The sequence below is a fragment of the Pseudonocardia sp. TMWB2A genome, from assembly GCF_017312135.1.
In genome coordinates this window covers 171054-217140 of the sequence record NZ_QKQY01000004.1, presented here as the reverse complement: position 1 = coordinate 217140, position 46087 = coordinate 171054, and the positions used below count along the sequence as shown (strand labels likewise).

The 46087-nt window shown below is 69.3% G+C and carries 46 protein-coding genes and 3 pseudogenes (1 of these 49 running past the window's edge); 23 read left to right on the top strand and 26 right to left on the bottom strand.

The window, feature by feature from the left end:
* The 6 genes and pseudogenes from DMP17_RS46195 to DMP17_RS46170 form a co-directional block, all read left to right on the top strand.
* Positions 1-220 (top strand): annotated as a pseudogene (locus DMP17_RS46195) (hypothetical protein); the annotation flags it as partial.
* Positions 221-1226: 1006 nt separating this feature from the next.
* On the top strand, positions 1227-1748 hold the full coding sequence (locus tag DMP17_RS46190) for an XRE family transcriptional regulator (RefSeq protein ID WP_337833019.1): 522 nt from the start codon (positions 1227-1229) through the stop codon (positions 1746-1748).
* 425 nt (positions 1749-2173) lie between these two features.
* Complete coding sequence (locus tag DMP17_RS46185; protein WP_337833018.1) at positions 2174-3793, top strand: prolyl oligopeptidase family serine peptidase; 1620 nt, start codon at positions 2174-2176, stop codon at positions 3791-3793.
* A gap of 21 nt (positions 3794-3814) precedes the next feature.
* Entirely contained in the window at positions 3815-5173 is a 1359-nt protein-coding gene (locus tag DMP17_RS46180) for a GGDEF domain-containing protein (RefSeq protein ID WP_337833017.1), read from the top strand.
* Positions 5174-5301: 128 nt separating this feature from the next.
* Positions 5302-5865, top strand: coding sequence for an ImmA/IrrE family metallo-endopeptidase (locus DMP17_RS46175; RefSeq protein WP_337833016.1), 564 nt, complete (start codon positions 5302-5304; stop codon positions 5863-5865).
* A 7-nt stretch (positions 5866-5872) separates the two neighbouring features.
* The gene (locus DMP17_RS46170; protein ID WP_337833015.1) at positions 5873-7105 is read left to right on the top strand and encodes a DUF6545 domain-containing protein; all 1233 of its coding nucleotides are present in this window, start codon (positions 5873-5875) and stop codon (positions 7103-7105) included.
* On the opposite strand, the gene DMP17_RS46165 is transcribed toward DMP17_RS46170, so the two are convergent.
* The 4 genes from DMP17_RS46165 to DMP17_RS46150 all read right to left on the bottom strand — a co-directional run bounded on the left by DMP17_RS46165 (position 7081) and on the right by DMP17_RS46150 (position 12512).
* Positions 7081-7779, bottom strand: a complete 699-nt coding sequence (locus tag DMP17_RS46165) for a hypothetical protein (protein ID WP_337833014.1) — start codon at positions 7777-7779, stop codon at positions 7081-7083. The two genes, DMP17_RS46170 and DMP17_RS46165, sit on opposite strands and share 25 nt — an antisense overlap.
* 138 nt (positions 7780-7917) lie before the next feature.
* Positions 7918-8829 (bottom strand): hypothetical protein, encoded by a 912-nt coding sequence (locus DMP17_RS46160; protein WP_337833013.1) that lies wholly within the window; start codon positions 8827-8829, stop codon positions 7918-7920.
* Between the two features lie 4 nt (positions 8830-8833).
* Positions 8834-10198 (bottom strand): GGDEF domain-containing protein, encoded by a 1365-nt coding sequence (locus DMP17_RS46155; protein WP_337833012.1) that lies wholly within the window; start codon positions 10196-10198, stop codon positions 8834-8836.
* 1081 nt (positions 10199-11279) lie between these two features.
* Entirely contained in the window at positions 11280-12512 is a 1233-nt protein-coding gene (locus tag DMP17_RS46150) for an MFS transporter (RefSeq protein ID WP_337833011.1), read from the bottom strand.
* Between the two features lie 207 nt (positions 12513-12719).
* Here DMP17_RS46150 and DMP17_RS46145 point away from each other — a divergent pair, with 207 nt between their 5' ends.
* On the top strand, positions 12720-13160 hold the full coding sequence (locus tag DMP17_RS46145) for a helix-turn-helix domain-containing protein (RefSeq protein ID WP_337833010.1): 441 nt from the start codon (positions 12720-12722) through the stop codon (positions 13158-13160).
* Positions 13161-13170: 10 nt separating this feature from the next.
* Here DMP17_RS46145 and DMP17_RS46140 read toward each other — a convergent pair whose 3' ends face one another.
* From DMP17_RS46140 to DMP17_RS46100, 9 genes are all read right to left on the bottom strand, one after another.
* Positions 13171-14301: a hypothetical protein gene (locus DMP17_RS46140; RefSeq protein WP_337833009.1), complete on the bottom strand. Its 1131-nt coding sequence runs from the start codon at positions 14299-14301 to the stop codon at positions 13171-13173.
* A gap of 154 nt (positions 14302-14455) precedes the next feature.
* Positions 14456-15679: a glucuronyl esterase domain-containing protein gene (locus DMP17_RS46135; protein ID WP_337833008.1), complete on the bottom strand. Its 1224-nt coding sequence runs from the start codon at positions 15677-15679 to the stop codon at positions 14456-14458.
* A 428-nt stretch (positions 15680-16107) separates the two neighbouring features.
* On the bottom strand, positions 16108-16302 hold the full coding sequence (locus DMP17_RS46130; RefSeq protein WP_337833007.1) for a hypothetical protein: 195 nt from the start codon (positions 16300-16302) through the stop codon (positions 16108-16110).
* Positions 16299-17186: a hypothetical protein gene (locus DMP17_RS46125; protein WP_337833006.1), complete on the bottom strand. Its 888-nt coding sequence runs from the start codon at positions 17184-17186 to the stop codon at positions 16299-16301. Before DMP17_RS46125 ends, DMP17_RS46130 begins: the two co-directional genes overlap by 4 nt.
* Before the next feature lie 577 nt (positions 17187-17763).
* Complete coding sequence (locus DMP17_RS46120) at positions 17764-17940, bottom strand: hypothetical protein (RefSeq protein ID WP_337833005.1); 177 nt, start codon at positions 17938-17940, stop codon at positions 17764-17766.
* Entirely contained in the window at positions 17933-18301 is a 369-nt protein-coding gene (locus DMP17_RS46115) for a hypothetical protein (RefSeq protein WP_337833004.1), read from the bottom strand. The genes DMP17_RS46120 and DMP17_RS46115 overlap by 8 nt, the downstream gene beginning before the upstream one ends.
* The gene (locus DMP17_RS46110; RefSeq protein WP_337833003.1) at positions 18291-18581 is read right to left on the bottom strand and encodes a hypothetical protein; all 291 of its coding nucleotides are present in this window, start codon (positions 18579-18581) and stop codon (positions 18291-18293) included. Before DMP17_RS46110 ends, DMP17_RS46115 begins: the two co-directional genes overlap by 11 nt.
* A 128-nt stretch (positions 18582-18709) precedes the next feature.
* Positions 18710-19276: a hypothetical protein gene (locus tag DMP17_RS46105; protein WP_337833002.1), complete on the bottom strand. Its 567-nt coding sequence runs from the start codon at positions 19274-19276 to the stop codon at positions 18710-18712.
* Positions 19277-19373: 97 nt separating this feature from the next.
* Entirely contained in the window at positions 19374-19919 is a 546-nt protein-coding gene (locus DMP17_RS46100; RefSeq protein ID WP_337833001.1) for a head maturation protease, ClpP-related, read from the bottom strand.
* Between the two features lie 110 nt (positions 19920-20029).
* Between DMP17_RS46100 and DMP17_RS46095 the strand changes: the two genes are divergently transcribed.
* The 3 genes from DMP17_RS46095 to DMP17_RS46085 are packed head-to-tail and all read left to right on the top strand — an operon-like array spanning position 20030 to position 22132.
* Entirely contained in the window at positions 20030-20491 is a 462-nt protein-coding gene (locus tag DMP17_RS46095) for a hypothetical protein (protein ID WP_337833000.1), read from the top strand.
* Entirely contained in the window at positions 20491-21618 is a 1128-nt protein-coding gene (locus DMP17_RS46090) for a hypothetical protein (RefSeq protein WP_337832999.1), read from the top strand. Before DMP17_RS46095 ends, DMP17_RS46090 begins: the two co-directional genes overlap by 1 nt.
* A gap of 49 nt (positions 21619-21667) precedes the next feature.
* On the top strand, positions 21668-22132 hold the full coding sequence (locus DMP17_RS46085; RefSeq protein WP_337832998.1) for a hypothetical protein: 465 nt from the start codon (positions 21668-21670) through the stop codon (positions 22130-22132).
* A 711-nt stretch (positions 22133-22843) separates the two neighbouring features.
* Here the strand turns inward: DMP17_RS46085 and DMP17_RS46080 are convergent.
* On the bottom strand, positions 22844-23212 hold the full coding sequence (locus tag DMP17_RS46080; RefSeq protein WP_337833029.1) for a hypothetical protein: 369 nt from the start codon (positions 23210-23212) through the stop codon (positions 22844-22846).
* Between DMP17_RS46080 and DMP17_RS46075 the strand changes: the two genes are divergently transcribed.
* Positions 23099-23566 carry an MmpS family transport accessory protein gene (locus DMP17_RS46075; protein WP_337833027.1) on the top strand — a complete coding sequence of 156 codons (468 nt, stop codon included), beginning with the start codon at positions 23099-23101 and terminating at the stop codon, positions 23564-23566. The two genes, DMP17_RS46080 and DMP17_RS46075, sit on opposite strands and share 114 nt — an antisense overlap.
* A 1024-nt stretch (positions 23567-24590) precedes the next feature.
* Here DMP17_RS46075 and DMP17_RS46070 read toward each other — a convergent pair.
* The 4 genes from DMP17_RS46070 to DMP17_RS46055 all read right to left on the bottom strand — a co-directional run bounded on the left by DMP17_RS46070 (position 24591) and on the right by DMP17_RS46055 (position 26887).
* On the bottom strand, positions 24591-24773 hold the full coding sequence (locus DMP17_RS46070; protein ID WP_337832997.1) for a hypothetical protein: 183 nt from the start codon (positions 24771-24773) through the stop codon (positions 24591-24593).
* Positions 24770-24976, bottom strand: a complete 207-nt coding sequence (locus tag DMP17_RS46065) for a hypothetical protein (RefSeq protein WP_337832996.1) — start codon at positions 24974-24976, stop codon at positions 24770-24772. Before DMP17_RS46065 ends, DMP17_RS46070 begins: the two co-directional genes overlap by 4 nt.
* Before the next feature lie 75 nt (positions 24977-25051).
* On the bottom strand, positions 25052-25405 hold the full coding sequence (locus tag DMP17_RS46060) for a hypothetical protein (RefSeq protein ID WP_337832995.1): 354 nt from the start codon (positions 25403-25405) through the stop codon (positions 25052-25054).
* 105 nt (positions 25406-25510) lie between these two features.
* Entirely contained in the window at positions 25511-26887 is a 1377-nt protein-coding gene (locus tag DMP17_RS46055; protein WP_337832994.1) for a hypothetical protein, read from the bottom strand.
* A 585-nt stretch (positions 26888-27472) separates the two neighbouring features.
* Between DMP17_RS46055 and DMP17_RS46050 the strand changes: the two genes are divergently transcribed.
* Both DMP17_RS46050 and DMP17_RS46045 read left to right on the top strand, forming a co-directional pair.
* Positions 27473-28594, top strand: a complete 1122-nt coding sequence (locus DMP17_RS46050) for a hypothetical protein (protein ID WP_337832993.1) — start codon at positions 27473-27475, stop codon at positions 28592-28594.
* Positions 28591-29679 carry a hypothetical protein gene (locus DMP17_RS46045; protein ID WP_337832992.1) on the top strand — a complete coding sequence of 363 codons (1089 nt, stop codon included), beginning with the start codon at positions 28591-28593 and terminating at the stop codon, positions 29677-29679. Before DMP17_RS46050 ends, DMP17_RS46045 begins: the two co-directional genes overlap by 4 nt.
* On the opposite strand, the gene DMP17_RS46040 is transcribed toward DMP17_RS46045, so the two are convergent.
* A complete protein-coding gene (locus DMP17_RS46040) occupies positions 29660-30721 on the bottom strand; it encodes a hypothetical protein (RefSeq protein WP_337832991.1) in 1062 nt (353 codons plus the stop codon). The two genes, DMP17_RS46045 and DMP17_RS46040, sit on opposite strands and share 20 nt — an antisense overlap.
* Before the next feature lie 143 nt (positions 30722-30864).
* On the opposite strand from DMP17_RS46040, the gene DMP17_RS46035 reads away from it, so the two are divergent.
* Positions 30865-31035 carry a hypothetical protein gene (locus DMP17_RS46035; RefSeq protein WP_337832990.1) on the top strand — a complete coding sequence of 57 codons (171 nt, stop codon included), beginning with the start codon at positions 30865-30867 and terminating at the stop codon, positions 31033-31035.
* Positions 31036-31067: 32 nt separating this feature from the next.
* The gene (locus tag DMP17_RS46030; RefSeq protein ID WP_337832989.1) at positions 31068-31706 is read left to right on the top strand and encodes a hypothetical protein; all 639 of its coding nucleotides are present in this window, start codon (positions 31068-31070) and stop codon (positions 31704-31706) included.
* Between the two features lie 361 nt (positions 31707-32067).
* Here DMP17_RS46030 and DMP17_RS46025 read toward each other — a convergent pair whose 3' ends face one another.
* From DMP17_RS46025 to DMP17_RS46015, 4 genes and pseudogenes are all read right to left on the bottom strand, one after another.
* The gene (locus tag DMP17_RS46025; RefSeq protein WP_337832988.1) at positions 32068-32571 is read right to left on the bottom strand and encodes a hypothetical protein; all 504 of its coding nucleotides are present in this window, start codon (positions 32569-32571) and stop codon (positions 32068-32070) included.
* A 457-nt stretch (positions 32572-33028) separates the two neighbouring features.
* The gene (locus tag DMP17_RS46020; RefSeq protein WP_337832987.1) at positions 33029-33184 is read right to left on the bottom strand and encodes an SIP domain-containing protein; all 156 of its coding nucleotides are present in this window, start codon (positions 33182-33184) and stop codon (positions 33029-33031) included.
* Between the two features lie 70 nt (positions 33185-33254).
* A pseudogene (locus tag DMP17_RS46645) lies at positions 33255-33371 on the bottom strand (siderophore-interacting protein); the annotation flags it as partial.
* Positions 33372-33891: 520 nt separating this feature from the next.
* Positions 33892-34971 carry a spore photoproduct lyase family protein gene (locus DMP17_RS46015; RefSeq protein ID WP_337832986.1) on the bottom strand — a complete coding sequence of 360 codons (1080 nt, stop codon included), beginning with the start codon at positions 34969-34971 and terminating at the stop codon, positions 33892-33894.
* Between the two features lie 492 nt (positions 34972-35463).
* On the opposite strand from DMP17_RS46015, the gene DMP17_RS46010 reads away from it, so the two are divergent.
* Positions 35464-35832: a hypothetical protein gene (locus tag DMP17_RS46010; RefSeq protein WP_337832985.1), complete on the top strand. Its 369-nt coding sequence runs from the start codon at positions 35464-35466 to the stop codon at positions 35830-35832.
* On the opposite strand, the gene DMP17_RS46005 is transcribed toward DMP17_RS46010, so the two are convergent.
* On the bottom strand, positions 35810-36010 hold the full coding sequence (locus DMP17_RS46005; protein WP_337832984.1) for a hypothetical protein: 201 nt from the start codon (positions 36008-36010) through the stop codon (positions 35810-35812). The genes DMP17_RS46010 and DMP17_RS46005 overlap by 23 nt on opposite strands.
* 188 nt (positions 36011-36198) lie before the next feature.
* On the opposite strand from DMP17_RS46005, the gene DMP17_RS46000 reads away from it, so the two are divergent.
* Entirely contained in the window at positions 36199-36807 is a 609-nt protein-coding gene (locus DMP17_RS46000; protein WP_337832983.1) for a hypothetical protein, read from the top strand.
* 347 nt (positions 36808-37154) lie between these two features.
* Positions 37155-37787 (top strand): arsenate reductase/protein-tyrosine-phosphatase family protein, encoded by a 633-nt coding sequence (locus DMP17_RS45995; RefSeq protein ID WP_337832982.1) that lies wholly within the window; start codon positions 37155-37157, stop codon positions 37785-37787.
* A gap of 304 nt (positions 37788-38091) precedes the next feature.
* Here the strand turns inward: DMP17_RS45995 and DMP17_RS45990 are convergent, their stop codons facing one another.
* Positions 38092-39597, bottom strand: coding sequence for a sugar transferase (locus DMP17_RS45990; RefSeq protein ID WP_337832981.1), 1506 nt, complete (start codon positions 39595-39597; stop codon positions 38092-38094).
* A gap of 699 nt (positions 39598-40296) precedes the next feature.
* Between DMP17_RS45990 and DMP17_RS45985 the strand changes: the two genes are divergently transcribed.
* Complete coding sequence (locus DMP17_RS45985; protein WP_443218006.1) at positions 40297-41019, top strand: sugar transferase; 723 nt, start codon at positions 40297-40299, stop codon at positions 41017-41019.
* Positions 41020-41141: 122 nt separating this feature from the next.
* Here DMP17_RS45985 and DMP17_RS45980 read toward each other — a convergent pair.
* Positions 41142-41372 (bottom strand): annotated as a pseudogene (locus tag DMP17_RS45980) (transposase); the annotation flags it as partial.
* Positions 41373-41687: 315 nt separating this feature from the next.
* Between DMP17_RS45980 and DMP17_RS45975 the strand changes: the two are divergent.
* The 4 genes from DMP17_RS45975 to DMP17_RS45960 form a co-directional block, all read left to right on the top strand.
* Positions 41688-43253: a polysaccharide biosynthesis tyrosine autokinase gene (locus DMP17_RS45975; protein WP_337832980.1), complete on the top strand. Its 1566-nt coding sequence runs from the start codon at positions 41688-41690 to the stop codon at positions 43251-43253.
* 12 nt (positions 43254-43265) lie between these two features.
* Positions 43266-44345, top strand: a complete 1080-nt coding sequence (locus DMP17_RS45970) for a glycosyltransferase (protein WP_337832979.1) — start codon at positions 43266-43268, stop codon at positions 44343-44345.
* Entirely contained in the window at positions 44342-45442 is a 1101-nt protein-coding gene (locus DMP17_RS45965; protein ID WP_337832978.1) for a glycosyltransferase, read from the top strand. Before DMP17_RS45970 ends, DMP17_RS45965 begins: the two co-directional genes overlap by 4 nt.
* Positions 45443-45542: 100 nt before the next feature.
* Positions 45543-46087: the 5' end (the start) of an oligosaccharide flippase family protein gene (locus DMP17_RS45960; RefSeq protein WP_337832977.1), read on the top strand. It continues 787 nt past the right edge of the window; 545 of the gene's 1332 nt are visible here — the first part of the coding sequence; its start codon is at positions 45543-45545; the stop codon falls past the right edge of the window.

The window sequence follows — 46087 nt, the reverse complement described above, 5'->3', positions numbered from 1 at the left end:
GGAGGGCCGTCGCTGTCCGTGCCGTATCTCAACCACCTGCGCCGGGGGGCGGCGCGACAACCCCACCAAGACGACCTTGGAAGGCATCGCCCGCTTTTTCCAGGTGCCAGTGGCCTATCTGTTCGACGACGACCTCAGCGAGTCCGGCGACCCCGACCGGCACCTGCTGGCGGTGGTGCACAAACGCCAACCTGGAGAGCTTCGTCGAACTTGTCGCTGAGCTGCCGGAGGAGACCCGACAGTCGGTGGCCCGCATCGTCGAGGACCTGCACCGGTTGCACGGTGGACGGCGCGCGGGCCGCGGCTAGGACGAGTTCGTTCGCACCTGAGCCTCCAGGGCCAGATGGATCGCCAGCAGGGAGCGATTCAAGTCCGCGACCCGGGTGAGGTACTCCCCGGTCGACCCGCTGAGCTCCTCGACCGCCGAGGGAGTGAGGGGGTCGGGTGGGGTCCCGTCGAAGCACTGACATCGCCCCGATCGCCGCGGTGGCGACCGCTGCCAGTTCGTCGTCCAGAGCCGAGAGCAGGGCTTCGGCAGACGACGACGACAGGGCGAGGATCTGCTCGCGAGTCCGCATGAGCTCGCTGTGGTGTCGGGCCTGCTCGCGGTCCATCAGGAGGGCCACGACGTCCGGGGCCAGCCGGGGCCGTGGTGCGGCGTCGAGGCTCTCGGACACGGCAGCGGGTAGAGGTTCGGTCACGACGACCTCCTTGTGTGCGTGCCCCGCCATGTCGCCGTCCGGAGGGGCTGCGGCCTGTGGGGCTGCTGTCATCACGACTGGTGCCCTCCCAACGCTGTGGCCGGCTGTCGGTCGCGGCGATCACCATCCGTCACTGCCGCCTCCTCGCTCCTGTCGATGGATCCGACCGCAGCGGAAGAGACGCGACCGAACGAGCCACAGCGTAAACTGATATAGAAGGCACTTGTCAACTGGTGTGGAACGCTGCGTTGCATCCGGCAAGGTCGCGGGGCGGCCCCGCGTGGTGCAGAGCTGCTCTCAGGCTCGAGGTGCAGGAAAGGCGCTGGCGTGCAGGAAGTTCGCGATGGCGGTTCGGGGTCGGCGTGTCGAGCGCTTGCTGTCTCCTCGGCCCCCGGAGCGGGTGAGCGCGGCTGAGGCTTGGTTTCCTGCACCCCTACCGACTAGTCTCTACTGAAGTAGAAAGGGGGAGCGAGTTGACGACCACGACCCCGTCGCCACCGGTCGACCGCGACGCTCGCACCGAACATGACTGAAAGTGACGCCAACGCCAGCGACGCAGCTGCGCCGTCCGAGCGCGCCACGCTGGCGGAGAAGCTCAACGCGCTGTTCGCCAACATCGTCGATCCGGCAACAGGGCGGCCCTACAGCAATCCCGGGGCGGCGACCGCGATCGAGCGCATGGTCGAGGCGCTTCCCGAGGCCGACCGGGCAGGCCGGGTGATCTCCCAGCAGTACATCTGGCAGCTGCGCAAGGGCGCGAAGACCAACCCCACGGTGAAGCACCTGGAGTCGCTGGGGGCCTTGTTCGGAGTGGGAGCGGACTACTTCCTCAACGAGTCGCGGTACCAGCAGGTCGCCCGCGAGCTGGAGACCCTCAAGACCCTGCAGGAGACAGGAGTGGAGCAGCTCGCCCTGCGGGCCCGTGATCTGTCCCCCGCCGGGCTGGCCGCGGTCGAGGCCGCACTCGAGCACGCCCGCTCGTTGGAGGGGCTGCCTCCACGCCGCGAGGACCCCACCGGGCTGGACAAGAAGCGCCGGACCTACTGACACCGCCCCACTGACGTGCCGGATCGGGCGAGGCCGTGATCGGGCTGTCGACGTGCAGCCCCGGTTTAGGCTGCGCCCGTTCGCATTCGATGCCGACGCCACGGCTACGACCGGCAGAACCCAGTAGGCCAGGAGGAGCACGATGGACGAGGCCGCCGTCGCTGCCGGCGACAAGCCGGGGCTGACCTTCACACCTCCCACGGAGCTGTTCGCCGACCCTGAGCGGGAACGCCGTTGGCGAGCTCGGGTCACGGGAACGACGCTGGGGCTGCCGCACTCGGCGGCCCGCCGTCCCGAGCGCAGCATGCTGGGCAGTAACCGGTCGGGGACCCATGAGCTGTGGCTGTGGGACCGCGAGGCGGACTCGCTGGTCCAGGCGACCGAGCGGGAGTCGGGAACCGAGCACGGAGCGCTGTCCGCCGACGGTGAGTGGCTGTGGTGGTTTCAACGACACCGGCGGGAACGAGTTCGGGCACTGGGTCCGCCAGCCCTTCGACGGTGGCGCCGCGAAGGCTGTGGCCCCCGAGGCTGGCGACGGCATCGCCAGCGGGCTCGCGCTCGGGCACGGGCCGACAGGTGCGGTGGCGGTGTTCGCCCTCGCGGTGCGCCAGGGCATCGCGGTCTGGAGGCAGTTCGAAGGTCAGCCGGCCGAGGCCATCTACCGGCACGAACAGGACGGCATGTCCGGGCCCATCGCGCCGGACGGCAGCCGAGTGGCAATCCGCCACTCGGAGCACGGCGACGCCAGCACGCCCGGCATCCGGGTCCTCGCAGTCGACAGCGGCGAGTCCCTGGCAGAGATCCGGGACGAGGGCAAGCAGCTGCTCCCCATCGGGTTCGCGCCCGCCGCGGGAGATCCGCGGCTTCTGGTGCGCCACGAGCGCCGAGGGCGCCACGAGCTGCTGCTGTGGAACACCGACAGCGGGGAACAACAGGAGCTGGCCATCGACCTGCCCGGCCAGGTGGACGGGATCTGGCTCGACGCCGAGACCCTCGCGATCCGGCACACCCACCACGCCCGCGTCACGCTGCACCTGTGCCGCGCGGACGGCTCGGACCTGCGAGCGATCGGCCCGAGCGACGGATCGGTGCTCGACGTCGAGCGCCGCCCGGGCGGCGCGCTGGAATACAGCTGGACCTCCTCTCAGAAGGCGCCACGGGTCTATCGGTGGAGCCCGACCGACGGCTCGCAGCCGCTGTTCCCCGACTCCCACGATGCGCCGCCCGACGGTGCCCCCGCCTCGGTCGAGTGGGTCGACGGGCCGGGAGGGCCCATCCCCGTGCTGGTCGTCAGACCACAGAACGCCCCATCGACACCGGGCCGCACCCTGTTCTGGCTGCACCCCGGCCCCGACCTCGATGACGCCGACGTCTACTCCCCGCGGCTGGCCGTATGGGCCGACGCGGGGTGGACCGTCATCGCCACCAACTACCGAGGTTCCACCGGCTACGGTGCGGCCTGGCGGCAGGCCATCGTCGGGCGCCCCGGGCTCACCGAGCTCGAAGACCTCGCCGCGGTCCACGGCTGGGCCCTCAGCCAAGGGCTGGCCGACCCGCAGGCCTGTCTGCTGGCCGGGTCCTCCTGGGGCGGGTACCTCACGCTGCTCGCGCTCGGCCTGCAGCCGGAGCGCTGGCGCGGCGGGATCGGTGTCGTGCCGGTGACCGACCACGCCATGAGCTACGAGCTCGGGCAGGAGCCGCTGCGTGCGATGGCCCGGGCGCTGTTCGGCGGGTCCCCGGAGGAGGTACCCGAGCGCTATGCCGCCGCGTCGCCGCTGGCAGTGGCCGAGCACGTCCGCGCACCGGTCGCGATCATCGCCGGACAGAATGACACCCGGATCCCGATCCAGCAGGTCGACGCCTACGCCGACAAGCTCAGCAGCCTCGGGCGGGCCCCGGCGGTCTACCGCTTCGGCGGCGGGCACGGAAGCCAGGTGAGCGGCACGCTGGAGGAGTTCCTGCTGATCTCGGTCAGCTTCGCCGAGGCCGTCATGGCCGTCGCCCCCGGCGCCCCGACTCCGGACACCGGGCTGCAGCCCCGCTGACCGGTGAACGGGAGGACACCGATGGATTCCAGACCCGACGGACCCACCCCACCTACCCAGCGGCAGCGACGGCTGCCCCTGCTGAATCTGCCCCGACCGGCCCTGGCCTACGTCATCGCGGTCGAAACACTGGCGATCGCGCTCGTCGTCGCCGCTCCCACCCGGGCAGAACCGGCACAGATCGGGTTGGCCGCGCTCCTCGTCGCCGCCTGCATCCTGCAGCACGAAGCGGCGCTGTCGGCCGAGCGCGGATACCGGCGCGCGACCATCAAGCGGGAGAGCACCACCGAGACCGGCCACCTGGTCACCAACTCCGTCTACACCGTGGTGGCCGCACTACTGCTCCCTCCCGCTCTGATCGCCGCGACCGTCGCCGCGATCTACGGGTACCGGATCCTGCGCATCGACCGCCCCCGCATCCCGCGTGAACGGGGGCCGGTCTACCGCACGATCTTCACCGCCTCGACGGTGGTCATCGCCGGGATCGCCGCCCACTACCTCGCGGCCGCGCTGGGCCTCGACCTCGCCGCCGGCGCGACGACGTTGGTGCCGATCGCCTCCACAGTCCTGGCACTCCTCGCCTACACCTCGGTGCAGGCAGGTCTGGTCGCCGGCATCGTGTTCCTGGCCGCCGGACGGCTCGCGGCCCGCGACATGGTGACCGACCTGCGTCAGCACGGCTTCGAGCTGGCACAGCTCTGCATCGGGGCGGTGGTGGCGTTCATGCTCGCCTCGTCCTCACCGTGGCCGGTCCTGCTCCTGATCCCCACCCTCTGGCTGCTCTCGCGCAGCGTGCTGGTCTCCACGGTCGGGACCACCGACCACGACGACGGACTGCTCAGCCCGGGGACCTGGCACCGGGCGGCGACGGCGGAGCTGCAGCGGGCGCGCAGGCGCGGCACCGCCCTCGGGGTACTGGCGGTCGACCTCGACGGCTTCCGCCGCATCAACGACGCCTGGGGAGTACGGGCCGGGGACCATCTGCTCGACGAGGTCGCGCGGATCCTGCCCACAGCGGTCCGGGCCGGAGACATCGTGGGAAGGATGCACGGCGAGGAGTTCGTGATCGCCGCCCCGGCCGCCGATCGGCACGACCTGGAGGTCCTGGGCGAGCGCGTCACCGCCGCCGTCGCCGCGATCGACACCGCCGCGGTCCTCGACGTCGAGCACGGCACCGCGCCCCGACTCACCGCCAGCGTCGGCGCGGCGGGGTGGCCCGACGCCGCCGACAGCATCGACCAGCTGCTCACCCGAGCCGACGCCGAGCTCAACCGGGCGAAGTCGCAGGGCGTGGGCACCGTCAGCGTCGCCACCACCGCAGTGACCAGCGAAGCCGCCGCGATGGTGGCCCGCACCACCGCGGGAGGAACAGCCGGATGAGGGCGCAGAGAACCCACCGTCACAGACGGCGACGCGAACGCCAGTAGCGTTCCTCCACCGGATCACTACTCGTTGAGGCTCGCCCGGGGTAGACCTACTGTGATCAGTTTCCGGCCGAGGGACATGAGATGCGGGTACGCAGACGCGCACAGAGCGAGGAGCCGGCGAGCTGGACCCAGCTCGTCGCCCGCGCCCGCCGCAAGCTCCGCGACGAGGGACTCGAACCCTGTCCGGAGTCTGAGGTCGACCTCGAGGCGTTCGCGGAACGGCTCGGGCAGGCCCGCGGGCTGACCATCCGCCTGCTGCCGGTCGAGCTGGGGGCATCGGCCCGTGAGCTGTGCGGGCTGTGCACGGTTCCCCGTCCCGGCGTCGCGGTCGTCTTCTACGCCCACGCGGCCAGCGAGCTCGCCCGGCGCCACAACATCGCCCACGAGCTAGGTCACCTGTTCTTCGACCACCAGGCCCACAGCGCCCGGTTCCGCCCCAGCTTCAGCACGGTGCTGTCGGACTCCCAGCAGCGGCTCAGCGCATGGATGGGCAACGATCCGTCCTACGGCGCGCACGATGAAGCCGAAGCCGACGCCCTCGGCGCGGCCCTGCTGGGCTTCGGACCGGGCAGACGATCGCACCGCTGGGTGGCCACCGCCGAGGTGCGCGCCGCGGCCGCTCGTCTGGAGTCCGCGTTCACATGAGGCCCCGATGCACCTGACCCTGAGCCTCATCGCTGCAGCCACGCTGCTGCTGGCCGCGGTGCTGGGACTGCGCCGGCGAACGCAGCCCGCGGTGGGGATCACCGTCGCAGCCCTCTTCGCAGGTGTCGCCGCGCTGCTGGGTGCTGTACCCAGCCCCGGGACACCGACGGCGCGGGCCTACCTCGCCGCCGGGATCCTCGTCGCGATCGGGCTGGCAGGGACCGGACTGTTCACCACGGCAACAGCGCTGTCGCGCCGCCTCTACGCGATCTCACCGATCGCTGCCGGAGGCGGTGTTCTGCTCGGCCAGATCCTCCTGCTCGTCGACGGGGCCCTGCTCCCCCTCGTTGAGCCTCGCACCGGCGGGAGCTGCTACCCCCAGCTCGTCATGCTCACCGGTCTGACCCTGGTCTGGCCGATGGTCGGCACCGCGGTGCTGATCGGGCACGGCCGACGGGTGCTGCGCTACATCCCCAGCACTGCCATGCAGACGACCTTGCGGCTGTCCGCTGCACTGTTCGTGGCGGCCTTCGCCGCCCTCGCGGTGCTCGCCGCGCTGCAGCTGCACCCCGCCGCCAGCCCGCTAGCCCAGGGGGCGCTCGCCGCGAGCGACGTCGTCCTGCTCTGCTGCGCGACCCTGCTCGGCCTCGGGCTCGTCGCCACCCGCCTGAGCGGCCCGCTGCAGCCGGTCATCGAGCAGGTCCGGGCCGCCGTCCTATTCCTCCGGCTGCGCCGGCTCGAAGGTGTCCTGGTCTCGGCAGTGCCGAGCTGGCAACAGAGCGAGGCCATCGCCCGGCCGAGCCTGCTGCGGGAGCGCCCGGACGCGGCGCTCTACGCGCGGATGGTCGTCATCTGGGACACGACACGCGCCCTGCTCAGCGGGGTCCCCACCCACGTGGTGTCCGCAGCGGTCGACTTCGCCCGCGAGCACGGCTCCGGCACCTCCCCCGACCGCCGGGCGGCGCTGGCCGAGGCCAGCTGGCTGGCCTGGGCCCTACGGGGCGGGCGGGGCGACGGTCCGGACGCGACGTTCCAGGTCCTCGACGCCGAACCGCCACCCCGTACCGGCGAGCTCCTGGCCGAAGCACGCCTACAGACCGAGGTCTCCACACAGCTGCGACACGGGCGACTGGTCGAGCCCTTCCTGCGACACCTCCAGAGCACCGAAGCCGAAGACGCTGCGCAGGGGAGCGGCATCGGCCAGGAGCCGGACCGTCAGCGGGTTGCGCCGGACTCGTAGCGGAACAGGACGGCGAGCTGGGGCACCGACCGGCGCACGTCCCGTGGCGAGGCGACGGCCAACATGGTCAGGTCCTCAGCCGCAGCCCACAGCTGGTCAGTGGAGGACAGATCACCGTCGCGAGCGCGTTCGGTCAGACGTGTGATCGCGGCGTCGCTGCGCGGGCTCACGTGCGCGACCCGCCACAGCAGATGACGAGCGGCGGCACAGAAGGCATCGTCGGGCCGGGCGGCCTGCCGACTGTCGAGATGGGCGAGCAGCTCCCAGGTCGGCTCTCCGACGCTGGGACGCACCGCGAACAGCGGGCGCGCACCTTCCCGCTCCCGGACCGCGTGCTCCCGGCTGTGCATCCGGCTCGACCAGACCACGAAGCCGACTGCAGCGGTGACCAGCAGAAGCACCTGCAGCGCCTCGGTCGCCATCACGACAGCAGCGGCGAGCCCTCCGCCGGCCAGCAGCGAGACCACGACGATGCGCGCCCGACGCGGCCCGGTGGCGGACACGTCGTCGGCAGCGTCGGACAGCAGTGCCGTCATCAGCGGTCGGGGCAGAAGGGGATCGGCTACGACCAGCTGGCCTGCCCGCGGCAGCACCGCGCCCCACCAGGTCAGCTCCGCGCCGACCGGTGACGAGGCGGCAGCTCCGCTGAGCTGCCAGCTGTTGCGTGCCGCCACCGACGCAGCCTCCGTGAATGCTTCTCGCCCGCTGAGCCCTTGCCGCGCTCACCCAGCAGCATGACGCTGCGAATACAACACATCGCGCGTTGTGGGACTAGCCATTGGAGCACCCCGTCACCCAGTGAGTCCAACCGCCTACACGAAGCGCAACGGATCTTGTGACGCAAGGTAGTTGCAGATGGCAAAGGTCGCGTGACGGGAGTGTTCGGCGCGACCGTCGACCTCCCCGAGGGCGTGCGTCAGGGCCGAGATCGGCACGCCGGCGCTCAGCGCGAGCGAGACGAAGGTCTGCTCCAACGCCGCCGGCGTCACCTGACGGTCCAGGCCGACCGCCGCCGCGACCGCAGTGAAACGCTGGGCGGCCTCCACCGGCGAGAGCCGCTCGCCGGCGTCCAGCGCCCGGAGCAGCGGTCCCTCCGATCGCCCGGCGGTGCACTGCGTCAGGGCCGCGGCGGTCGCCGCAGCGAGCGGAACCACCGACCGTCGCCCCCACCGTCGAGGTAGGCGAACCACGGGCAGACCGTCGGTCGACGCGACGTGCTCAACGTCCAGGCTCAGAGCCTCGCCCACCCCGAGCCCGTTCACCGCGACGAGAAGCGACAGACCCAGGATCGGCGCGTCGATCACCTCCGCGGTGTCGAGCAGCCAGATCAGCGCCGTGGGCTCGAGGGCGCCATCGGGGGCAGCGGCGGAGGCAGGACTCGGCGACACCGCCGCGGCCCCCGAGGAGGTACTCGGTTGCGCGGCGGCGTCGTCGGCAACCGTCGACCGGAACTGCTCCAGGACCGTCTCGGCGCGCTCCCGGTCCCGGTAGGTATGGCCGACCGGGGCCGTGGCCAGGAACGCCCGTATCGCCGTGGGATCCAGAACCAGCGGATCGGAGCCCTCGCGGCGACACCAGCGCTCCCACGCCCCGAGCACCTGACGCGCCGTGCGACGTGCGCCGCCTGCACAGGCGTGAGACACGAACTCCGCCGACTGCCGCAGAAAGCCCGCGTCGCCCGCGTCGTCCACCTGTCCGGCACCGCTCGCGTCGTCTCTGCGCACGCCCTCATGCTCCAGGTCGCGGCGACGGCACCGCCGGGCCGGGCGGGGGAGCGGCAGGCGGAGGCGGAGTGGGGCCGTGACTGACGAGGACCCGGTTCCGCCCGGCGTTCTTCGCCGCGTAGAGCGCCCCGTCCGCGGCCGCGAGCAGAACGTCGAGATCGCGGCCGGCCTCCGGGTAGACCGCGGCCCCGATCGAGGCGGTGAGAGCGGAGACCTGCATCGGGGGAGCCTCGTCGCCGTCGACCTCGACCGTCAGGGCCTCGATCCTCCGACGGATCCGCTCTCCCACGTCACGGACCGCTCCGCCGTCGCGGTCGGCCGGCACCCGCACCCCGGCCAGGGCGATGACGAACTCCTCCCCGCCGAAGCGTCCGGCGGCGTCGCGGTCACGGATCTCGGCCTCGATCACCTCGGCGACCGCGCGGAGCACCGCGTCACCGACCAGGTGCCCGTAGCGGTCGTTGACCTCCTTGAAGTAGTCGAGGTCGAGGATCAGGACGCCGACGTTGGAGCGGTCGCGCTCCGCCGCGTCGAGCAGCTGCAGCGCCTGCGAGCGCCAACCCTCCGCGTTCAGCAGGCCGGTTTTCGCATCCGTCGCCGCCCGTGTCTCGAGCTGCCTGATGAGAGTGGTCTGTTCCATCAGAACGAGCGCAGGAATCAGCAGTGCCACGAGCGGAAGGTGGTCCGGCATCACCGCGTAGGCCACGATTGCGCCAAGACTGAGCGTGGCGGTCTCCAGTGCGATCTCGCCGCCGGCCAGGATCGCCAAGAACCTGCTCCCGGGCTGAGCCAAGCGGATAACGCTCACGACGAGCAACATGTTCGTGCCAGTGTAAACCGCTAGACACGCCGCAATCTCAACGATCGCGAACCATGAGTTCGACCCGTCGAAGCCTAGTCGGACCGCTGCGACCAGATAGACGGCCAACACGACGGTGGACGTCGAGTAAAACTGTCGATGGGGAGGGGTCCCGGCGGGCCGAAAGACGCGGAAGTACAGATGGGTATAGCTGACGATCACGGTGCACGCTGCCGGTAGTGGCGGCAGCAGCAACGCACCCGCGAATGTCCACACCGAACTCAGGTCGATATACCTGGTCTCTGCGATGCGGCGGCGCAGTCGCTCAGCGCGTAGTGATATCTCGGCGTGCACGCCACTGAGGACCACCAGCGCACCCGCGGTCAGCCACACCGACAGCCCGCGGGGGACGCCGTGAATGACGATGTCGACAGTGAGTAGGCACACAGCGGCGAGTTCGACTGCGACAAGTAGCGCCCGAACGCGAGGCGGAAGTGACCAGAGCCGCCACGCCGACAGCCTTGACCGGAGGATGCTCCGGTCGGCGTGTCGCGCGGCGGATGAGGTCACGAAAATCCTCGAATCGTAGATCGTTTTTTCCCGTCTCAGCATAGACGGCGGCGAGCGGTTGCATCCCAGCTCAGTTGTGTCGCTCTCATCGATCCGCAGGTCGCCGGGAGGGCCCAGAATCGGCTATCAAGATCAACTGTGTCGCTGACGTGGCGATGTTTCTCGCCTACCCTGTCGAGGCCGTCGCGAGCCGGGGCGACCTCGGACGCGGGTGTGGTCGGCAGAGCTGCGCCGCAGCTAGGCCATTTGTCGTAACCCGGCGGAAGTCGCCACGACTAGAGGGGGAGCTGTGCGTAACTGGAACTGGTAATGAGTAAAGAGCCTGAGCGTAAAGGTGTCGGACTCGATTGAAAGGGGCTGTAATGCGCAACTGGAACTGGTGAACGAGGCAGGCGAATGAAGCAGGCGACGGAAGCGGGGCTCGATGAGATGGGATCTGGTGAACGTGCGTAATTGGAACTGGTGAACTGGAGTCGATGGTAAGTCGTGACGATTGGAGGTGGCGAGATGCGTAACTGGAACTGGTGACAGGTGGTCGGGTCATGGCGGGTGAGGAAGAAGGGAAGGTGCGGGTAATGCGTAACTGGAACTGGTGATAGCGCTGCCGATGGGTCCGCATGTCCTGCGCGAAGGAGGGGTTTGAGTGCGCAACTGGAACTGGTGAACGTGGAGTGGCCTGTTCTTGTCGCTATAGGAGGGGAGTGTGCAGTGCGCAACTGGAACTGGTGAATGCATCCCGCTGGTAGGTATCGCGTGAAGGGAGATGGCTCGTGCGCAACTGGAACTGGTGACTCGACGATTCCTGGGGATTCGCGAAGGGAGAGGAGAGGGCTCGTGCGCAACTGGAACTGGTGAACGGTTGGGATCGTCAGGTCGAACGACTAGGAAGGAGGATGGATGCGTAACTGGAACTGGTGACGCGATTCTGGTCGAAACAAGCAAGAGAGGAGAGGCGACGTGATGCGTAACCGTGTGTGGATCTGAGGTCTTCACTGGCGACGGCCAGGCGGTGAAAGTGCGAAGCACGACGACGGTGAGGCGGTGGGGAGCCCGAGTGGAAAGTCCTCGGCACCCCCACCGCTCACAGCGCTCGGGCCGACCCAGACACCGCCAAGGCCGCGAGCCCGACCCCAGCGACGGCGGCGGTGACCGCCACCGCAACGCCAGGGGAGGACCACTCGGCGAGCAACCCGGCCGCGAGAAGGCCGATACCCTGCGCGCCGATCAGGCCGGCGGCGGCAAGCCCGGTCGCGCGCCCCCGCGCCCTGGCGGGAGTCCGGCGCACGAAGCCGGCCTGAGCCTGGATCAATGCGGCGGCCACGGCCGCTCCGCTGAGCGCCCACAGCGCGGCGACCGCAACGACCGACGTCGCGATCGCGCTCACCATCAGGGGGACCCCCGCTACCACCGCAAGCGGGAGCATCCAGCGCTCCCGGGCCCCCTGGGGGACCCAACGGGTGAAGACGATCGCCCCGACGACGCTGCCGGCAGGGATGGCTGCCAGCAGGATCCCGACGGCGACCGGACCAGCGCCCAGCTGCGCGGCGTACGGAGCAGCCACCCCCTCAGGGGCGATGTAGGTCCCGGCCATCCAGACGACGAGGGCCAACGTGCGACGCGAGGGATCGGCGAACACCGTGTGCGCCCCGTCGGCGATGTCACGCCACCAGGAACGGACCTCGCCGGCCTCGGCAGCAGCGGGCGCCGCCCGAGCCGTGACCCCGGCGGTCAGCACGACAGCTGAGAGGACGAAGGTCCCGGCGTTCGCCAGCAGAGCGGTCTGCGGACTCAGCAGAGCCAGCAGTGCGCCGCCGGTCGCGAACCCGGCGACCTGCGCGATCTGCCCCGTCACCTGGCGAACGGCGTACCCGCGTTCGAGCAGGTCGCCGCGCAGGATCTCGGGCAGCAACGCCCCCTGCGCCGCCGAGTGCGGGGAGCCCAGCAGCACCATGACCACGATCAGGGCGCACAGCACGGGTAGAGGAAGGCCGGGCCACGCCATCGGTACGACCAGTGCCGCGCGGGCGAGGTCGCTGCCGATCATCACCCGGCGGCGGGGATATCGGTCGGCGACCCATCCCAGCAACGCACCGCCGAGCAGCGCGGGTAGGAAGGTCAACGCGTACACGGTCGCCGACAGGGCCGCCGAGCTCGTGCGGTCGTAGACCAGTACCGAGAACGCCACCCGAGCGAGCTGGTCGCCCAGGATCGAAACGACCTCAGCCGACCACAGCGCACGGAACTCACGAAGCGCGAAGACCTGGGTCAGACGGCGGGGCCCAGGCACGGCGGCTGCAGAGTCGGCATCGTTCATAGTCGGCGGCCGACCATGTCACGAACAGCAACACGCCGGATACCCAGGGTGCGACCCCGCACACTAAGCGAACAACACTCGCGAACAGCTGATCAGACACCGCTCCGACCGGGGCACGGCGTCCCTGCGTCGGGATGGCGCCACTGGCCGGTAGAACTACCGTCAGCCTCCTCGAAACTCGGGAGTGGGCCAGATGAGGGGGGCAGGGTGGTGGCGCAAGGGGACTCCGCGGGCTCGCGATCTCTGGCGGACAAGCTGAACTACCTGTTCAGCACGCTGGAGTCGCAAGGTCGGCCCACCACTCTCGACGAGGTGGTCGCGGGCATCCGGGCCTCCGGCGGATCGGTGTCGCGCGGGACGCTCAACCACCTGCGCCTCGGGCGCACCACCAACCCGTCGAAGGCAACCCTGGAGGACATCGCCCGGTTCTTCCAGGTGCCGGTCAGCTACCTGCTCGACGACCCCTACGCCCAGGTCAGCACCGAGGAACTCGAGGTGCTGCAGGTCGTGCGGCAGGCAGAGATCGCCGAGCTGGTCCGGGCCATCGGTCATCTCCGGCCGGCGACCCGCCGAGCGCTGGAGCAGGTCGTCGCTGATCTGCGGGCCATGCCGACGCCCGGACACGCCGAGCGCACGGACCGCCCCTGACCTCCCCCGCTCATCCGGCAGTAGGGCTCGCGACCAGCCGCGACGGATGGCGGTAGTTGGGGCGCTGTTCGGGTGTCGCGGGGGCGTCGGGACCCACCGCGAAGTATTCGTTGACCAGCAGAGGGGCCGTCGCGGCGGAGGCGATCCTGTCCTGGCCGGTCCGGCCGTCGAGGACCAGCGGTCCGGCGTCGGTGTAGCCGTAGACCATGCCGTGCCAGGCGGTGGTGACCGTCGGTGGGACCCGTCCCGAGTCGCGGGTGATCCGCCACTGCTCGACGCCGGCGGCGTCGAACCCGAGGACGGCGTCGGTGCCGACGTAGGGGGCGAGCGAGCAGATCGTGAGGGCCTGGTCGTCGGAGCGGCAGGACCAGCCCAGCTGGCCGTTGAGCGGACTGTCGACCGGCCGCCCGGTCGCGATCTCCACGACCTGGCTGCCTCCGGCCGGGCGTGACAGGCTGCTCAGGTCGACCAGCATCCGAGCTCGGCCGACCGGCCACACCGCGCTGCCCGTGAGCCCGGCCCAGCGGGTGCTGCCGTCGCCGATGCTGAGGCCGCGCAGTTCACGCTCGACGAGGTCGCGGGCCTCGACGGCGACGGTGCCCTCGCCGACGAGCACAGCAGCGACGCCGGGCGCGGACCATCGCAGGGTTCCCCCTGCCAGGTCGACTGCGGCGGTGTGGGCGGTGGCGGAGGTCGAGGCGCTCACGATGGCCGTGGTCCCAACCACGCCGGCGACCGAGACCGTGAAGCCCGTCAGCGACTCCTCGAGCCACTCGGGAGGCAGAGGGACGGTGATGGAGGACAGCGTGCGGGCGGTGCCCGGATCCGCGGCGACCAGCTCGATGCCGCGGCGGGCCGGGGTGGTGCCCTGGCCGGGCTGCTCGACCGGCCAGGCCGCCAGGACCCGACGGCCCTCGGGCAGGTCGGCCAGCACCGGGGCGCCGAGGACCGGCGGGGCACCGATCGCGGTCGGGCGGGACACGTCCAGTCCGCTGAACAGCGGGGCCTGGGGGAAGCCGCCCACGATGGCCTCACCCGAGGTCAGGTCGACCCGGGTCAGGCCGGTGTCGGACAACGACCAGCCGTAGACGCCGTCGAGGACCTGCGGGGCCGGGAGTCCGGTGTCCCCGCCGAGGGACAACGCGGCGGGCCCGAACGCCGTCGGGGGATCGAACGCCTGCCTGGCAGGCGGGGGCGGCGTCCCGGGGGAGCCGGTGGGGGATGGGGCCGTGCACCCGACGAGGAGCAGCGCCGCGGCCGCGCCGGCGACCGCGGCTGCGACACGACGCCGCTGATCAGCGCGTGAACAGGTTGCTGCCCAGGTAGATCTGCCAGTCGGCGTCTTCAAGCCCGTGCCCCCCGGATCGCAGGTGATAGCTCATCCCCGGGCCGCGGAAGCCCTTCCCCGTGGCCGGCGGCCAGCTGGCGGAGGACAAGCCGGTCTCCCCGAGCCCGTAGAGCTCATAGACCGGGGCGGCACCGAGGTAGGACAGGAACTCGCCCTGCGGGTCGGCGTTGCCGTCGTCGGCGGCCGAGGCGACCACGACCCGGCCCGGCGCGATCAGCGCGAGCAGCTCGTTCTGGTCCACCGGCAGGGCGTCGGCGTTGCCGTCGAAACGCTTGTAGGTCTCGGGGAACCAGTGCGGGAACTGGGAGTTGATCGCCGAGATCGATTCGCCCGAGGAGTCGCGGCGGGCGAGCTTCGCGCCGGTGGAGCCGGAGTTGTTCGAGATGACCACCGGGAACCGCGGGTCCTGGGCTCCGGCCCACAGCGCGGCCTTCCCGCCGCGGGAGTGTCCGATCACCGCGACCTTGGTCGGGTCGATGTCGGGGTCGGTCTGCAGGTAGTCCATCGCTCGGCTGGCGCCCCACGCCCACGCACTGATCGTGCGGCCCGCGTCGGCCGGGAGGTCCTGTCCGGCGGGGTAGAACGCGTTGATCACGCCGTTGCGGTAAGAACCGGCGTCGTCGGGGGCGACCTCGTCGGCGTTGAGCGCGGCCAGGGCATAGCCGTCACCGGTGATCGTCGAGACCGGGGCGTAGCCCCCCGAACCCGGGTCGTCTCCCACCGAGCCCCGGTGGTCGATCAGCAGGAACGTGCCCTTCGGCTTGCCCGACGACGGGGTGAACAGCCGCAGCGTGAAGCTCGCCGTGTCTTCAGGCCCGGTCACCGTGATCGTGACCTTCTTGGCCGACCCGCCGCCGCCGCTGCTGTCCTCGGAGAACGTCGTCTTCGTCGGTGCGGGTAGCGAGGTGCCGTAGACGTTCTTCTGGAAGGCCTCGAGCAGCTGGGGGCGGCGCTGCTGCTCCCACTGGCGCACGCTGGTGACACGACCACCCGAGTCCAGAGCGAGCGGATCCGGGACCTCCAGGCCACCCAGCGGGACCGCCGCCCGCACGGCCGCGGCGGCCACGGCCGGGGACCGGTCGACGCCGACCGTCGCTGACCGCGTCACCGCGACCTCGGACTCCTCGGCGGGGAGCACGGCCACGAGCAACGCGACAGTCCCGGCGACCACACCTATCGGTGCACGCCGGCGGCGAGTCCCAGCCCTCATCCGACCGTCCATCCTTTGATACGAGGATGGTAAAGGATCTAGTCGATTAGATCTACTGTGTAGTGGTCCGCTTGCGCGCTCTGCTTCCGGGCAGCTTGTGGTCTCGCACCGGTGCGGTTGGCACTGTGGTCGTGCTGCGGTCGCCTTGGGATACGGCCCTCCTGTTCGGGATGCAGCCCACCTCGTTGGGTATGGGGACAACCCTGATCAGCGGTGCCGGGCAGGCCAGGGATTATCTCGGATGCAGGCGTCGAGGGACGGGCTCGAGGTGAGGTTCATAGGGAGAGCCCCGGTCTGGGGCGACGAGCCCACCGCCCAGAACGACGTCTTCCACCATGAAGCGGTTGTTGGTCGGCGGCCGCAGTGTCATCTGCGACCCTGGCCGGAGATCAGCGCCTCCGGCGAGGGACGAGGGTCGTCAGCACGGCGCGGGCGTCCTTACGGCGGGCTGCGTCCGGGTGGAACAGCGCGACGGCGGCCGCGGTGACGATGACGATGACGATGAGCGCCACGAGGATCGTGGCGATGATGGAGGTGAGCTGCACACCGCCGTTGGCGAGGCTGTGCAGGACGGGGGCGATCACTGGGTCTCCTCGTCGAGCTCGCCGAGGGCGTCCTCGATGTCCGTGGCGATGTCGGCATCCGTGGTCGCCTGGTGCGCGTAGCGGCTCTTCGCAGCGGTCTTGCGCGCCTCGATGGAGTAGTCCCCCACGAGGGTGTACCGGTAGTCCTGGGTGAAACCGTGCTCGGACTTGGCGTTCTCGATCCACCTCTGGTCACGCAGCAGGATGCCCGCGCGGACGAGCTCACGGAGTCCAGCGCCGATCGTCGACGAGGACAGGCCGTACCACTCGGAGGCCTTCTGCTCGGGCATCGGGAAGCCGCTGGGGCGGCTGAGGGCGATGAGCAACATCGCCTTGCCGGGCAGCTCCAGCTTCGTGTGCAGGTTGTCGGCCCAGTAGCTGTGGGGGAACTGGAGCCAGCGGTCGTCGCGGCTGTGGCCCTCCGCGCGCTTGAACTCCTCGCCGCTGCCGTCCTCCCGCAGGAGAGTCAGGACGGAAGCGCGTTTCCGTCGGCTCCGCAGAATGAGCTTGCGCTGCTCCAGGCGCCGCATAACCTTCGAAACGGCTGCCTTCGCCGAGGTGGGGGTGGCGGTGTCGCCGATCCCGAGCAGGCGGGCCCAGGCGCCGGAGTGGAGCACCGCGGTGTGCGGGGCCGCCGCGCTGGCGATGCCGTGGACGAGCAGGTAGGCATCGAGACCACGCTCGTCGTGGCCCGTCACGAAGCTGGCGAGCGGGCCCGGCTTCGTGGTCTTGCCGTGGCCGAGCTGGACGAAGCCGTTGCGGATCGGGACGATCGACCGACGTGTCGGTGCGAGAACCTTGTGGATGCTCTCGTCGCGGGGCGGGGGCGGGGGGCGACGACGATCAGCTGCCGGGGTGGACCCGGTGCGGGTGGACGGACTCATGCCACTTAGATTGCCAGGCTGAAGGGCCCCGGGATGCAGGGCGAACGGACCTCAGTTACCGGCTCGCCTCGTACGATGCACAGTGCGTGCTAGGCCCGATGTTACGCCGCTGCTAGGCCCATGCGACGTCCATTGCCGTTCACCGTCCGGGGACCTCGATCAGCTACCTGGTGCTGTGCTGTCGGCACCGTCCTGCGAGAACATCACACCGGATGGAGCCGACCGGTGGGGACGGTTGGTTCTGGCAGGTGCCGACTGATGTACGGACCGGGCGCCCTGATGGGGAGCCCACCGGGAGTAGGTGTGGGGGGCGCCCTCCGAGCGCGACGACTCGCTGGTGCGCACCGTCGTGCAGGTCCCTCGCTCGAGGGGGCCCGGTGGCGGAGGTTCCTGGCCGAGGAGAAGAGGAACCCCATCCCGGGGGCAGCGCCGGCCTGCCCGCTCTCGCCCTGCTGCGCCCTGTCGATCTCGAATGACGTCGACAGGGTCCTGACCTCGGTCCAGCTGAGCAGGTCACTTCGTACAGGCCTCTGGAGAGCCCGATGAGCCTGTGCTCGGAGCCGAGGTGCGGACGTTGTCAGCTCCCGGCGATGACGATGCGGGTGCCCTCCGGGGCTGGTGTGTCCAGGTCGGTCACCTGGACGCCGTCGAGGCGAACCCGCCCGGCCTCGAAGTGCATCGCGAGTCGATCGCCCAACGCGGCCGCACGAGTTCGCACGGTCGGGACTTCCGGCGGCGCGGTCTCATCACTCACGCCGGTCATCGTAGGCGGCGCCCATGCCTCTGCCACCGCGCCGCAGCTTCCCCGACGCAAAATCGGCCAGGATGTCGTCACCGAACGCGAGGTCGCCCCGCACTCCGGATTTGATCATCAGCCACGACTCCGACGCCTGCACCGCCCGCTCCCGGGAGACCCCCTCCGCGAGGTAGGCGTCCCGGACCGCGTGCACGCACGCCGACAGCTCGTCGCCGTAGACGCCCTCCATCGCGGCCTTCACCGACGGGTCGCGGGCGACGACCTCCTCGTACCGCATCCGCTCCGCGTCGCACACCGCCTGGATCCGCGCCACCGCCGCGTCGGTCAGCTCCGCGGCGGACGGCTTGTCACCGGTCACGCTCGCCGGCCTTCCACCGCCGGATCGAGTCTCGCATCCCCCACAGCGGGTCCTCGCGGCGCCGACGGTCCTCCGCCGCGTCGCGTGCGTCCCTCCGCCGCTGCACCTCCGCGCGCAGCTCGACCAGGTACGCCCGCCCCTCGTCGGTGGGGACGTGATCGGCGTCCACGAGCCCGTACCGGCGCAGCCACCGCAGCGACCGCCAGTGCGCCGTCGCCGCCGTCACCTCGCCCTCGACGAGGCGGTGCAGCGTGATCCGCTGGAGGGGCGTCAAGTCCACACCTTGGATCGTGACTCAGCGAGTAGCCGTGCCGCCACCGGGCATCCCGCCGAGGTGCGGTGCACGGTCGAGCCCCGCGCCGAACCGCACAGCCGGGGGCGCCCCCGCGGCGCTCCCGGCGTCCCGGGTCACCCCGCGGCGTACACCCCGCGGCAGGTCTCGACGATCGGCCCGAACACCGCGGTCCCGCCCGCCGGGGCGACCTCCTCGCGAGGCGTCAGGTTCGGCGCCAGGGTCGCGCCCATGTCCCGAAGCAGCGCGGCGCCGTCCCCGAGCTGCCTGGTCAGGACCCGGTCGTCGGCCGTGCCCGCCGCGCCCTGGACCTGCTCCGCGGCGGCGAAGGTGAAGAACGCCGCGTCCTCGGGCGGCTGCTCGAGGTCGATGTCCCCGACGGCCTGCATCTGCTCCTCGGCGACGTCGCAGGCGGTCACATCGGCGGCCGTGTAGCTCGACCCGCCACCGGTCCCACCGGCCGCCGAGGCGGAGGTGTCGCCGTCGCTGGTCATGTAGTTCACGCACCCGATCAGCGCGCCCACGCACATCAGCCCGACCACGCCGGCCTTGATCTTCTGCTGGAGCCCGACGCCGCCCTCCCGGACCTCGACCGGCCGCCCCGCGGGCTGTGACACGGGCGGCACCGCACCGAGGCGCACCGTCGGGGCGTCCATCTCGACCCCCGGCCGCCCAGCAGCCATCGGCGGCGGGGGTGCCTGCCCTGGCTGCGGGAGCCCGGCCTTCCGCCGCTCCTCCGCGGCCTTTCCCCGCAGCTTCGCCTGCTTCCGGGGTTGTTGGTCAACGCGGCCTGTCGCTCGTAGTTCCGTGCGGCGTACTCGGCGAGGCGCTGGGACAGTCGACTGTCCCGCCCGCACGATCTGCATAGACCGCTGCAATGTTGGCTGAGATCTTGTCCAGTCGAGTGACCATGTCGGCCATTGCTTCGGCATTGCCCATGCACATGCCCCAGGCCTCATGAATCATCAGTTCCGAATGGCGGTTCATGATTACTTCGTCACCGGCCATGGTAACAAGCCCTGCTGCTGACGCAGCGAGACCGTCGACTGTTACTATCACTTTTGCTGAGTGGTCACGCAAAGCGTTGTAGATGGCAATGCCATCCCATGCGTCACCACCAAGCGAGTTGATGTGTAGCTCGATGGTCTTAGTGTCAAGGTCTTTCAGCTCGTTCACGAACGACTTGGCAGTGGTGCCCCAAATGCCAATCTCGTCGTACAGCTCAATCGTCGCAGTCTTGTTGCCCTTGGCGAAGACGCGATACCAGCTTTCATTCTGAGCCTTGCCAGACATAACAGGTGCCAGTTGACGGCGTGGGTCGTTCATTGACTGCAAAGCGTATTCGGAGAATCGACCGCGATAAGGGATTCTCTAGCAACCCCGAAGCCTCGACCGACGATCTCGGCAGGTCAGGCTCACTCCGGTAACCTCGGTAGGTGGCGGAGACACCCGACGAGCTGGCCCGCAGGGCGGCTGTCGAAGCTCAGGAGCAGGCACATGCCGAACGCATCGCAACACGGCAGCGGTCTCAGGTCGACACTGCGAAGGTCGTCGTGACGTTCGCCCAGGCCATCGCCGCCACGCTCGTGGGTACTGGCCTCCAGGTGACGCCGAACCTCTGGCCTGATGCCGTGGCGACTGTTCTGCTCGGCTTCGGGTTCCTGCTCGCCCTCGTCACGGTGTTCGCCGATCGCCTCATCGAGCCTGACTTCGGAGCGATCAGCCCCACCGAGACCGACACCTCGAAGCTCAAGATGATGCAGGTCCTCATCACGAGCTGCGCCCGGTCCAACGAGGCAGTCGTCGGCCAGGTCAAGTTCGCCGCAGCCGCCTGCCTGTTTGTCTCGTTCCTCGCTGGCCTTGTCGCCGCAGTTGCTCTACTGGTTGGAGGTACCTGATGTCCTACACCAAGGTTGTTGGCTGGGGGCCGTTCCGACTCCCAGGGGAGCGTGCCCGCCGCAAGGCCATCGAGGACGCCGTAGCGGCTGTCCCTCGGCAGGAGCCGGCCGCAGCAGACACGCCACCTGAGCCAGAGCCACAGCCCGCACCGGCTTCGGGTCCGAAGCACGCAGCTGCGCCGGAAGAGGAACAGGACACCGCTGCGCCGAGACCGAGCAACCTGATTCTGGACACAAGCCTCAACTGGCACATCTCCGAAAGTTCCGCAGAGCTGACACTCCCGGAGCACTCTAGATCCCTTCTTGCGATCGTTCCTGAGCCTGACCTTTTCGTAGGCGGCTTCGGCGTCAATCCGAGCCAGACTGACCTTACAGAGGAGCGGTCTCAAGTAGTCGAGTACCTGAGCAACGTCGCTAGTAGTCACCTGATCGAGGTTGCCAAACTGATCGATAAAGCCCAGATCAGTGAGTCGCAGCTACAAACTATTCAGTCCATCGCTTATGAGTACGAGGCCTCAAACAGTCTCCGATTGAAACTGCTTTGGGCTGACAAGCTACGAGACGCCGCTCGCAATCCTGGTACGCATTCTCCGCTTTACGAAGCGTCAAACAAGCTTTGGGAAACTCTCAAAGACGTCGAACGCGCATTGCATCCAGTAAAGCCAAGCTCGAGGCTTGGGCGGATGCCTGACCTGTACTTTCACGCAGTGCCGGGCAAGCCTGCCCTTGCTAATGGCAATATTGAGTCAATGCAGTTAAACCTGCAGCACCAGCTCTCTGAACTGCAGAAAGATTTCTCAACCTTCGCCACGGGGGCCGGACCCGATCTCAAGCCAGCCGACGTGACCGAGATAGTGATGATCCTTGAGCGGCTACGTCTGGGATCGGTCCACGACATGCTTGAAGCTATTGTCGATCTGAGGGATAGCCTCGACAAGCGTAAGAGAATCAGTTGGACAGCTCGCAACATGGACGCCCACGCCGAAACGATCCACCATCAGCTGCGGCTTCTTGAAGCCCTGATTGGTAAGAACGAAGCTCGCGTCACTCACGACACTCCCGTCAAGCCGGACGACGACGCTGAGACGAACGACCCGTCTGGCACCGGGGCTGGCGGACGTCGATAGTCAAGACTGATGAGATCCATGTCAGCTGGCTGACCGGTACCCTCACCCGGTGGCAGAGACGAACGACGAGCTGGCCGCTAGAGCTGTCGTCGAGGCGTACGAAGCAGCTCAGGTCGAGCGCATCGCTCAGCGCCAACGAGCACAGGTCGATACGGCCAAAGTCGTTGTGACGTTCGTTCAGGCTGTCGCTGGAGCTCTCGTTGGCACGGGCTTGCAGGTCACCCCTAACAGCTGGCCTGACATCGCTGCCTCCGCCGTGCTTGGGCTCGGCCTTCTACTGGCCCTCATCACGATCGCTCGTGACCGGCTCATCGAGCCGAACTTCTCGGCGATCGACCCCACGTATACCGACGTGCAGCGAGTTGTAGCTATGGAGACGTTGATGCGGCTGGTAGCCCAGACCAACGAGACCGTCGTAATCTCGGTGAAGGCGTGGGCGTTCAGGTGCGTGGCCACCTCCATCGTGGCCGGCGGTATCGCAGTCGTCGCCCTGCTGATCGGAGGCTCGTCGTGAGCATGACCAGGGTTGTTGGTTGGGGACCGTTCCGCTGGCGCATGGAACGCGAAACCCGCTTGACCATCGAGAGGGCTGTCCGCCATGCCGCCGAGCAGGTTGCGCCCGGCGCTGGCCCTCCCCCAGCCGACGTACAGGACGTCCAAGAGGCTGGACCACGATCGACGGTCCCCGAGCTCCGGGCGACGCTTCCATCAAGTCGAAGGGGCGACGCTGGTTCGCTGATCGTTCAGTCCTATAGCAATGAACCAATGATTGTTGGTAGGCCCGACAGTTTTGCCGCCATGGACGAGGCGGATCGCCGCTTCAAGTTCGCAAGTGAGCGCTTATGGCACATGCTGGAAGCCCTACGAAGTCAATTTGCCGACAAACCCCACCACCGGTACGACCTCGATATTTCAGTCAAGATTCTGCATCGTATGACAAGACCTACGACTGCCAGCAGGTTTGAGGCAGACATAGATCACTTGGATTCGAAGCTTCGCCGCATAGCGTCGCAACATCCAAGGCTGGGCGTATTCGGTGATGCTGCTATCGAGACTGCCGAGAGACGACTCGCTCTATACACAAGTTTAGGCATTCGCAGACTCCCGGCCACACAGGGTGTCGCTCAGATCGGGCCGTATCCCTTAACGGAACCAAGCCAACAGGCGCCTGTTGTTACCGCTGAGCCGAACTACCCGCAACGCACGAACATCGACTCACCGTAGATCAGCCGACAGCGATGACGGAGACCTCGGCTCCAATAGCCAGCGTGACTAGACCCGAGTTCTGCACCGTCACCACGCAGCCGGTCTTCGTCTTCGAGCCCTGCTTCACCGTGGCTGTCACCTTGCCCAGCAGAGCAGCGGCTACGGACACAGCTGCGGCCGCCGAGTAGGTCGTCGACGGGGCTGGCGTTGCCCAAGTGATTGGTATGTCCCTGGTGCCCCCGACAGCCACCTGCACCGTCGTCTCTTGGGTGAAGTGGCCTGTCCAGACGGTCGTACGGGCTTCGAGGGCGTCAGTGCGCTTAGCCAGTGCTGCAATCGAGCGCTCGGCTGCTTCGGTGCGCTCCGTGAGCGCTGCGACGGCATCCACGGACGCCTTCGCTGCAAGAGCTGCGACCGCTGCAGAGGCGCTGGAGCCCCCGCCGCCCCGACCACGGCGTATGTCGAGCCGAGCTCGACCTATACCTACAAGATCACCGGCAAGAACAGCGCGATGATCACCTACAGCAGCACCGGCGGGAATACCTCGCAGGTCTCCTCGGCCGAGCTGCCCTGGTCGAAGTCGGTGGAGTCTCCCGGTTACAGCGGAATGAGCTTCGCCTACATCTCCGCGCAGAACTCCGGCGGCGGCACGATCTCCTGCCAGATCATCGGGCCGTCCGGCAACGTGATCTCGGAGAACTCCTCCGAGGGCGCCTACGCGATCGTCACCTGTCAGGACTAGCGGAGACCGCGAGCATCGGTCCCTCAGCGAACGCGCCGGACGGCAGCCGGAGCACACTTGTTCGGGGGCCTAGCTGCCGATCCCGCAAGACCCTCCGACGACGTACTGCCGAAAGCGACCGCACCGGCTCGGTCACGGGCGGAAGGGGTCAGACAGGTAGTGCGGTGGCGTGGCCGCCGCCTCCCGGGGCTTGATGGGCACCTCCTGCACGGGCACGAGCTTGGTATGCGGGGGCGGTTCGGGAGTGGGGGCCCGGACCTCCTGCACCGGCGCGGCCGAGGCCGTGAACGGCAAAGGCGGGATGGTTGGTTGCTGTGGGAGTCGATACGCGTGCGGCGGGCCGCCGGGCAGGTCCTCCGGGTGCTGGTAGCGACCGTCCAGCTCCGCGGCCGCCCGGATGCGGGGCCCCTGCTGTTCCTCGGTCAGCTGCTGGATGCGCTTCCGGGAGGTGCTCCCCTGCCTGGCGGCGCGGGCTGCATCGCTCGCGAGTCGCTTCTCGGCCGGAAGAGTGGCGCGCTTCTCGGCTCGGCGAGCCCGCTCGGCGGCGTCGGGGTGAGGCCTCCCGCGCCGCATTGGGATCCGTGGGGTGGGTGGGGGCTGGCGATAGGTGGTCCGGCGCCCGGTGGGCACCAGCTGCGCAGCGCCGTTGCACGGCTCCCCGGTGGGAGTGTGGTGGTCGGCAGGGACGCGGGCGCCCAGCCCGGCGGAGGTGCCGCAGTCCTGGCAGCGGTGCCGGACAAGCTCAGCCCAGGCCGGTCGACGGCCGCGGCACGCGATACGGTCTGGGCTGTGGTGGGGCAGGAGGTTCCCGACCTTCACCTGTGCGATCTGCCCGCACGTCGAGCACTGGCCCTGGCGGGCACGGAGCGGCGCCACAGCGCGGGGCACCGGTGGGGTGGCGCCGGCTGGCCGGCCGCGGTCGTTCTGGGGGACAAACGCGACCCGGTCCGGGCGGGCGGGGCCAATGCTGCGCCAGCGGCTCGCGTGGCGCTTCACAGGCGCTCCTGCTTCGACATCGACAGGTTCATGACCTCGGTCCAGAGGTTCGGATGCTCGATACTGAGCAAGGCACCTCGGATAGCTCGCCGGAGGGCCCGACGAACCAGTCCCCGGAGCCGAGCTCGTCGATCAACGTGGACCCCGCCAGCATCCGGACGGGCCGGAAGTCGACGAGCACGGTGCGGGCGTCGCGGTCCTGGCTCGTCATGGCGCCGTCTCCGAGGTGGGCGCCCATCCGGCGGCGATCGCGCGGGCGGCGTGCTGCTGGGCGGTCATGCGCCGGCAGGTCTGATCCCATAACGCTCCAAGCGTGCGGGGCTCGGCGCGGTCGTCGAACGCGACCGGATCAAGGATCTGCGCAAGGCGCTCCACCAGTGGCGCGTACGCAGAAGCAGGGTCAGGCGCAGGCACGACGTCCTCCTCAGCTCGTTCCAGGACACGTCATACCGGACGCCCCTGACAGCGACCATGCGCCGTCGAGATCGGTCAGCGGCGCGGTCGGCAGTCGGGGCACACCGGCCCGTCCAGGCGCCAGCCCGCCGCAGCAAGCCAGTCCCGCGCGGCCGCGGGCAGCACGTCATCGGGCCCGGAGGGATCGACTGCGAGATCGCCGACCAGCAGAGGTCCATCGCCACAGCGCAGACAAGTCAGGTCGGTGATCGGGCCGTCGGGAGGACAGGCTCGGCAGTAGCGGGCGGGGGTCGGGCCGTCGGGGCCGGGGATCAGCCACACCGCGCTCATCAGGATCTGCTGCAGCGGGTCGGCCGCGGCCTGCCCGCACCGGTCGCAGCACAGCGACGGCCCGGCCCCCGGGGCGAGCGGCCCGGTCGTGCTGGCCATCACTGGCCGCGGGGCGGCGGTGGGCCCCAGGTGTGGGGGAGGCCCCACCTGATGAGCAGGGGTGGGGGATGCGGGTCCGGTGGGGAAGGCGGAGTTCACGGGGCCTCACTCCTGAGCATCGGGGGCGACGGGTCGGGTCTCGTCGGCAGGTGCGGTCTCGGTCGTGGTGGCGGTGGGGCCGGGCCGGCGCTGCGCCGCCCGGGGGCGGGCCCTACGTCCGCCCGTGCCTCGACCGGCCCCGGAGTCGGTCGCGGGGCCGGTGTCGGGTTCAGGAGTCCGGCTGGTCATCTGTCCGCTCAGCCGCGCGAGGTCGGTGCGCAGCTCGGCGAGCTGGGCGCGGTGGCGGGTTTCGGCGTCGGCGAGGCGCTGTTCGCCGTAGGCGCGTTCGCGGTCGACGTCGTGGGCGAGCTGTTCACGCAGCGCGGCCAGGCTGCTCTCCGCCGCGGCGCGTGCGGCCCGGTGCTCGACGGCCTGTTCGCGAACCTCGTGCAGCTCGTCGGCCAACCGGGCGCGGTCGGTCTCGGCCCGGTCGAAGTCACGGCGGGCCGCGCCCAGATCTGCGGCCGCAGTGTCGCGTTCGCCGACCAGCACCTCCACCTGCCGGCGGGCGTCGGCGAGCTCGGTCTCGACGCGGGTGTGCTCGCGGGTCACGGCCCGCAGTTCGGTGGTGATCCGGGCGGACTCCGCGGTCGCGGTGTCGCGGGCGGCGATCGCGGAGTCACGTGCGGCGGTGAGCGTTGCCCGCTCGGCGAGGACTGCGGCCAGCTCGGTGTCGCGCTGCTCGAGCTCGGCGCGGACCTGCGCGATCTCACTCTTGAGGACGTCGCGTGCAGCGATCGCGGTGTCACGGGCGAGCTCGGCGTCGGCGCGGGCCTCGGCGGCGTCGGCGGCTTCGGCATCGGAGGCGGCCGCGGAGCGTCGCGCGGCCTCGGCGTCGGCGCGGGCGGCGCGGGCCTGGGCGCGGGCCTCGTCGGCCACGGCCTGCGCGGCGTCGACCTCGGCGCGCGCGGCCCGCTGGGCCGCGGCGATCTCCGCCGCGACCGCCTCGGGATCGGCCAGCGTGTCCAGGGCGTCGCGCAGCTCGCTGCTGCTGTGGTCCAGGCGCGCGATGAGCGCGGCGACCTGGTCGGTCACGCTCTGCCCGGCGCGGGCGATCGGGCGGGCCAGCGCGTCGTCGACCTCGCCACGGCGCCGGGCGGGCGTGCCGCCGTCGAGGATCCGCTTGGCGTTGACGCGGTCGTGCATGACCCCGCCCACGATCTGGTAGCAGTACTTCGGCCGTCGCCCGGACCCCGCGTACTCCATGGTGTTCGCGCACCCGCCCGGAAACTGGCACGGCTCCAGATCGGGCCGGCGTAGCTGCGCCCTCCACGTCGGCCCGCCCGACGACCCCTCGGCCGCGATCGGGACCTCCGCGTCAGCTCGGACGTCCGGCGCCGCGCCGTCATCGGCCGAGATGTCCGGGGAGGGCTGCTCGCTCACAGCGTCGAGCGTAGGTGAAACGTAGCGTTAAGTCAATAGTTAAGTAATATGTTGCGTTGCGCTGTAACGATACGAAACACTTAGCGCTTGGCGGGATCATCCATGGAATCCCGGCTAGCGCAGGTCTAGGCTCTAACGATGGCTCCCCGTCCCTCGTTGCCGACCCGCGCCGTGCTCGTTGCTCCGACCTGGATGGCCGGCGGTCGTCCGGCGCAGCACCTGGCCGACTCAGCGCTGCGCGCCTGGGCGGTGTCCGGGGCCACCGACCGGTGGCAGGTTCAGACCGAAGAGTCATATCGGCGACAGCGCCCGGATCTGATGTCGGTCGAGCATCTCGCCGGTCCGTCTGCGCCCGCCGGTACCGGGCCGCCTGACTCGATTGCTCGACGCACAGCAGTTTTCGCTGCTCGACGACGCCGATGGGACGCGGATTGCCGAGGCCTCGGCGTTGCAGGACCGGGCGACGGCCTCCGGTCGGCCGGTGGACGGGATCGTCGCCTGGCTGGCGGCGACTCAGAGCGCGCGCCGATCGAGCAGCTCCCGGCGGTTGCCGCGCGCATCTACGAGTCGCTGCTCGGCCTGCGGATGGCCGGACGGCCCGACGAGGCGGTCATGGACTCGGCCGGGGTGCACCTGGTGCGTCGCGCCTCGGAGCTGGTGCACCGGACGAAGCTGTGTCTGTTGCTCCTGCAGGCCGGGCACGACCCGCTCCTGCTGGCCGCCGACATGGCAGCGATCACGGCCCTGATCGAGGCGGGGGAGCCGGGGTTCCGAGCGTCGCAGGACCTCTACCAGGGCGTCTTCCTCGGCGAGGTCTATCTCGCGCCCCTGCTCGGTGCGCTGAGCCCGGCTGTGTGGGGCTTCTGTGCGCCCCGCTCGCTCGGCATCGTCGTCTACACCATGGGCCAGCCGCTGCTCGGGCACGCCGGCAACGCGGCCGAGCTTCTGCAGACCCTGCCCCAGCAAGGAGCCGCGCCAGATCCCGACCGCGAGCGGGCCCGGATCCCGAGGCTTTCCCCACGAGCGGGGGCAGCTGCGCTGGACTGGTGGACGCGACGGCTGAACGACCTGTTCGGTGTCCTCACCGACCCTGCCCTGGCCACCGACGGCAGTGGGGTGTATCTGCCAGCCAAGCAGGCCCGCACGCTGCTGTCGGCCGAGCAGCTGTTCCGTCGCGTCGCCTCGATCCAGGCTGCGCACCGCGACGGTCACGCCCGGCGGGTCCTGCTGTTCACCGTCTTGGACACCCTGGAACGCCTGACCGGCAAGAACATCACCGAACTGGGCTCGGCGGAGTACGCTCGCGAGCGGCTCGGCGAGATGACCGCGGCGATCCCCGCAGAGGCTGCGGAGGTTCTGCTGCCCGGAGCCGAACGCGCCGTTGAAGCACTCGAAGAGCTGCCGCTCGGCTTCTTCCGGGCCCGCCAGCTCGGCGAGACCACCGTCGACGTCCCGGACAAGCACGGCGGCACGCGGTCCGTCGAGCTCGACCGCGCCGCGGCGGAATACTTGAAGGTCCTACGCAACGCCACGCACGGACACGGAGGCAAGACCGAGGCCGATATCCGGCTGACCGCCGCGCTGCTCGCCCAGCACGACGGCCGGATCCCGCACGACCTCGGGCTGCTGGGCTACTTGTACCTGCTCGACCTGCTGGCCCGCACCGACGAGCTCGCCCACCGCATCTACGGCGGGGGACGGGCGTGACCGTCTCGCAAGGCATGACCAACATGCCCACCGGCGCCGAGCGATGGACGTCATGCCCGCCGCCATTCGCGGGCGGGTCGCCCGCCGGGACACTGGTCACGTTCACCGAACCAGCGCTGACCGCCGCCGAGGCCGGCTACGTCGCGGCGGCCCGGTCGGCGAACACCCGACGCGGCTACCGGTCGGTGTGGACGGCGTTCACCGCGTTCTGCCGCCGCCACGACCTCGAGCCCATGCCCGCCGCGCCGGCGACCGTGTCCGGGTACCTGGTCGCGTGCGCCCAGGTCGGGATGCGCACCGGCACGATCGCCAAGCACCTCTCAGCGATCCGGGCCGCGCACCGCGCCGCCGACCAGCCCGACCCCGCGGTCACCGCCCGGGTCACCGCCGTCTGGGAGGGCATCCGACGCACCCACGGCGCCCCGCCTGCCCAGGCCGCCCCGCTGATGCCGCCGCTTCTCGACCACGCCGTCGCCGCCTGCCCCCGCAGCCGCGCGTTCCGCACCCGCGACGACGAACCGGACCTCGCCGGGGCCCGCGACCGCGCGCTGCTGCTGCTCGGGTTCTCCGGAGCGCTGCGCCGCTCCGAACTCGCCGCCCTGACCGTCGAGCACATCGGCCCGGAACAACAGCTGCGCAGCGGCCGCCGCGGCCGCGTGCTCACCCTGCCGCGGTCGAAGACCAATCAGACCGGCGAGGACGTCGAGCTCGTCGGAATCCCGCGTGCAGAGATCGCCGAGCACTGCCCGCTCACCGCCCTCGACGAGTGGCTCACCCTCGCTGCCATCACCACCGGCCCGGTCCTGCGCAAGGTCAGCACCGGCAACCGCGCCACCACCTCCGCCCTGCACCCGGAGTCAGTCAACGACCTCGTCCAGGCCGCGACCGCGCGCGCCCGGCTACCCGGCGGGCCCTACAGCGCGCACTCACTGCGGGCCGGGTTCGTCACCTTCGCCCACCTGCGCGGCGCCTCCGACCGGGCGATCGCCCACCAGACCCGGCACCGGTCGATGGACACCATCACCACCTACATCCGGGTCGAGGACGTGTTCGAGGACAACGCCGTCACCCAGCTCGGCCGCTAGCCGGTTTCGGCGGGAGCTGGAAGAACATCAGGGCAACGCTGATCTCGCGGTCCTGGTCTTCGGAGGATCGCAGGACGAAGTCGTGCCGATCCTCGGATGCTGACCGCCCGTCGCGCTTGAAGGCCGGGTGTGCATGGGCCTCCTGCAGTGACTTCTTCATGATCGATGACAGTCCGGCCTGGCGGACGAAGACCAACAACGCAGCCTTCGTGTCCCGCCATGCCAGGTAACTGAGAAGCTGATCGATGGCCTTCGCAAATCTTTTCGGCCCGCTCCAGATCTTGCACTCGGCGATGAAGACATTGCGGTCGTCAACCCTGATCAGGATGTCGGTCTTTCCGGTTCGATTGAATACCTCGGCGGCCGCGAGCCCCTCGAAATGCCCGTTGAGGTGAAAGAGCAGCAGATCTCGTATCTGCTCCTCCCCGGCGTCCGCCGCGATGGTGGGGTTACGCTCGAACCCGTTCCGCAGTCTCTGCAACACGCCCAGGGCGTCTTCGTAGTGTTCCTCCGCCATCGTCGGTTCTGGAGTAAAGGACTTATGGGTCAATCCTGCAGCAGGGCGGGAGGTATCGATTCGTCGTCGACTGATCGGGATGACGTAGCTTGCCGCGTCGGGTCGGACACGCATCGGGTAGCCGATCTCAGCCTGCATCTGCTTGTCCGCGAGGTGTTCCTGCTTTCGGGCAGCCACGGCACCGGGTGTTTCGGCGGCGAGCTTCTCGTTGTGGTGACGAATGTGTCCGTTCAGGACGGCGACCAGCCGCGCGATCTCATCAATCGTCGCATCGAAGCCGGCCCTGATGGCAGCTGACTCGCGGGGTCCGTAGTCGTTGTCGCTGGTGAGCCGAATCTCGTATCCCACGATCTCGACAATCGGCAGGGCCGATTCTGCTCCCCGCATCTGCATGCGGAGCAGACGGGCATCGCCTTCGAACGGCAATGCAACTGTCACACGCTTCACTCGGCGGTGATTGCCTCTGAACCGATAGTCGTGAACCGGATCGTTCTTCTTGTCCACCTCGCCGAAGTCCATCGTCACCCGATCTGAATGCAGGAGGACCCGCCGGCGGCGCCGGCCTCGACAATGCGTTCTGCCGCATCCGGGTCGGCAGTGTTGAGAAGAAGATCCGGGTCTCAATGCCGCAGCATCTTATGAAGTGCTGCTCTGCGCCGAGCGTGGAGATGGACGTCAAGACGCTCATCTCCCGCGAAGAGGGCGAACATGGCCATGACGGCATTGTCGCGGACATCGCCGACATGTTCGAGAGAGACCGCCACTCGCACCGGGCGCAGTCGAACGGCGGAGTGCGCGGATGGATCGACCGCTTGTTCGATCAAACGACACCGGAGTAAGATCTACACACTTGTATGATCTTGGGGGATCGATGGACGAGACGGACGCCGCGCTACTGCGCTGGCTGATGGCCGACGCCTCTGCGGCGCAGGACGATGAGTCCGATCGCGCGCTTCTCGACAGCCTCCGCGCCGACAGACGACAGAAGCCTGATCGCCCGGAGGACGATGTCGACCTTCTGGGTTTCCTGCGCGGCACCGGTCAGGAGGCGTCGCCAGAGCCAGACTCCGATTCGCCAGACTCAGAGGCCGGCCTCCGGTCGCTGGGCCTCAACTACAAGGAGCGCGACGCCATGCTGCGGCCGCCGACGTCCCGGAGACCGCTCTCCGACCAAAGCCGTCGCGTGCAGATCAAGCGATTCGAATGGCATCTGAGCCAGCGTGTCAACTGGTCTACCACCGAACACGACGCCGCCGCCTACCTGGTCGGTGCCTGGGTCGACCTCAGCAATGCTGATCTAGATCTCGCTCTGAGCTGGTGGGACGCTGGGGCCGACCCAGCTCGCCCCGATGTAGTCAGTCAGCTCCTCGAAGTCGGATTCCGACCGGGCGACCTCAGCCGGCCCATCGGTCGCCGTTCCGTTGCAGAAGAGCTGCGCAGGGGCAGCACCGTCGAGTATTGCCTTATCGCGATCAAGTGGCAGCGACCTGGTCGAAAGCGCCACCACTAGTGATGTCAACCTAAGCTGGCCCCGTCGAGTGATGGAGGCAAGTGGCCCTACGTGGATCTCGGCGTGGGGCAGGGGTTGAGCTGGCCAGGGCCGAAGAGGCGGTCGCCGTCGTCTCCGAGGCGTGCCGACGCCAAGACTGGGGCTGCCGGGGCTGGACCTGGGTCATGGCGCGCCTCCGGCCGCGCTCGACCGCGTTGCTCGTCGCGGCGCTCGTCCTGGCGGGGCGGTGGTCGGTCGGCGCCGGAATCCAAGCACTCGCCGGCGAGGTCGAGGGCGCTGACATGGGACAGAGGGCCTGGGCGATGACGCCGCGCAGTAGAGGGCGTGTCCGCTTAGGGCCATGGCTTCGGGGGCGGCGGGCTCAGAGCCATCGCGGCAGCGGGAGCGTGGCCATCTCGGTGTCGTCCCAACGGACACGGATCTCGTCGGCCAGCGGCGCGCCCCATGCCTCGAGCGCGGTGATGCTGAGCGATTCACCCGGCCCGAGGTCGGCAGGTGGCTCGGGCTGCAGGTCGACCCGGGCTCCGCCGAGGGCGTCGCGATCGATCACGACGCCGCGCGCCGTCGCGGGCCCGAGATTGCGGAGCAGCCATCGGTGTTTGCTCGCATGCTCGAGCGCCCATTCCACGTTGCGGGCCGCGGCCGCGGTACCGGCGTCTACTCGGTCGGCAAGACGTTCCAGGATCTCCGCGAGCCGTGTGTTGGTGTCGTGCTGAGTCCGCACCAACTCCTCCTGCCGGCTCTGGGCAGCACGGTTGCGCCGATTGGTCCACAGCCCGAGGGCACTCGTGGCGATCAGCGCAAGGACGGCGATGCCGTTGCTCACCCAGTCCTTGGCCTCGAACCCTGCCGCCAACGTGACCATCGCGACAGTGTCCCGGACGCACTGAGACAGCCAGCTGTTGGACCAGGAGACTCGACCATCGCCGCGTCCGCTGGGCGGCCGAGTTCTTCCCCAGTACTCGCGCCCCGCGACGACTGGACCGTCGTTCTTCTCTGATATCTCAGTTACGAGACCGATAGTCGGCGCCAATAATGTGGATTAAGACAGGCGGCCTGATAAGAAGAGTCCTCCCGCCGCGAGTGCTAGCCAGGTGCTCACCGGAAACCGGCTCGCCAAACGGTACGTCGGTGATTGACCCCGGCTACGGGGTCCGCGACGAGATCGTGGTGGAGACCCACCTACCGTCGCCAGACCGGTGGCCTCTGGTGCCGCCCCGCCCGGTCAGGCGGGGCGGTAGTCCGGTGAGCACGGCGGCCGATCCGGTCGCGCGGTCGAGCTGGACGAGTGCCAGGACGGTGGTGGCGCGCCCCCGGTCCCGCTACCCCGGGTCGGCGCGGTCGCCGTCGAAGTCGGCGACACCGTACTTCCAGTAGCCAGTGACCACGCGATCCTCGGGGCCGAGGCCCAGCTCGTCGCGCAGGTACCGGCGGATCGGCCTGATTGACGCGGACTCCCCGCCGACCCAGGCGTGCACGCGGGCCCCCCGCGGGCGCGACGACGGCGAGCACCGCTGCCGCTAGGCCGTCTGACGTACCGGGTGCGGCGCCGTCGCGATGCACCCACCGCAGCTCGACGCCGTCCGGCGCGGTCAGCCCCCCCCCGGGGCCCGCGACCTCGATCACGGCGACGCCCCGGAGGCCGGCGGGTAGGCCCTTCAGCATTCGGGCGAGGGCCGGCAGCGCGGTCGTCGACAACAGACACAAGGCCCACGCGGGCAACCGCTCGTCGCGTGTCGGTATGCGCTCAGAGACGGTCGAGGTCGAGATGCTGACCACGTGTGTCTCGCTGACTACAGATAGAAAGACCGCTCCCCAGCGTGTGTACCCAGATCATGCAGGGGCTGATGGGACTTGGCGGAGGCCTGACGCCCCTGCATGGCAGGGGGTCGGGGCTGTCCCCTCGACAGCTCCGACCCCCGCGGGGTGGTAACTCATCCGCTCCCCAGCGACGAGCAACAAGAGACTCAGTATCAGGCGTTGCTGGGCCCTATTAGAGCGATATACCCCGAACTGGGTACGTCGAATCGCACTGGTTCTGTGACGTCGGTCGACAACGACCTGTCGCCCTCCCTGGGGAGCCTGCGGGCATGGCGAGCCCGAGCCAGCTAATGAGAGGACGGACTGACCGGGGACTCCAGGAGCCCCATGTCAGGGACTGAACACTCGCGCCGGGGCGGTCGCCTCAAAAGGCATACCGGATCCGCAGCCATGGTGCATGTCGTTCGATGAGCTCGGTCAGGGCGGCGACCCCTTCGCGTTTGGGCTGGTTGCGGTAGCGCACGTTCCACATGCCGTTCTGGCTGCGTTTGCCCTGTTGCATCTCCGGGCGCCAGAGCAGCTGCTCGGCTTGGGGGTGCCATCCGAGGTTGACCTCGTGCAGGTCCCGGTTGTGGGTGAGCAGGATGATCTCAGCGGCGGCCTGGGCTTTGAACGCGTCCCCGGTGTGGTCGTCAAGCCGGTCGAGCAGGTCGGCCCAGTCCTGTTCCCACCCCTCGCGCAGCACGACCGGGGACAGGTTGAGGTGGACCTCGTAACCGGCCTCGATGAATTCATCGATCGCCTCGATCCGCTCGGAGATCGGGCTGGTGCGGATGTCGAGCAGTCGGGAGTCACGCTCGGGCATCAGGGAGAACCGGATGCGGGTCCGGCCTTGCGGGTCGAGCGCGAGCAGGTCGCGGTTGACGTACTTCGTGGCGAAGCTCGCCTTGGCCGAGGGCAGCTCGCGGAAGGTGGAGATGAGGTCGGCGACGTTGTCGCTGACCAGGGCGTCGACTGCGATGTCGGAGTTCTCGCCGATGTCATAGACCCAGGCGTGGGGGTCGACCTGGTTGGGTTCGGTCTTGGGACCTTGGCGGGAGACGTGGCCGCGTAGGTACTTGGTGATGCGGTCGATGTTGGTGAACACCGTGATCGGGTTCGCGTAGCCCTTGCGGCGGGGGACGTAACAGTAGGCGCACGCCATCGCGCATCCGTTGGCAGTGGAGGGCGCCACGAAGTCGGTGGAGCGGCCGTTGGGTCGCGCGGTGAGGGACTTCTTGACCCCGAGTACGAGGTTCTCGGTCTTGACCCGCACCCACCGTGAGACGTTGCCGGCGTTGCCGTGGAGCTCGGGGATCTGCCAGTGCGAGGCGACCTCGATGACCTCGGCGTCGGGAAACCGTCCCAGGATCTGCTGTCCGCGGGGCGAGGACAGGGCTTCGGGTTCGGCGTGGATGGTGCGTACTTGCAGGAGTTGACGGTCGACCGAGGGGGAACGGGACATCCCCTCGCAGTTCCCGCTTTAGATGTGGGTAAGCGCCGAGGCTTCATCAGCGCGACCGACGGCGGACCGGGAGCGGTGCACGGGGTGATCGCAATGCCGCGGTGGGGTCGGGGTGAAGGATCTGCCGGCCGACAGTGCTGGTGTCGGGCAGACCGCAGTCGTCGGGGTGTGAGCCGGGGTAGGTCAGTACGCGGGCGGGTGGCGGTGGCTGGGTCGCACGGGAAAGACGCGGCGGCGCGGTCGAGAACTCCGGCGTGGTCGACGCGGTGTCCGGCCAGGGCGAAGTTGCCCAGCTCGCCGGGGTCGGCCGAGCGGGGGGTAGTTCCCGGGACCGCGGCCCAAGCTGTCGTCGGGAGTCCGGGGAACAAGTTGGTCCGTGTGCCGGCGGTGCCGGGGTGAGCCTGCTCCCTGGGCAGCGGGACGGAGCTTACTGTCGGTGTGGTGTGCGAGCCTGCCCGCAGAAAGAGCGTGCCGAGCTGCAGGAGGTCGTCGGTGATCGCACCACGTCCACTGTCCCTGCCCGTCAAGTCCTCCGTCGGGCATGCGCTGGCGGGGCTCTTCACCCAGCCCCGAGTCGACCCTGAGGATTTCGCCCGGGCCCAGGTCGGTCAGTTCACCGGCCGACGGCTGCGTATCGGTCGGTCCGGAGTCGTGCACGACGTCGGCTGGCGGGCATGGCTCGGTGATCTGCTTCTTCCAGTTCCGGCATGCCACCAGGGCTGGTCCGGTGTCGCGGTCGCGGGTGACCTCACCGCGGTCAACGGCCCGGTGACCTGTCGCAAGTGTCTGGCCCGCCACCCCGGCGACAGCGGCATCGGGGGCGGGCAAGAGGCGCTCTTCACCGTCGAGCCCCGATCTTGATGATGCAAAGGGGAAAGTGATGGCCACGGAATTCGACCGGCAGTGCGACAAACTTCTGATGCACATGCAGGACCCTGGAGACCAGCGCGACGTCGGGCAGCTCCTGACGCAGATGGGCGTTGGCAGACACGACCAGTACGAGCTCGTGACCTACCTGCAGGAACAGGGCCTGGTCCATGACCAGAGCTCGCTCGGAGCACCAGACTGCCGCCTCACCGGCGCCGGCCGGCGGCGAGCGCAGCAGCTGATCGCCCAGCGACCGCAACGGCGCGCTGCCGGGCTGCCGGGCTGCAGACCCGGATGCTGCGCTGGCTCGACTCGCAGTCCTATCCAGCGGACTGGACCGGATTCCTCGGCAGCGACCTCATGGAGCACCCCGAGGGGGCATTCACGCAAGACGAGGTCTACCACCAGGCCGAGTGGCTCTACGAGAACACGATGATCAAGGCAATCCGGGTTGACGAGGCACCGAACGGGACGATCCGGCCGGAACTGACCCCGAGGGGGAAGGACTGCCTGATCCAGGGCGGGGACGTCGGCACCTACCTCGGACACGGTGGAACGGCCGGGAACACCACCCACAGCCAGGACACCCACGTCGGCACCATCTACGGTGGGCAGAACGCCTTTGGCAGCAACCACGTCTCCCAAGATCAGAACAACGAGCTGGTGGCGCCGGGTTACGAGCGGTTCGCCGACGCCGTGCACGCCCTGCTCACCGACACCGCCCAGCGCCCGGGCCTGTCGCAGGACGACCGCGGTGACCTCGTCGCCGCCGGGGACGACGCCCTCGGCGCGGTCACCGGGCAGCAGCCGGACAAGCAGCTGGTGAAGCGCTCCCACGATGCGGTGGTGGGGACCCTCTCCCGCATCGGCGCGGCGATGGGCAGCGCTGCGCTACAGGGCGCCGAGGGCTCGGTGGAGCAGTGGGCAGCCGAGCACAGCCAGATCCTGCTGGGCTCCTTGCCGTTCTGACTGCCAAGACCTGGGCGGTGCGACGGTGACCGCACGCCGGGTCACGCGCTTGTACGGCTGCTCAGGCGAGCAGCCGCGTGGTCCGCGCAGCTTGGCTGAGTCACGGGCGGCTCGCCAGGTCAGCGTGCTGCCGACCTGGCTGATCGCCTGAGCAGGTGGGAGCCGGTGTCATCAAAGTTGGGGATCCAGCAGGCTTACGGCTGTGCGGCCGAAATGCGGACACCCCCTGGCCCGATCGATTGGGTGGAAGAGGGTCGTTCGGGGGAGGGGCCATGACGTCGCTGGTGGAAGGTGACTTGACGCACGGCATACCACGTGCGCCAGTGCGATTGTTCCATGCTGGGGCGGTGGCGCAGCCACCACACGTCACGACTGAGCCGGGCCGGGACGACCGGTTCCGGGTGCTGGTGGTGTGCACGGGCAACATCTGCCGCTCGCCCGCTGCGGAGCTGCTGATGCGGAGCATCCTGGTCGGACGCTTGGGTGGTCGAGAGGCCAGCCGGGTCGAGGTGTCCAGCGCCGGGGTCGCCGCTGTCGTCGGGGCGCCGATGCACCCGCTGTCGCGGGCGCAGCTTGCGCCGTGGGGTCTGGACTCGCGCGCCGAGTCGTTCCGGGGCCGTCAGCTCGATGACTCCGTCGTCCGCGGCGTCGATCTGGTGCTGGGCGCGAATGTCCGTCACCGCTCACGGGTGCTCGAGCGATATCCGCACCTGCTGGATCGGACGTTTGCGTTGCGTGAGTTCGCCCGGCTCGCCACCGCAGCGGACACCATGGATCTTCCTCCTGACTTGGTGAAGCGCGGTCACGGGCTGGTCGAGCTGGTCCGGTCGATGCGTGGCACGGTCCCGCCGGCCGACGACTCGCTGCCCGACCCGATGGGTGGCCCGGAGCAGGCCCACCGCGACGCTGTCCGGCTGATCTTCAAGGCAGTGCAGGGGATCGTCGAGCAGCTGGCGCCCCGGGCGGCTGTCCGTCGCTGACACTGCCCACTGGCATCCAGGTGCGTGCGCCGCAGCATGTGCTGTGCAGCCCGGCTTTTTCCGGCCCGTCGCCCGGGCCGCTCGCGTGAGGCCTCGATCACCTCGTGCTGCACCGACAGTGCTGCACCGACAGTGCTGCACCGACAGAACGACGTCCCGGCCACCTACGGCTCCCGGGGATGTCCCTGGTTCCGCTGTTTTCGCAGCACGTTCACCGTGTCCTGCCGGTCTAGAATCGACGCATCGTGTGGCCGCGCTCGCTCGGTGACGACGACCTTCCTGAAAATGCGATCGTGCTGCCGGATCAGTAGGCGCCGCGGCTGCGGAGCACCGCGCCGATGGTCTTCCAGAGGATCAGCAGGTCCAGTGCGGGGGTCCAGTTCTCCACGTAGCGCAGGTCGAGGCGGACCGACTCCTCCCAGGTCAGGGTGGACCGCCCGGAGACCTGCCAGAGCCCGGTCATGCCGGGTTTGACGAGCAGCCGCCGCCGGGCGTCGTCGGCGTAGGTGGCGACCTCGTGGGGCAGCGGTGGGCGGGGTCCGACCAGGCTCATCGATCCGCCGAGGACGTTGAGCAGCTGCGGCAGCTCGTCGAGGGAGTAGCGGCGTAGAACCGATCCGACGCGGGTGATGCGCGGGTCGCGGGCCATCTTGAACATCGGCCCGTCGGCGTGGTCGTTGGTCAGGGCGGCGAGCTGCGCTTCGGCGTCCGGGCACATCGTGCGGAACTTCAGCATCCCGAACCGCCGCCCGTTCGTGCCGACGCGCTCCTGCCGGAACAACACCGGGCCGCCGTCGCCGAGCTTGACCGCGATGGCCACCGCCAGCAGCAGCGGCGTAGCCGCCAGGACCAGCAGCCCAGCGACCATCCGGTCGGCGACGTACTTAACGATCTTGGAGGCGCCGGTGAACCGCGGCTCGGACAGACGCAGCAGAGGCAGCCCGTCGACCGGGCTGATGTGCATCCGGGGACCGGCGATCTCCATCAGCCCCGGGTCGACGGCCAGCTCGGTCGCCGAACCCTCCAGCGCCCACGCCAACCGGTGCAGCCGCGCCGGCCCCCAGCCGGGTGAACGGCAGATCGCGACGACTCGGTGCCCGCCCTCGCGTACCAGCATGGTGACCGCGTCCAGATCACCGACCACCGGCACCCCGTCGACATCGGAAGCACCACCGGGCCCGGTACCGGTGGGTGTGCACACCGAGGCCACTGACCAACCGAAGTGCGGGTCGCGACGGGTCCGGCGGATCAGGTCCGCAACGCACCCGGCATCGCCTACCGCCAGCACCGGGGCCAGCCCGCGCCCGCGCCCGCGCTGGCGGTGCAGCGCCTTACGCAGCCCGAACCGGACCACGAGTACCGCCACGCTGATGCCCGGGACGAGCGCGAACACCCACTCCCGTGAGGAGTGCACCATCAGAGCCAGCCCGCCGAGGGCGAGCGCGACGTCGGCCATCACCACCGCGCGACCGAGCCGGAGAAACTCAGCCGCCCCGACACCGAGCACCCGGCCGTCCCAAGCCCGCGACATGGGCAACGCAGTCACCAGCAGCGCGGCCGCTACCAAGCCTGATCCGACCCGCGCCCGATCGGCTGCCTCAGCGCCCGTGACCCCGACAAGGACTGCCATCGTGGTGCAGATCGCGATCGTCGCGAGGTCTCCCAGGACGACGAGCGCAGTGAACCGGCGCTGCCACCGTGGCGTCTCCACAGGAAGGCCCCGACGGCGCTTGGCCGGGACGACGATCGGCGTCCCCGGCCCCGGGACGGTGCGCTCGGACGCACACGAGACGTCAGAGGGCGTGCTCACGAACGGGTGACTCCTTCGGAGGATGGGCAGCGGTCCGGCTGGGGACGGGCGGCTGCAGACGACGGCACTGCATCGCACCGTCGATGTCCCGGATGTCGGAAAGCTGTCGCCCAGCGTTAGCGACCTGCTCGACTCCCCAGACCGAATTGGGCCGTTCGCCGCAATCCCGGAACTTGGTTGTCATCAGAAGTGGGTAATGTCTACCGGCGGCATCGCACTGCAGTCGATCAGCCGTGAGGCCTGAGACTTTCTGATGCGTTGGTCGTGATCAGCGAGTCGACCTCGATGACAACAGTCGAACGGGATGACCGGGCGAGCGTCTCAACGAACTCTCGCTACCAGACCGATCGCTGGGGGACTCAGCGCGGCCGGCGCGATGAGGGCGATGGCCGCGGGCCCCGTGTGTCCCGCGGTTACCGACGACGAGACACCGGGGGTCTGGAGCGGCCACGCGAGTCTCATGCCAGTGGTTGAGACGTCACTGGCCCGGCCGTCGCTCGAAACCAGGCCGGGCCACGTTGAGGCAGCAGGGCAGGACAGGAGGCAACCCCGTCTGGGCCTCGTCGTCTGTGTGCGGGGGCACGCGAACTCCACAGGACTGATGATCCCGTGGTTCCGGAGGTAACTGGTTGAGCTAACCGCTCGATGCGGTTGGCAGACAGCTTGTTCGGCCGACCGGATCAGTCCCAGGAGTTGACGATGACCGTTACGACACCCTGCGCGTTGTTCGTCGACTCCGCCCCGGCGCTTGAGGCGACCGACGTGGATGCCGTAGTGGACGGGGCTCTCGTGCCCGTCACTGCCGCAGCCGTGGCCCCGTCTCGACAGGGCGGCATCGGTTACGCAGTCCTCAACGCCGTCGCTGCCTCGATCCTGATCGTGCTGCTCCTGCCGGTCCTGCTGGTGGTCGCGGTGGCGGTGCTGTTCGACGGTGGACCGGTGCTGTTCCGTCAGACTCGAGTGGGACGGGACGGCGCAGAGTTCCGCATGATCAAGTTCCGGTCGATGTGCGTGGATGCCGAGGCTCGACTCGACTCGCTCCGGGACCTCGACGAGGGCTCCGGACCGTTGTTCAAGATGGCCCGCGACCCGCGCGTCACCCGGGTCGGTCACGTGCTGCGCAGATACTCCCTCGACGAACTGCCCCAGCTGTTCAACGTCGTCGGCGGCACCATGGCACTGGTCGGTCCTCGCCCGGCCTTGACCAGCGAAGTAGCCCAGTACGGGCCGCTGGCCCGACGCCGCCTGGCTGTCCGGCCCGGCCTGACCGGGCTGTGGCAGGTATCGGGACGTAGCGATCTTTCCTGGGACGAATCGATCCGGCTCGACGCCCTCTACGTCGACAGCTGGTCACCCGCGTTCGATCTGTCGATCCTGCTCCGCACCATCGGCCCGGTACTGCGCGGCGGCGGAGCCTACTGATCTTTCAGCCCCAAGGGACCGGCGATTCGTGGTGGTCAAGTCCGCTGGCGTGGTGTGTGCCGACTACCGCGTGATCTTGTTGTTCTGTCAGGCGCTGAGCGCGGGAATCGTGCCGGTCGAGGTCACCTTCCCGCCGGTGGTGTGTCGGGGACGGTGGTGACACGGGAGCGAGCGAGGGTCTCGGGGCCGAGGTGGCGGAGTCCCTCGGCCCACTCGTCGTGCTGCTCGGCCAGCACGGCGCCGACGAGGCGGATCAGAGAGCCGCGATCGGGGAAGATCCCGACCACGTCGGTGCGGCGCCGGATCTCCCCGATCAAGCGCTCAGAGAGGGCGTTCGACCAGATCTGACGCCAGTAGATACCGGATTGCGGTCATCGCGTGGAGCTCCTGAATGAGCTCTACGCCAGCCTTTCTGACCGCCCCGCCGGTTCTCCTGCTGGCTCGGCGCCTGATCTCCCGTCATCATCAACATTGATGAGTGGCGCTAACGACGTAGGCGGTGCGTGCGCTACATGGGCGTCCGATGCGCCGCAAACGAAGTGGCGTCCAGAGTTGGACCGGTCTCGGCCCTGGAGCCGACCCGCTGGGGAGCCCGGCGCGGTGGGGCTGCCGGACCTGAAACAATAACTGACTACCCATCCCGAACCGATGGCACTGGAGACGCTTCTGTGACGGTGCAGTCCTTCCTGCGAACTTTGCGGGAGCAGTACGTACTCGTGGCGGTAACCGTCCTGATCGGAGTGGCGGCGGCCGGTGCCGTGTTCGCCGTCCAACCGGCCTCCTACACGGCGTCGACGTCGCTGTATGTCTCGGCGCAGGCCGGTCGGGAGGATGCGCAGCAGGCGTATCTGGGGGCGCAGTTGTCCGCGGAGCGGGTCCGGTCCTACACCAACCTGATCACCGGATCGCGGGTGCTCGGCGGTGCTGCCCAGGCCCTCGGTAGCGGTGAGTCGGTCGAGGACCTGCGGCAACGGGTGTCTGCGACCAGCCCCACGGATTCGGTACTGATCGAGGTCTCGGCCACGGACTCGACTCCGGAGCGGGCCGCGCAGCTGGCCGACGCGGTCGCCGACGCGGGGGCAGGTGTCGTCAGCGACCTGGAACGCCCGACCGACCCCGGTGCAGCCGCGCTGATCACGCTGCGTGTCGTGCAGCCTGCGGATGTGCCGACAGAACCGTCGTCGCTGTCGTTGCCCGCGATGCTGGCCATCGGGCTGATCTTGGGGGCGGGTGCCGGCATCCTGCTGGCCCTGGCGCGCCGCGCAGTCGACACGAGGGTCACCTCTGACGCCGAGCTGGTGGCTGCGACGCGGTCGCCGGTGATCGGGCGTGTACTGGCCGACCCTGGGGCCGAGCAGCATCCGCTCGTGGTGAACCACGCGTCCTCGGGGCGGGAGGCTGAGGCGTACCGGCAGCTGCGAACCAACATTCAGTTCATCGACGTGGACAACCCGCGCAAGGTCGTCGTGGTCACGAGCGCGATGCCAGGCGATGGGAAGACGACCACGGTGGCCAACCTCGCCATCGCGTTGGGCCGGGCCGGGTCGCGGGTGCTGCTGGTGGACGCCGACATGCGTCTGCCGCGGATCGCGAGCCTGTTCGGCCTCGACAACTCGGTCGGTCTGACCCGGGTCATCTCGGGGCAGGTGCCGTTCGACCGTGCTGTGCAGAGCTGGAACGGCGGCGTCATCGACGTGCTGACCAGCGGGCCGGTGCCGCCGAACCCGAGTGAGCTCCTCGCTTCGGCGAGCATGCGAGCCACGATCGCGCACGCCCGCGACCGCTACGACATGGTTCTGATCGACTCCCCACCGGTGCTGTCGCTGTCGGACACGACGGTGCTGGCGGGAACGGTCGACGGCGCCATCCTGGTCTGTCGGGCGAAGAAGACGACCCGGCGTCAAGCAGAGTCGGCGGCCGAGGCGCTGCGGCTCGTGGGACTCGCACCGTTCGGGTCGGTGCTGAACCGGGTGGACCCGGCCAAGTCCGACGTCTACGGCAAGTACCACCGCTACCACGCGGACGGGCCCGCGTCCGCCGCGAGCATCGACTCTGCCGACGGCCCGGCGCGGGTGGTCGCCGCCCCGGCCCGCGGCGCAGACACCAGCCGTATCCAGCAGCCCACCGGGCGCCCCCCGGGGCAGCCGCAGCCCCCGGGATCCGGAAGTCCGCAGCCCTGGTCACGGCGGCTCGATCCCGATCAGCGCCCTGATCACCGACCCGATCACCGTTAGGAGCCGTTCAGTATGCGAGTCGCTCTGGCTCACGACTATCTGGCCCAACGGGGCGGCGCCGAACGCGTCACGTTGGAGCTGTGTAAGGCGTTCCCGGACGCCCCACTGTTCACCTCGGTGTATCAGCCGGACCAGACCTTCGCGGGGTTCGCCGACGTCGACGTGCGCACCAGCTGGTTGCAGAAGGTCCCGGGCCTGCGTTCGGACCCGCGCCTCGCGCTGCCCTTGCTCCCGTTCGTGTGGGACCGAAAGTCGGCGGAGCAGTTCGATGTGGTGCTGGCGAGTTCCAGTGGTTGGGCGCACGGCGTCGATGTGGGCGCGGCGGCGAAGGTCGTGTACTGCCATAACCCGGCCCGGTGGCTCTACCAGGCTGATGACTACTTCTCCTCGGAGAGGGTGGCGCGGCTGTTTCATCGGGGCTCGTCGGGGTTGCGGCGCTGGGATCGCAGACAGGCCGCAACTGCGACTACCTATGTCGCGAACTCCTCGGTCGTCCAGCAACGCATCCAGGACCAGTACGGGCTCTCATCGGAGTTGCTGTTTCCGCCGGTCTCACCCCACCTGGCCGACGGCCCGGCCCAGGCCCCGTCGGGGGTCCAGCCGGGGTTCTGGCTCACCGTTGCCCGCGGCCGCGGCTACAAGAACGTCGAGCTCATCCGGGCCGCGTTCGACACGATGCCCGATCAGCGGCTGGTCGTGGTGGGTGGACGGGCCGACGAGGGCACCGGGGCGGCCGGGAACATCACAGCACTCGGGGTGGTAGCCGAGCCCGAGCTGCGGTGGCTCTACCGCCATGCCTGCGCCCTGGTCACGGTCGCGCACGAAGACTTCGGGCTCACCCCGGTCGAGGCGAACTCCTGCGGGACGCCGGCGCTGGCGCTGCGCGCCGGCGGGCATCTCGACACGGTCCGCGAGGGGGTGTCCGGGTGGTGGATCGAGCAGGAGAGCATCGACTGCATCCGAGAGTCGGTCGAGTCGTTCGTCGACATCGACCCGTCGGTCGTGGCGGCCCACGCCGAGGGCTTCTCCGTCGGGAACTTCGCGACCCGCCTCGAGTCCATCGTGCAGAACGCTGCGCGGAGCGCGGTGTGAGCGGTCCCCGCCGGTGCGTCACGCATGTGCTCAACGACGTGCGGGAGATCGGTAACGGCATCAACAACAGCACCGTCGATCTGGCCTGCGAGCAGAGCCGCAGGGGCGAGGACGTCACGGTCGTCAGCCGCGGCGGGGACTTCGTGCCGCTGCTGACCGAGTACGGGGTCAGGCACCATACCATCGACGCCGCCTCGCGCCAGCGGGAGTTTCTGCAGTACATCCTTGTCATCCACGGACTGGTCAGAGTCGGCGAATCCCGCATCGTCCACGCCCACACCCTCGCCGCAGTGCTACTAAGCTGGGTCGCCCTCCAGACGGCGCGCGCGACACGCCGGACCGTCACGCTGGTGTCGACGATGCACCTGGAGAACAAGCGCGGGGTGTGTCTGCACGGGCTCTCACAGGCCGTGATTCTGCTGAACGAGACCGCACGGGCCCGACTGCCTCGCCTGCGGCGCGGTCGCGGTGTCGTCGTCGCCCAGGGCACGATCGGCGGGGCCCGCGATCACGCGGCGAGCGCCGTCCCGCCCAGGACAGCAGACCCGGGTGACCGCGATGCGTTGCAGATCGTGACCGTGTGCGGCCTCTACCGGCACAAGGGCATCCTGACGTTGGTCGAGGCCTTCGCCGAGCTCCGAGCCTCGCTCCCGGCCGCGCAGTTGGCGTTCGTCGGAGACGGGCCGGACCGTGCCCTGCTGGAGCAGCGCATCGACGCACTCGGGCTACGAGACTCGGTGACGCTGACCGGCTTTCAACGCGATCCGCGCCCGGCCATCCGCGGAGCCGGCCTGTTCGTACTGGCCAGCCACTCCGAGCCGGCGGGTCTCGTCCTTGCCGAGGCACGCTCGGCTGGGACCCCGATCGTCGCCGCCGACGTCGACGGCATCCCGACCATGATCGATCACGGCCGCTGCGCCGTGTTGGTGCCGCCCGGGAACGCGCCTGCGCTGGCCGAGGCGATGCAGCGTGTCCTGACCTCGGAGGAGCTGCGTGAACGGCTGCTCGCACGGTCGGAGGCGACGCTGGAGCAGCTGTCGATGGCTCGGGTGGAGCGCGATGTCGACGACGTCTACGCCCGGGCCGGTCGGCCCTGATCCACGGCCCTTGCCCCTCCCCGCGTGCTGCCCGACGTGAGATGCCGACCAGGACAGAGCAGGTGACATGGTGAACCAACCTCGGTCTCTCGGCCGGGTCATGGCGACGAACAGCGCCCTGTCGCTGGCGCTGCCCTTGACCGCAGTGGTCACCGGTCCGCTGCTGGCCCGAGCGCTGGGCGCTGAGGGCCGCGGCGCGCTCGTCGCGGTCATCGCACCGACGTTGTTCGCGGCCAGCCTGGTGAACCTCGGCCTGCCCACTATGTGCGCCTTCTTCGGCGCCCGCGGCCGCCGTCCCCGACGCACCGCTCTGAGCCTGGCGATGATCTCCGCGGCTGTCCTCGGCGGGCTGACCAGTGTCGCGCTGATCCTGCTGGCCCCGGTACTGCTGCCGGACTACCGCCACTACTGGAGCGTCTACTACGGGGTCTGCGCCACCCTGCCGGCGATGCTCGCGGTGGAGAGCCTTCGCGCCTCAGCGCAGGCCTCAGGCCAATACTCGACGCCGATCATCGAGCGCGCCCTCGCCGTCGGTACCCGTTGCCTGGGGGTGGTTGTCCTCTTCGCGTTCGGCGCGCTCACCGTCCCGACCGCCGCCGTGGCCACCTGGGGTCCCGGCGCCGTCGTCGTCCTGCTCTACACGGC

Excerpts from the sequence above, each read along its gene's own strand:
- DMP17_RS46190 (WP_337833019.1), top strand. The coding sequence starts at position 1,227 with ATGACTGAAAGTGACGCCAACGCCAGCGACGCAGCTGCGCCGTCCGAG.
- DMP17_RS46180 (WP_337833017.1), top strand. The coding sequence starts at position 3,815 with ATGGATTCCAGACCCGACGGACCCACCCCACCTACCCAGCGGCAGCGA.
- DMP17_RS46175 (WP_337833016.1), top strand. The coding sequence starts at position 5,302 with ATGCGGGTACGCAGACGCGCACAGAGCGAGGAGCCGGCGAGCTGGACC.
- DMP17_RS46170 (WP_337833015.1), top strand. The coding sequence starts at position 5,873 with ATGCACCTGACCCTGAGCCTCATCGCTGCAGCCACGCTGCTGCTGGCC.
- DMP17_RS46150 (WP_337833011.1), bottom strand. The coding sequence starts at position 12,512 with ATGAACGATGCCGACTCTGCAGCCGCCGTGCCTGGGCCCCGCCGTCTG.
- DMP17_RS46125 (WP_337833006.1), bottom strand. The coding sequence starts at position 17,186 with ATGAGTCCGTCCACCCGCACCGGGTCCACCCCGGCAGCTGATCGTCGT.
- DMP17_RS46105 (WP_337833002.1), bottom strand. The coding sequence starts at position 19,276 with ATGGCTGCTGGGCGGCCGGGGGTCGAGATGGACGCCCCGACGGTGCGC.
- DMP17_RS46100 (WP_337833001.1), bottom strand. The coding sequence starts at position 19,919 with ATGAACGACCCACGCCGTCAACTGGCACCTGTTATGTCTGGCAAGGCT.
- DMP17_RS46090 (WP_337832999.1), top strand. The coding sequence starts at position 20,491 with ATGTCCTACACCAAGGTTGTTGGCTGGGGGCCGTTCCGACTCCCAGGG.
- DMP17_RS46070 (WP_337832997.1), bottom strand. The coding sequence starts at position 24,773 with ATGACGAGCCAGGACCGCGACGCCCGCACCGTGCTCGTCGACTTCCGG.
- DMP17_RS46060 (WP_337832995.1), bottom strand. The coding sequence starts at position 25,405 with ATGGCCAGCACGACCGGGCCGCTCGCCCCGGGGGCCGGGCCGTCGCTG.
- DMP17_RS46050 (WP_337832993.1), top strand. The coding sequence starts at position 27,473 with ATGGCCGGACGGCCCGACGAGGCGGTCATGGACTCGGCCGGGGTGCAC.
- DMP17_RS46035 (WP_337832990.1), top strand. The coding sequence starts at position 30,865 with ATGGACGTCAAGACGCTCATCTCCCGCGAAGAGGGCGAACATGGCCAT.
- DMP17_RS46030 (WP_337832989.1), top strand. The coding sequence starts at position 31,068 with ATGGACGAGACGGACGCCGCGCTACTGCGCTGGCTGATGGCCGACGCC.
- DMP17_RS46025 (WP_337832988.1), bottom strand. The coding sequence starts at position 32,571 with ATGGTCACGTTGGCGGCAGGGTTCGAGGCCAAGGACTGGGTGAGCAAC.
- DMP17_RS46015 (WP_337832986.1), bottom strand. The coding sequence starts at position 34,971 with ATGTCCCGTTCCCCCTCGGTCGACCGTCAACTCCTGCAAGTACGCACC.
- DMP17_RS46005 (WP_337832984.1), bottom strand. The coding sequence starts at position 36,010 with ATGGACCAGGCCCTGTTCCTGCAGGTAGGTCACGAGCTCGTACTGGTC.
- DMP17_RS46000 (WP_337832983.1), top strand. The coding sequence starts at position 36,199 with ATGGAGCACCCCGAGGGGGCATTCACGCAAGACGAGGTCTACCACCAG.
- DMP17_RS45985 (WP_443218006.1), top strand. The coding sequence starts at position 40,297 with ATGACCGTTACGACACCCTGCGCGTTGTTCGTCGACTCCGCCCCGGCG.
- DMP17_RS45970 (WP_337832979.1), top strand. The coding sequence starts at position 43,266 with ATGCGAGTCGCTCTGGCTCACGACTATCTGGCCCAACGGGGCGGCGCC.